This window comes from Bacillus cereus, from assembly GCF_002567495.1.
In the GTDB taxonomy this organism is placed as follows: Bacteria; Bacillota; Bacilli; order Bacillales; family Bacillaceae_G; genus Bacillus_A; species Bacillus_A cereus_AQ.
On the sequence record NZ_NVAP01000009.1, the window covers coordinates 114,878 to 171,524 of the forward strand.

Here is a 56,647-nt window from a genome sequence, read left to right on the forward strand (position 1 = left end):
AGTGAAATTAATTTTGCCTTTGAAGAGGTGGCAGTTGGTACTCAATCACAATCAGAGATGATGTATCGTTCAGTAGAAGTATTGAATGATATGGAGAGAAATATTGCACAAATCATCTCTCAAGTAAGAACTGCATCGGCTCGTGTGGATGAAAGTTTAGAAATTTCAAAGGGTAGTGTACATACTTTAAGAAATTTTGAAGCTAACATGAGGAGTTTAAATGATGTTGTTTCACAGTCCGGAATTATATTTAGAGAATTAATGACACATTCAAAACAAATTAATGAAATTGTAGATGTAATAACGAATATTTCCAGTCAGACGAGTTTGCTAGCTTTGAATGCAAATATTGAAGCGGCAAGGGCAGGAGAACATGGAAAAGGTTTTGCGATTGTAGCGAATGAAGTGTTAAAGCTTGCGGAAGAATCAAATCGTTCTGCGGGGAGAATTCAAGGGATTTTGAAGGAGTTTAGTAATCAAGCGAGTAAGGTAGAAGTGCAGGTAGAGAAGTCAGAAAGAGTGCAAGAAGAGTGTAACGAAATGTTAGCAAGCGTTTTAACAAATGTAACAGATTTAGGGAAGTTTATAGATGTGATTAATGATGTAATGCGAGAGGTTGTTGGTCATCAAGAAAGTTTCCAAGTTAAAACGACGAATATCGTAAAGGATGTTACACATGTTTCTAACGTAATTCAGCAAACCTCTGCAGCTACGGAAGAAGTGTTAGCGAGTGTGGAAGAAGAAAAGCATCGAAATGATACGTCAGTGAAGACGTTACATACTGTTAGCGAGCAAGTAAAGTTGTTAGAAGATATTTTAGAAAAGTAATATCGCTTGAAAAGAGCACAAATGATGTGCTCTTTTTCATTGAAACGAATACTTGATAGGAATTTAATTGCTTTTCTGCGAGTTTTCTGCCAAGCTTAAGGAGATAAAGTGAGACTAATACATACCGATGATTAGCCTTCACCAATCAAGTTATTCGCAAATAGCGGAATAAAATACTTCAAAGAAAGAATTATATAGGTGACACATATGATCGAAGTTAAGACTTCTGAACTTAGTGATGGAGAATTTAATAGAGGTGTATTTGCAACTCGTGATATTAAAAAGGGTGAGTTGATACACTCAGCACCAGTTATCTCTTATCCAAATGAACAGCATGAACATATTGAGAAAACGTTACTTGCTGATTACGCATTTGAGTATGGGGTAAATCATACGGCATTCCTTTTAGGATATGGCATGTTATTTAATCATTCATATAAGCCGAATGCAACGTATGATATCGTCTTCGAGAACCACACGTTTAACTTCTTTGCTTATAAGGATATAAAAGCTGGAGAAGAGATTTTAATCAATTATAATGGTGAAGTTGATGACGATGAGCTGTTATGGTTTGATAAAGAAAAAGAAGAGAACGAAAAGTAATGTAAAGATTATAGAAAGAGCACATTCTGTGGGATGTGCTCTTTTTTTATTGATGTAAATAAAGTAAAAAGTACAAAAAAATACCACTTTCTTTTTATATGGTATAGTAAGATACTGAGGGATAGTGTTTTGTAAAAGTGATATATTTTACAAATTGTTGTCTTTCTGATTACATGTCAAGTTTAGTAGTCCATTTGGGTTGCTTTATTATGCAATATATATTTTAATATGAGTGGAACCTCTTATATTTTAAGAGGTTTATAGGTGTCTCGAATTGATTTTAGGTACACTGTATCCACCACTTTAGGTTCAGTTCATGTATGTGGGGATATTATGGGCCCGTATAACGGGATAAAATGAATATAGAAATAGAGGAATCGTAAAATGAATATGCAAGAGGTTTATAAATATTTAAGTACGGTATTGCCTGAAGGACATGTTAAACAAGATGAAATGTTAAAGAATCATACGCATATTAAAGTGGGCGGAAAAGCAGATGTGTTCGTTGCGCCTACAAATTATGATGAAATTCAAGAAGTTATTAAGTATGCAAATCAATATAATATTCCAGTTACGTTTTTAGGAAATGGATCGAATGTCATTATTAAAGATGGCGGTATTCGCGGGATTACAGTAAGTTTAATTCATATTACAGGTGTTACTGTAACAGGGACGACAATCGTAGCAGGGTGTGGTGCAGCAATTATTGACGTATCACGTATTGCATTAGACCACAATTTAACGGGTCTTGAGTTTGCTTGTGGTATTCCAGGTTCAGTTGGTGGAGCTTTATATATGAATGCTGGTGCATATGGTGGTGAAGTATCGTTTGTATTAACAGAAGCTGTCGTAATGACAGGTGATGGAGACTTACGTACTTTAACGAAAGATGAATTTGCATTTGGATATCGTAAGAGTGTATTTGCTAACAATCATTACATTATTCTTGAAGCGAAGTTTGAACTTGAAGAAGGTGTACGTGAAGAAATTAAAGAGAAAATGGATGATTTAACGTTTAAACGTGAGTCAAAACAGCCTCTAGAATACCCTTCATGTGGTAGTGTATTTAAGCGCCCACCAAATAACTTTGCTGGTAAGCTGATTCAAGACTCAGGACTACAAGGTAAGCGAATTGGTGGAGTGGAAGTTTCTTTAAAACACGCTGGATTTATGGTGAATGTTGATAACGGAACAGCACAAGATTACATCGATTTAATTCACTTCGTACAAAAGACAGTGGAGGAGAAATTTGGCGTGAAGTTAGAGCGAGAAGTAAGGATTATTGGAGAAGATAAAGAATAAAGGAATACGTGTGAAAATGTGAATTATTTTAAAATAATATTTGGGTATTGTTGACAATTTGTTTTCAATTCAATATAATGGCTAATAATTTAACATATAACATACGTTGAAAGAGCCCAGTAGCAGTTTGTCACTGTTATTTAAGAGAGCTAGGGGTTGCTGGAACCTAGCACAAACAAACTTGTGAATTACACTCTGGAGTATCTTAGGTAATGCTAAGCGGAGTAGCAATCGATATTATTGCTAAGAGTGGTATGAGTAGCTATGCTATTTATGCAAATTGGGTGGTAACACGGTGAATAATCGTCCCTATGTCTATCGTAGACATAGGGGCTTTTTTGTTTTTAAAAAATAAAGGGGATGACAAAAGATGAATATTATTGATGAATTAGAATGGCGTGGCGCCGTTAATCAGCAGACTGACGAAGAAGGCTTGCGTAAGCTAGTAGAAGAGAAAAAGATTTCATTATACTGCGGAGTTGATCCGACTGGTGATAGTATGCATATCGGGCATTTGATTCCGTTTATGATGATGAAGAGATTCCAATTAGCTGGGCACCATCCTGTTATTTTAATTGGCGGGGCAACAGGAACAATTGGTGATCCGAGTGGACGACAATCAGAGCGTCAACTTCAAACATTAGAAGTAGTTCAGCATAATGTAGATGCGTTAACAGCGCAAATGAAAAAGCTATTTGATTTTGGTGGAAATAGTGAAGTGAAGATGGTAAATAACTACGACTGGACACATGAAATAAACATTATTGAGTTTTTACGTGATTACGGGAAAAACTTTAGCATCAATAGCATGTTAGCGAAGGATATTGTAGCAAGTCGTTTAGATACAGGTATTTCTTTCACAGAATTTACGTACCAAATTTTGCAAGCGATGGATTTCCATCATTTATACACGAAAGAAGATGTTCAACTTCAAATTGGTGGTAGTGACCAATGGGGAAATATTACGAGTGGTTTAGATTTAATTCGTAAGCTAGAAGGTCATGAGGCGAAAGTATTCGGTTTAACAATTCCATTATTATTAAAATCAGACGGTACGAAGTTTGGTAAATCAGCGGGTGGTGCGGTTTGGCTTGATCCTGAAAAAACGACACCGTTTGAATTTTACCAGTTCTGGGTAAATACAGATGACCGTGATGTAATTAAGTACTTGAAATACTTTACGTTCTTAACGAAAGAGCGCATTGATGAATTAGCGTTGAAGGTAGAAACAGAGCCTCATAAACGTGAAGCGCAAAAAGTATTAGCAGAAGAAATGACGAAATTCGTTCACGGAGAAGAAGCTTTCCTGCAAGCTGTGAAAATTACAGTAGCATTATTTAGCGGAGATATTAAATCGTTAACAGCTGATGAAATTGAACAAGGTTTTAAAGAGATGCCAACGTTCCATTCTTCAAAAGAGACGAAAAATATTGTAGAGTGGCTAGTTGATTTAGGAATTGAACCATCTAGAAGACAAGCGCGTGAGGATATTAATAATGGAGCTATATCTATGAATGGCGAGAAAGTAACAGATGTGGGTACGGATGTAACTGTAGAAAATTCGTTTGATGGAAGATTTATTATTATCCGTAAAGGGAAGAAGAACTATAGTTTAGTGAAATTGGGATAATAGCTTTTGTGGAAGAGTGGAAGTAAAGAAGATGCTTTCACTCTTTTCATATACACAATTTGGACATGAAACAATCAGTAAATTTAGATAATTGAAAGGATTATTTTATTCTTTTGCCGAATAAATAAATTAGAGAAAATTACGGATAAAAAATAGCCCGAACCATGCAGGGCATGATTCGGGCTTATATTCAGATTAGTAAGCTAAGCTGAATAGACCTTTAATGTGTGATAAGTAACGAACGTTACTTGCTTCTTTCATTAATGATGCTGGTAGACCTTTAAGTGGAGTATTGCTTGCTCCGATTGTAGCAACAGCATCTTTACGTCCTAGACTAGCAAGTGTTCCAGAGTTTACAGGTGCGAACTCTTCGAATGCTTTGCCTTCTAGTGCTGCGTATAAGTTGTATCCAATTAACTCACCCATTTGCCAAGCGATTTGCGCAGTTGGTGGGTATGGACGACCGTCTGGAGAGAAGACAACAGCGCTGTCTCCAGCAACGAATACGTCTTTGTGAGAAGTAGATTGTAGGTATGCATCAACTGTTGCACGACCACGGTTAACTTCAAGACCTGATTCACCGATTAATGGGTTACCTTGTACGCCACCCGTCCAAACGAATGTGTTAGCAACAAGTTTTTGACCATCTTTTAAGTCAATTTCATTGCCCGCAACGTTAGTTACAGGAAGACCTGTTAAGAATGTAACACCGCGTGCTTCTAAGCTAGTAGTTGCACGTTCGATTAAGTGGTCTGGTAATACTGGAAGGATTTTTGGACCTGCTTCAACAAGAAGAAGTTTAACTTCTTTTGGATTTACGCCGTGGCTTTTTGCAAGTTTAGGCATAATGTCAGCAAGCTCACCAACTAGCTCAACGCCAGTTAATCCGCCACCACCGATTACGATTGTAGCATCAGCTTCGTTTTTCGTTTTCGCGTATTCACGAATACGGTCTTCAACGTGTTTGTAGATTTTGTTTGCATCAGCAGCAGATTTTAATACCATGCTGTTTTCTTCTAGTCCTGGAATACCGAAGTAAGCAGTTTTACTTCCTAAAGCAACTACAAGTGCATCGTAAGATAAAGTAGTGCCGCCAGCTAGTTTGATTTCTTTGCTATCAACTGAGAATGACTCAACTGTTGCAATTTTAAGATCGATGTCTTTACCTTTGAAAAGCTTTGTAAGTGGCATTGCAATTGCTTGCTCAGCAACGTTACCAGCTGCAAGGCGGTGTAGTTCAGTGATAATTTGGTGTGTTGGGTATTGGTTAATCACTGTAACTTGTGCTTCTGATTTGCTGTAATATTTACGTACGTTTAGAGCGGCAAGAAGACCGCCATAACCAGCGCCTAAGATGACAATTTGTTTTGACATAGTATGATATCCCCCGTCTTTACTAATTGTTGTTATAAGTTAAATTATTTATTGTTACGTTCTGCACTAATTTGAAGATATGCGTTCACAAAGCGGAACATTTTTTGTGCTTGTGGGTCTTTTAGTAATTTTAATAGACCGAATAGGCCGATAACTTCGTTGCTTTCATCAGCACGATCTTTCGCTTCGATTGCAGTTGCAGCCATGCTTTTTACTGTATCTTTTACAGGTTCTACAAGCTCTGTAATTGCACCAACAGTGTCACTTTTTAATACTTCATCAGTAGCAACAGTTTGAGCGAAGTCATAAGACTTAGTTAAAATATTAACAAGCTCAGTTAATTTTGGAAGCTGTTCTACTAGTGTTGTTAATGATTCTTGTACCTCAGGTTTTAACAACTGATCAAGTACATCAAGTTGTCCTTGGCTAGCAGAAATTTGTACAGTTTCTTGTTCTGGCTTTGTTTGAGTCATAGTTTCTGGCATCTCCAATTCTCCTTTACGATAGCAATACTCTTATTTTTTGATAAGTAAGACAGTAAACGTTTACGAAACTTTATACAAAGTTTCACAAAGCACAATAAAATGCCTTTAAATTTACGACAGCAAGTAAGCTGCAAACATAAATCTAAAACCATAACGTCCTACCTATCATTTATGAACTGTCCGATACATGGCTTGTCCGCATAATGGAAAAGCTCCGTTACCGGAAAGTGTATATAATATATATCCTATATTATATACTATATGCACCTATGTTAACATAAAAATGATTCCTAATTATTTGATATTGAGTGTATAACCTAGTGCTGACAAGGTATGAAAGCGTATAAAATATTTTGTTTTAGTTAGAAATGTACATATATATATAGAAAAAAAGGAAAAAACGAACAAATTCATGTTCATTTTTTCCTTTTTCCTATTATTCACCTTCTGCAATTAGCATGGATGTGTTACCGTCTTTTTCAAGATGGCACTCGCCCCAAGTACAAAGAGAGTTAAGAATCGATTCTAAAGACCAACCGTAGTCGGTAAGAGAATATTCTACTTTTGGTGGGACTTGGTTGTATACTTTTCTTTGAATAACTCCGTCGTCTTCTAATTCACGTAATTGCTGTGTTAACATTTTTTGTGTAATACCAGGCATTAAACGTTTTAGTTCACTCGTTCTCTTTGTACCTTTCGTTAGATGACAAAGGATAACAACCTTCCATTTTCCGCCGATAACCTCTAAAGTCGCCTCTACAGGAATATTATATTTCTTCATATGAAACCCTCCTTTTATGAGTAAAGTAAGTTTAATAATACAAATGTTACTTTTTAGTACCTATAGCACTTTAAAGTACGTACTTTTTATTATGTTAAATATGTTTCATAATAGCACATGTAAGAGGCAAATGAGTAGTACGGTACCCAAAAGTGACTATGTTACTTTTTAGTGCCTATCGTACTTTAAAGTGCGTTCTTCAAAAAAGGAATGAAACCATTCATAATAGCATTTGTAAGTATGAAATATATTTTTTAGAAGATAAAAGGGCCTTTTTATCATACTATTATGATTGGATTTCTTGTAATAAGGAGGAATTCAATTGAGTTCATATACAGTACCATCTTCGGAATCTCAGACGAGTCGAAGAAGTATGTTTGCTTTATTAGCACTAGCAATTAGTGCGTTTGGGATTGGTACGACCGAGTTTATTAGTGTCGGTTTACTACCATCTATTTCAAAAGATTTAAATGTTTCGGTTACAACAGCTGGTTTAACGGTTTCCTTATATGCGTTAGGAGCGGCAGTAGGAGCTCCTGTTTTAACGGCGTTAACGGCTAGTATGTCGCGAAAGACATTATTAATGTGGATTATGGTTATTTTCATTATTGGTAATGGCATTGCGGCTGTTGCAACAAGCTTCACTGTATTAATTATCGCAAGGATTGTAGCTGCATTTGCACACGGTGTGTTTATGTCGATAGGATCTACAATTGCGGCTGCAATCGTACCAGAAAATAAACGTGCTAGCGCAATTGCGATTATGTTTACTGGATTAACAGTTGCGACTATTACTGGTGTGCCAATTGGAACATTTATCGGTCAAGAGTTTGGCTGGAGAGCGTCATTTATGGCGATTGTTGTAATTGGAATTATTGCTTTCATCGCAAACAGTATACTGGTCCCATCTAATTTAAAAAATGGTGTACCTGTATCGTTTCGTGATCAATTTAAACTAATTAAAAATGGAAGACTGTTACTTGTCTTCATTATTACTGCACTAGGATATGGCGGTACATTCGTAACATTTACGTATCTATCACCGTTATTACAAGAGGTAACAGGGTTTGAAGCAGGTACCGTTACTATCATTTTATTAGTGTATGGAATCGCTATTGCGATAGGGAATATGGTCGGCGGAAAATTATCGAATCATAATCCGATTCGAGCGCTATTTTATATGTTCCTTATTCAAGCAATTATATTATTCGTTTTAACATTTACAGCGCCATTTAAAGTAGCTGGATTAATCACAATTATTTTCATGGGACTATTCGCATTTATGAATGTTCCGGGGCTACAAGTATATGTAGTTATATTGGCAGAGCGCTTTGTTCCAAGTGCGGTTGATGTTGCTTCAGCAATTAACATTGCCGCATTTAACGCAGGGATTGCTTTAGGTTCTTATATAGGTGGCCTTGTGACGAATTCATTAGGATTAATCCATACTGCTTGGGTAGGTGGCCTTATGGTAGTAGGTGCTGTAATTCTAACAGCATGGAGTATGACATTAGAAAAACGAGATCAAGTAAAATAAAAGGAGAGAAAATAAAATGAAAAACTTACAAAGTAAAGCAGTATTAAATAATGGTGTAGAAATGCCTTGGTTCGGTTTAGGTGTATTTAAAGTAGAAGAAGGACCAGAACTTGTAGAAGCTGTAAAATCAGCGATTAAAGCTGGATACCGCAGTATCGATACAGCTGCAATTTACGGAAATGAAAAAGCTGTAGGTGAGGGAATCCGTGCAGGTATCGAAGCAACTGGTATTTCAAGAGAAGAATTATTTATCACTTCAAAAGTATGGAACGCAGATCAAGGATATGAAGAAACAATTGCTGCATACGAAGAGAGCTTAAAGAAATTAGAACTAGATTATTTAGATTTATTCCTTGTTCACTGGCCTGTAGAAGGAAAATATAAAGATACATGGAGAGCGCTAGAAACACTTTATAAAGAAGAGCGTGTACGTGCAATTGGTGTGAGTAACTTCCAAATCCATCACTTACAAGATGTAATGAAAGATGCAGAAATTAAGCCAATGATTAACCAAGTAGAATACCACCCTCGTTTAACACAAAAAGAATTACAAGCTTTCTGTAAAGAACAAGGTATTCAAATGGAAGCATGGTCACCTCTTATGCAAGGTCAATTATTAGATAACGAAACATTACAAGCAATCGCTGAGAAACACGGTAAAACAACAGCGCAAGTTATCTTACGTTGGGATCTTCAAAATGGAGTGATCACAATTCCAAAATCAACGAAAGAGCACCGCATTATTGCAAATGCTGATGTATTTAACTTTGAATTAACAAAAGAAGATATGGAAAAAATCGATGCGTTAAATCAAAACCACCGCGTTGGTCCAGATCCTGATAACTTCGATTTCTAAGATTAAAGTAAGAAAGAAAAAAGAGTGCGCTTATGCACTCTTTTTTTGTGCATAAAAATATTTTCTAATTAAATACTACTTAGTATTAAGTTTGTTATTAAGGGGCTGTAAACATGAATATAAAGCAATCGTTCAAACTTTTAGCTATGTTTTTAAGTGTTTTATTTCTGTTATTCCCGCTTCAAAAAGCGTTCGCAGAAGTTATGGACCATACAAAGTATGAAATGGCTTGGAGCTACAGTAAGTCAAAGAAGAAACCAATCCGAACAGAACTTATTAAAACGGCAGATGGGAAAATTGCATTTTGTTTAAATGTAGATTTGAAATCTCCAAGTGGTCAAGACTTACCGGAAATGGGGAAAGTGGATATTAACGTGTACCGCGTACTCTTGAATGGATATCCACAAAAGAGCCCACAAGAATTAGGTGTTTCTGACTGGAGAGAAGCACATTATGCAACGCAACTTGCAGTATGGAATGCTTTAAAACAAATTGATATTAATGACTTAGATTTCCGCAATAAAAATGTAGAGAAAGTAACGAAAGATATCGTTGCAAAAGCAAGCGCTAGTGAAGAGTTACAAGAAATTACGATGAATGTTGTGCCAGCAGAAGAACAAGAAGCAGTATTGAAAAATGATTTCTTTGAAACAGGTTTATATACAGTAGAAACAAATGCAAAAAGTGGAACGTATAAAGTGCAAGCAACAGGTGCACCAACGGGCGTGAAATTTGTAAATGAAAAAGGCGAAACAAAAACAGAATTTAATGTAGGAGAAAAGTTCCGCATTTTAATTCCGAAACAAACACCAGCTGGTGGATTTAGTTTCAAAGTAATAGGTAAATTAACGAAACTACAAGGTATTGCGCATAAAGGTACATCGACAATTCAAAATGCGGTTGTATTACTTGAGCGTAGTGAAGAGAAAACAAGCCCAGAATTAGCGGTAAGTTGGAAAAAAACTGAGGGCCCACATAAACCAAATCAACCATATACTCCAAACGAACCGCATAAACCGAATCAATATAAAAGATAAGAAAAAGCATTGGCGTATGCCAATGCTTTTTCTATATGGAGTTTTTAAAGATATATCAAAATAATAATTAATCAAGTAAAACACTATTTCAACGTTTGAAAAAGTATTTAAAAATAATAAAATATGACAAAATCTAAACGTTACAATAAACGGATTTTATTCACAAAATTGTAACATTATTCTAATTAGAAAGGCTATCAAACGAAGGGGAAAGCGTGTACAATTCAGTTGGAAAAACTACCTATAGATGGTTATATATGAAGAAAATGTAAGGTTCTATTATTAATTACATTTGTAGATGTATAGATGACAAGACTGAAAAATATCTTTTACTATTCTCTTTTTATCAATATAAGAAAGTGAATACATGGAGAGAAATGCGGTAGTAATAGATTAGGTGCGCGAGGTGTTAGTCTATTCATTAAATGTTTTTATAAAGATAATAGGATTTTTCATTAAATGAATATATAGGATGGTTTGTCTAAAAAAAGGACAGGGGACACAGATTATGTCAAAGAAGAAAAAGAGTAGGGTATTAGTAGCTGGTATATGTATATCTACACTATTATCACCAGTAGCTTTCGAAGCGTCGAAAGGATATGCCGCGCCTTTGGAAGAGAGTAAGGGCGGGCAGTTGGAAGAGAGTAAAGAGAATCGTTTGGAGCAGAGAACGTTTCATTTGCCTGGGAAAGGTAGTATTGAAGAAGAGCAAAAACGCTTGAAAGTACGTTATGTACTTTCAGCGAATGAACCAACTGGAATTTATGCTAGTCCAAATGAAGAAATTAAAATTGAAATAAAAGGAACGCAATCTATTAAAGCGTTCATAGGAACGAAGTCATACGATGAAAAAGGGTTTGAAGAATTTGAGTTAAAACCTGGTGAAAATAATATTTCATCTTCAAGAGGTGGAATACTGTATTTTTATAATATGAATAATGATGGCGAAGTAGCGGCTTCAGTTATTCATGGAGGAAGTCATTTTCCATTATTTATCTTAGGAAAACACACAAAAAAAGATTGGGATGCAATGTTAAAGAAGTATAAAAATCCTTATGCAGTTGAATTGAAGGGTGAGAGAAGTTTAATTACTGCAAGTCCTGAAGCAGTGGAAAACTATATGGGAGAGACGGATCCAGTAGAATTAATGAGGCTACATGATAAGATTATTCGCTTTGAAAATTCTGTAGCAGGATTATCTGAAGATGGTGTAGGGTTGTCAAAAGCTCCAAACCACTATATCCAATTTGTTGAAAAGAGAAAACCAGATAAAGATGATTGGATGTTTGCTACTCATTATCATACAGGGTATGTTCCAGAGACTATGGATAGGGTTTTAAATATAAAGAGATTACAAGGAGATGGCTGGGGACCGTGGCATGAAGTAGGGCATTTACATCAGCAAGCTCCTTGGTTTTGGTCAGGTGTAGGAGAAGTAACAGTAAATATATATTCATTATCGGTTCAAAGGATGTTAGGCAATAAATCAAGTCTAGAAGAAGATGGTCATTATAAAAAAGCTTTTGCCTACTTAGATAATCCTGATGCTCAAAAAAAGATGGAAGAATTCGAGAAACTAGTAATGTTTTGGCAACTTGATTTAGCTTATGGAGAGCATTTTTACCCTAATTTACATCAAATGTATCGCTTATTACCAGAATTTGAAATGCCTGCTTCAGATGAAGATAAAAAGCAAATGTTTATTTATATGGCATCGAAAGCGGCTGAACAAAACTTAGTGCCGTTTTTTGAGAAATGGGGATTAAGTCCAAATGATGAGGTTAGAGAAAAAATCGAAAATTTAAATTTGCCTAAATTAGAAAAAGAAATATGGAAAGCAACAGATAGTAATATTATTCGTGAAAAACAAGTGAAACCATATGGCGGGCTTCCTTATGGTGAAGCGTCTAATGTGGTACAAAATCTCATCGTTGGTGCGAATTTTAATGAAAATCTAGCGAATAGTCTTGTTCGAAATTTGGGTGAAAATGTAAAAGTAACAGGTAGAATTATGTGGCCGGATTTAGAAGTTGGAAAAAGAGCGGTATTAGTAGAAATTGAGGATGAGAAAGGACAGAGGAATTTCATTTCTGTTCCAGTTAACAGTCTTTATGGAGATACTATGGTATTTAAAGGTTACGGTGATGAGGTAAATTCTGTTATAACACTCCTTCATGATGAAAAGAAAATCAACGTTTCTTTCGTTGGTAATGAGTTCCATGAGCGCTTTAAAAATGAAAAGTATGTAGGGATTACCTTATATGATAAGGATGGAAATGAAAAGAAAAATATTTCTATAGAAGGACAAGAAAATTCTAAAAAATTTGCTTTGCAACTTGAAGGTGTTGAACTTCAATATGGCGATATTATGAAAGTATATCATGCAGAACCAAGTCGCTTCGATTGGTATCAAAGTAATAAACTTGTAGAGCAAGGGGGAGCTAAGAATAAAAAAGAAAAGTTCTTTAAGATTACTCCACAAGGATATGAACTAATAGACGGTATACAGGAAGTAGAAGCAGTACCGCAAAAAGTAGCAATCGGAACAGACGCTGAAAAATTAGAAGCGAAAAACTTTGTTCAAGTAAAAGGTGGAGAAGTAATTGGTTTTGTAGAAAAGCCGAATACAACGAAAATTGGTGAACAAAAAGTAAAAGTGGAAACGAAAGATCGCTTTGGAAATAAGAAAGTGACGGAAGTTTCATTGGAAGTAATCTATGGCGATAGCTTAGTCTTCCAAGGTGATGGTAATAAAACGCGTTCTGTCGTAACTGCGGATCATAATACGAAAAAGCTACAGGCAACATTTACGGATTCTAAAGTTCATTATCGTTTTGAAAATGAAAAATATATGGGAATAACGCTATATGATCAAAATGGAAATGAAAAGAAAGTTATTTCAGTAGAAGGGCAAGAGACTTCTAAAAGCTTTGCAGAACAGTTAAATGGTATAGACTTTGCATATGGTGATGTTGTGGAAGTATATCATGCAGAATCAGATCGATTAAAGTGGTATCAAAAGAATGAGTTTGTAAGTAACGGTAAAGGGAAACAAGAGTTGTACTTTGAAATAACGGAAAAAGGTTTTGAAAAACTTGAAAGTTTACAAGAAGTAACAGCGGTACCACAAAAGGTGACAATCGGAACAAACGCTGAAAAATTAGATGCAAAAAACTTTGTTCAAGTGAAAGACGGAGAAGTAGTTGGATTTGTAGAAAAACCAATTACAACAAAAATCGGTGAACAAAAAGTAAAAGTAGAAACGAAAGATCGCTTTGGAAATAAGAAAGTGACGGAAGTTCCCCTAGAAGTAACATATGGAGATAGTATAGTATACCAAGGTGTGGCTAATGTAACGCGTTCAATCGTTACGTTAAATCATGACGCAAAGAAATTACATGCAACATTTACTGATGATACAATTCATTATCGTTTTGAGAATGAACAGTATATAGGACTTACGGTATATGATCAAAATGGAAACGAGAAAAAACATGTAACAGCAGAAGGACAAGAAACATCGAAGAATTTTGCTGAGCAAGTAAATGGAACGGCATTTGAGTATGGAGACGTGTTGAAAGTATATCATGCGGAACCGAGTCGTTTGAATTGGTATAAAAAGAATGAGTTAGTTAAAAAAGAGGGTGCAAAGAAGGGTGAAGAAATATCCTTTAAGATAACTCCAAATGGCTTAGAGCAAGTACAATAATAAGAAAAAGCTCGTAAAACATTATGTTTTACGAGCTTTCTTTCTTTATTATTCAGCTTCAGAAACTACTGTGAAGCGTTCGTTTACGTGTTTTGGATTTTCGATTTCATCAAGTGCTGCAACTGCGAAGTCTTCGTAACTTACGTAGCTATCACCTTTTGAGTTAACAAGAAGATTGTCTTTGCCAGCTGTATAAGAACCAGTGCGTTTTCCTAATGCAAATAGTGCAGAAGGGCTGATGAATGTCCAAGCGATATCATTTGTTTGTTGTAAGATTTCTAAGTTTTTACCTTGATTTTGAGCTGTTGCAAGGTATTCGTTAGGGAAACCTGGCGTGTCAAATACGCGTGTTGTTTTCTCTTCGTCTACAAATAAGCTACCAGCTCCGCCAACTACAAGTAATTTCGTATTTGGTGTACCTTTCACAGCTTCGATAAGTACGTTCCCTGCATCTACGTGAAGGTGTTCTTGTCCTGCTGGAGCACCAAATGCATTTACAACTACATCGAATGCTTGTAAGTCATTAGATGTAATAGAGAATACGTCTTTTTCTAAAACCTTTACGTTCTCTTCTGTAATTTTTGCAGCGTTTCTTACGATTGCCGTTACTTCATGCCCACGATCTAATGCTTCTTTTAAAATACGACTTCCTGCTTTACCAGTTGCTCCGATAATTCCGATTTTCATAATAAATCCCTCCAAATAGTTTTGTTAAAGTGTATATCTGAAAATGAATGAATGTATTGTAATTAGGTTTGTTACAACCTGATGTAACCATTATAGTTACAGTTATGTATTTTTGTCAATGGTGTTGTTTATGAAATTATTTTTGTTTAGTATGCACAGCTTGTGAAAGTGAAGTCACAAAAGAACACTGTATTTATTGAATAGAGCCTAATATTTGGAAGTCTCAAGATGTCGAAAAATGTTGATTTTTGAATATTTTTTGAATATAATTCGATTTATGGAGAAAAGGAGGGGTTAATTGTATGAATATTTTGGAACAATTCGTTTCATCAACGAATACAATTCTTTGGTCATATATTCTTATTGCAATGTTAATTGGTTTAGGGCTTTATTTTTCTATTAAATTGAAATTCGTACAACTTACTCATTTAGGGGAAATGATTCGATTAATGAGTGATGGATTAACTGGAAAGACGCGTAAAAAGGGCAGTGTATCATCTTTCCAAGCTTTTTGTATGAGTTCCGCAGCTCGTATTGGTATCGGTAACTTAGCTGGTGTAGCGTTAGCGATTTCTATGGGAGGACCTGGAGCAGTATTTTGGATGTGGGTTATTGCGATTATCGGGGCGTCTTCAAGTTTTGTAGAAAGTACGCTTGCACAAATTTATAAAATAAAAGATGGCAGTGGCTTCCGTGGTGGTCCTGCTTATTATATGGAAAAAGGTTTAAATAAACGTTGGATGGGGATCTGGTTCTCTATTCTGATTACAATTAGTTACGGTTTAATTTTCAACTCAGTACAAGCCAATACAGTTACATTAGCATTCAAAAACGCATTTGGTATTGAGCGTTACGTTGTTGGGATCGTATTAGCGGTATTAGTTGCAGTTATTATTTTTGGTGGTGTAAAAAGTATTGCGCGTATGTCGGAAATGATTGTTCCGCCAATGGCAATTATTTATATTGCAGTAGCAATTTTTGTTGTTATTAAAAACTTCTATTTAATACCAGATGTGTTTACAGAAATCTTTAAGGGTGCATTTGGTTTAGACTCAGCTGTAGGCGGCGGTATCGGTGCTGCGATGAAATATGGTATTCAGCGCGGATTGTTTGCGAACGAAGCAGGTATGGGTAGTGCGCCGAATGCAGCAGCAACAGCTGATGTAACGCATCCAGCGAAACAAGGTTTTATTCAAACAATCGGTGTTTTAGTAGATACATTCTTAGTATGTACATCAACAGCATTTATCGTATTATGTTCTGGTGCATATAAAGCAACGAATTTAGAAGGTATTGAATTAACACAAAATGCATTAAGTTCACAAATCGGTCCATGGGCGAGCAGCTTTTTAGCGATTATTATTTTCTTATTTGCATTTAGTTCGCTTCTAGGAAACTACTATTATGGTGAAACAAATATTGAATTCATTAAACAAAGTAAAACGTGGTTAACGATTTACCGTGTTGCGGTAGTTGGAATGGTGTTATTCGGTTCTGTAGCAACGCTTCAAGTCGTATGGAATATGGCAGACTTATTTATGGGTCTAATGGTAATCACGAACTTAATTGCGATTACACTTCTTGGCCGATTTGCGTATGCTGCATTGGCAGACTATGTAAGGCAAAAGAAACAAGGAAAAGATCCAGTCTTCCGTGCAGATTCTATTCCTGGTTTAACGAATACAGAGTGTTGGGATAAGTCAGCGGTAACGGATAAAGAAAAAGCAGTGTAAATGAAAAGGCGAGCATCGAGGTGAATTCGATGCTCGCCTTTTTTTGTTGTAGTAAATGATGAAAAGGGTGAGAGGAAATTATTAATATAACTTTTTTTGCTTGTTCCTCTCGTTATTTGTGGGGAACGTACTGTTTTAAAAGTATAGTTGGTCGAATAGGATAAGTGATTGAGTATTGGATAAATGCACGTAATGGCTATATTTTCATGTGAAAAAAACATATATGTTAAGAATCCTAACGTATACATGTCATAAAACCTAACATAAAATTCTTGATTACTTAAAGTTTTTAGAATATAATTTTCTTATTGTTAGGAAGAGGGGGCAATACAACTATGGATTTTTTAACTAAGGTAATTGGGGATGTGAATAATGTCCTTTGGTCATATGTCATTATTGCGATGTTAATTGGGTTAGGACTCTATTTTTCATTCCGTGTGAAATTTGTCCAAGTTCGTTACTTCGGTGAAATGATTCGTTTGCTTGGGGATGGGGCAAGCTCGAAAACGAGGAAAGCACAAAAAGAGAAGAGCGGCGTATCATCATTCCAAGCATTTTGTATGAGTACAGCTTCTCGTGTAGGTACTGGTAACTTAGCTGGTGTAGCTATTGCGATCTCAGCAGGTGGTCCAGGAGCAGTATTTTGGATGTGGTTAATCGCGGTAATTGGGGGTGCTTCTGCATTTGTAGAGAGCACATTAGCGCAAATTTATAAAGTAAAAGATGGGAATGCGTTCCGTGGTGGTCCAGCGTATTATATGGAAAAAGGATTAAATAAGCGCTGGCTTGGAGCTATTTTCTCTGTTTTAATAACAGTAAGTTTCGGATTGATTTTTAACGCTGTACAGTCTAATACTGTAGCAGCAGCTTTTGATGGGGCATTTAAAACAGATAGTAGATTAGTAGGTCTTGTAATGGCTGGTTTACTTGCAGTTATTATTTTCGGCGGAGTGAAACGAATTGCTCGTGCGGTTGAAATGATTGTGCCAGTAATGGCAATTATTTATGTAGCAGTGGCATTATTCGTTGTTGTAACAAACATTACGGCAATTCCATATGTATTTAAAGAGATTTTCTTACATGCATTCGGAATTAAAGAAGTAGTAGGTGGAGGATTAGGAGCTGCGATTTTATTAGGGGTAAAACGTGGGTTATTCTCAAATGAAGCAGGTATGGGTAGTGCGCCGAACGCAGCTGCGACTGCAAACGTAACGCACCCAGTTAAACAAGGTTTCATTCAAACTTTAGGGGTATTTACAGATACATTATTAATTTGTAGTTGTACAGCATTTATCATTCTTTTATCAGATGTGCATAATGCGGCTGATTTAAATGGAATTCAATTAACGCAGCAGGCGTTAAGTCAACATATCGGTCCATGGGCATCTATATTTGTAGCAGTTGCAATCTTTTTGTTTGCATTTAGTTCATTAGTGGGTAATTACTACTATGGTGAAACAAATATTGAGTTCTTAAATGGAAGTAAAGTGTTATTAAATGCATACCGCATTGCTGTACTTGGTATGGTTATGCTAGGTTCTGTAGCAACAATTCAAATCGTTTGGGATTTAGCAGATTTATTTATGGGTATCATGGCTATTATTAACTTAGTAGCAATTGTATTCCTTTCTAAGTATGCTTTCGCAGCATTATCAGATTATATTAAGCAAAAGAAACAAGGAAAAGATCCAGTCTTCTACGCGAATTCTATTCCTGGTTTGAAAAATACAGAGTGCTGGGATGAGCAAGTAGCAGATAAAGAAAAAGCGGTATAATAATGGGGGGAGCATCAAGTGAAACTTGATGCTCATTTTTTATTTTATCCCGTATTTGTGGTGAGTCGCTGCCCGTAAAAGTCGGATTGGTTAGGGGTGATAATTAATGGGGGATGAAGAAAATCCTTACTGATTAAAGTTTCGCTTTTTAATGTAAAAGACGAACATTAACAAAGGTTTTATAATAAAATGTATTTTTTTTTAGAAAAGTGCAGATATGAATTAGAATTTATGTTAGAATGGGAAATGCCTTTGAAACAAGAGTTTTTATGATTTTTCCGATCCGATTTAAGTTTTTAGAGGAGAAGTGGAAGGTTCGGATTATTTCTTATTTTGAATGGTCAGACGTTCAACGTTAATGAAGAGTTAAATGGAGGATTTTATTAATGAAGTTTGTTATGTTCCTTGTAGGATTACTCGTTGTATTTGTACTCGGTTTTCTTATAAGTGCCGATCGAAAGAAGATTAAGTATAAACCAATCGCAATTATGCTTATTATTCAGCTAGTATTATCTTATTTCTTATTAAATACACAAGTTGGTTATATTTTAGTAAAAGGAATTTCAGATGGATTTGGCGCACTTCTTGGATATGCGGAAGCTGGAATCGTTTTCGTATTTGGTGGTCTTGTTAATAAAGGAGAGGTTTCATTCTTCTTAACAGCGTTATTACCAATCGTATTCTTTGCGGTTTTAATCGGAATTCTGCAACACTTTAAAATTTTACCAATATTTATTCGTGCTATTGGTACGTTGTTAAGTAAAGTAAATGGTCTAGGAAAACTAGAATCATATAACGCAGTAGCAGCTGCCATTGTTGGACAAGCAGAAGTATTTATTACAGTAAAAGATCAATTAAGTAAAATCCCAAAACATCGTTTATATACATTATGTGCATCTTCTATGTCGACAGTGTCGATGTCAATTGTGGGTTCTTATATGAAAATGATCGAACCAAAATATGTAGTAACAGCACTTGTATTAAATTTATTTAGTGGTTTCATTATCATTCATATTATTAACCCGTACGATATTACAGAAGAAGAAGATACACTGAAATTAGAAAATAAGAAGAAACAATCATTCTTTGAAATGCTAAGCGAGTACATTATGCTTGGTTTCACAATCGCGATTACAGTAGCAGCTATGTTACTTGGTTTCGTAGCATTAATTACAGCAATCAATAGCTTGTTTGATTCAATGTTCGGTATTACATTCCAAGCTATTTTAGGATATATTTTCTCACCATTAGCATTCGTAATGGGTATCCCGCAAGCGGAGATGGTAACAGCGGGACAAATTATGGCAACAAAATTAGTATCAAACGAGTTTGTTGCGATGCTTGATCTTGGAAAAGTAGCTGGTGATTTATCGGCTCGTACAGTTGGTATTCTTTCTGTATTCCTTGTATCATTTGCGAACTTCTCATCTATCGGAATTATCGCAGGTGCAACGAAAGGTATTGATGAAAATCAATCAAATGTTGTATCATCATTCGGTCTACGCCTTGTGTACGGTGCGACATTAGTAAGTATTCTATCAGCGATTATAGTTGGTGTTATGTTATAAAAAAAGGATGGCTCTAGCTCATAGCTAGGGCTATTTTTTTATGGTAAATTTGCATGAAAAAACCAATTAATTAGGAATATATTAACATATAGAAATCTTTTAAAATTTATATTGCATTTCACCTAGATAACGCTTACAATTTGATTTGTAGGTGGTATCAATTTCAGACTTTCAAGTATGGTAGGAGAGAAGAAGCTACCTTTTATAAATTGCAATTTATGTAAACGCTTACTGATTTTAGATGACAGTTGAATAGTTTTAGGGGTTTCAAATTTTTTTAACAACAATGGTCAGACGTCATTCGTTATACGTTATACGACCAATAATTCGTGGGAGAAGTGGGGGATTCACATATGAAAATAGTAATGTTTCTAGTCGGTTTACTTGTAGTGTTTGTACTAGGTTTCCTTATCAGTTCAGATCGTAAGAAGATTAAATATAAACCAATTGCACTTATGCTTGTTATTCAATTGGTACTTGCGTATTTCTTACTAAATACAAAGGTCGGATTTGTATTAGTAAAAGGGATCGCAGATGGATTTGGTTCTATTTTAAAATTTGCGGAAGCTGGGGTTAATTTCGTATTTGGTGGTCTAGCAAACGATGGACAAGCACCATTCTTCTTAACAGTATTATTACCGATTATTTTCTTAGCAGTATTAATCGGAATCCTGCAACATATTAAGGTTTTACCGATTATCATTCGTGCAGTCGGTTTCCTATTAAGTAAAGTTAACGGTTTAGGAAAACTAGAATCATATAATGCGGTAGCAGCTGCAATCGTTGGTCAAGGGGAAGTATTCATTACAGTAAAAGATCAACTAAGCAAATTACCGAAAAATCGTTTATACACACTTTGTGCATCTTCAATGTCTACAGTATCGATGTCAATCGTCGGTTCTTATATGAAAATGATTGATCCAAAATATGTAGTAACAGCACTTGTATTAAACTTATTCAGTGGATTCATTATCGTTCATATCATTAATCCATATGAAGTAAAAGAAGAAGACGATATTTTAGAATTACAAGAAGACAAGAAACAAACATTCTTTGAAATGTTAGGCGAATATATTATGCTTGGTTTCTCTATCGCTGTAACAGTAGCGGCGATGTTAATCGGTTTCGTAGCATTAATTACAGCAATTAACGGTGTATTCGATTCAATTTTCGGAATCACATTCCAAAGCATTTTAGGATATATCTTCTCACCATTAGCATTCGTAATGGGTATTCCAACATCAGAGATGTTACAAGCAGGACAAATTATGGCAACAAAATTAGTAACGAACGAATTCGTTGCAATGCTTGATTTAGGTAAAGTAGCTGGTGATTTATCAGCTCGTACAGTAGGTATTTTATCTATCTTCCTTGTATCATTTGCGAACTTCTCATCTATCGGAATTATCGCAGGTGCAACGAAGAGTATCGATGGCAAACAAGCAAACGTTGTATCATCATTCGGATTAAAACTTGTATACGGTGCAACGTTAGTAAGTATATTATCAGCGATTATCGTTGGGGTTATGCTTTAATAAATTAAGAAAAGCAATGAGCGTACGCTCATTGCTTTTTTTTGTTTAACTTGCTTTATCCAAGTCTCTTTTAAAACGTGGTTTCTCTAAATAAGTTCCCAGTCTCCACACATATTCCACTGGCCCCATCCGGTATTTCTGTAGCCAATAGGTGCTAACGAATAATTGAATTGTATAAATTCCTATGGTTAAAAGAATACCGAAGAAATAGCCGATTTTACCGTATAAGCCAAACCCGTATGCGTAAAAAATAGTTGTTGCGATAATAGATTGCGCTAAGTAATTACTAACGGACATTTTTCCCATGTTCGCCATGTATGTTAGTAGGCGGGTTGCTTTTTGGTAATGGAATAATAAAATGATTGTACTTCCGTAAAAGAAGGTCATAGTTACTGGTGTAAGACCATCTTGTAACATAATTAAAAGCGGGTGCTTTATGAACATAGCTAAGATTTTAATTGTAAAAGAGAAGAGACCGGTGACAAACCAGATTTTTTTGACAGCAGGTATATGTTTATTGACCTCAAATAGCCAGCCTTTTTTCCCTACATACATTCCGAGTAGGAACAATGGAGACATAATAATTATTGCGAAAATTGATATGAAAACTAATCCGGATACACCGTTAATTCCTATGTAATCAAAAGGATCTTCATTCAATCTAAAGTTGATATGATCCATATAGCTTCCAGTTTCATGAACCTTATGTTCTTTTTCAATATAAGGTGCGAAATCATTTGTATTTGTAGATGGGTCAGTTTGATAAGACATAAGTGTAAGAAGTGCAAGTAGAATAATCGCCCAAATGAGCAAAGTTTTCGGTTTTCGATTGATAAACATCATTAAGAAAATCCCGATAACTCCGTATGCAAATAAAATATCTCCCTCCCAAACAAAAGTACCGTGAATGTAGCCAAGTAGTAAAAGAATGATAATACGTCTTATGTATGTGGGGAAGAATCTTTTTCCTTTTGTAATAATACTTTTTTGTAACAAAATAATGCTAAGCCCAAATAGAAAAGAGAATAGGGACATAAAATTGTGTGTGCCGAAAAATTGAATAAACCAATTAGCGCCTTCATCAAGTTTTCCAAATATGTAAGTTGGTTTTTCACTGGCGAAGAATCCGAATTGAATTAATGTCATATTAACTAGTAAAATGCCAAACAAAGCGAAACCACGAATTGCATCAACAGCTTCTACACGTTGATTCATTTTTTCTCTCCTCGTATATTGTTTTTTATATTGAAAATAATACCATTTTATAGTTGGCACTATGTCAAATATGAGGAAATTTAAGGTGATTTTAAGATAGAGAACAAATAAAAAAATCACCTTAATACATGTATTAAGGTGATTGAAAATATTATTCAGTTGGAGGCGTAAATGTACGTTTCTCTAATTCAGCATCTAGCATAAACAGTGCGTTTGAATCGCTTGTAATACGTTTTAATTTTTGAATGATGCTATCGAATGAAGCTTCTTCTTCTACTTGCTCATCGACGAACCATTTTAAAAATGTAATTGTTGCGTGTTCACGCTCATCCCAAGCGATATCAGATAAGTTGTAAATACGTTTCGTCACTTCACGCTCGTGCTCAAGTGCCACTTCAAAAGCGTTCAATACAGATTCGTATTCGTTATTTGGATTATCAAATCCAGTAATAATAGCACGCTCACCACGGTCATTAATATAGTTGTAAAGCTTCATCGCGTGGAAACGTTCTTCTTCAGCTTGTACAAGGAAAAAGTTAGCGAATCCATCATAGCTCTCGGCTGTACAGTAAGCAGCCATTGCCATATAAGCATGGGCAGAGTAAAATTCAAAGTTCATTTGTTCATTTAATGCGTCGTGCAATTTTTTTGATAACATAAAATCCCCCTTAGTATTGTGACAATAATATTATACCATAATTGATAATATTCTCATTTAGATGCTTCGAATCTTTTCGAAAGCTTTGTGACGTGTGCGTCCATAATGTCTTGTAAGTCTAAATCATATTTTTGTGAAAGAACAATAAGATTAGATAGTACATCACCAAGTTCTTCTTTTAGTTCTTGTTTTAGCTCTTCTTCTGTTTTCGCGTCTTCATCAGGGCGATCGCGGCCAATTTCAATAGCGCGAACAACTCGTGAAACTTCCCCGACTTCCTCGGTTAAGAAATTTAAGCGAATAAAGGCATTATACTGTGACCAGCTTCGTTTTTCGTAAAATTCCTCAACCCATCTTTGAAATGCGACAATATCCATTTCTTCCTCATCTCCTCAATATGTTGTACAATGTCAATTGTATCATAACAATATATAGTTTCGGGGTGTAGGAATGAGAAAGATTTGTGTGTTTGCAGGTTCCAATTTAGGGGGAAGACCAGAGTTTAAAGAGCAGGCAATCCAGTTAGGTAAAATGTTTGTTGAGAACGAGTATGAGCTCGTATACGGTGGCTCATGTGTCGGATTAATGGGAGAAGTAGCAAACGAAGTTCTTCGTTTAGGTGGACGTGTAACAGGTGTTATGCCACGCGGTCTATTCCGAGGAGAAATTGTGCATACAGGATTAACAGAATTAATTGAAGTAGAGACGATGCACGAACGTAAAGCGAAAATGGCAGAGCTTGCAGATGCTTTTATTGCGCTTCCAGGCGGATACGGAACGTTTGAAGAACTATTTGAAGTTGTATGTTGGTCACAAATTGGTATACATAATAAGCCAGTTGGTTTATTAAACATAAAATGTTTTTACGAACCAATTCTGCAAATGGTTGAACGTGCAGCAGAAGAAGGATTTATGAATCCATCAAATAAAGAATTAATCGTTTCAGCTGAGACGGCAGATAAACTAATTCATGCAATCCAAAATTATGAGCGTCCTGTTTTGGGAACGAAGTGGAAGCAACTATCATAATACATTTTTATAGTGATTTACGGAAACACATGTCGTTTTAATTGAAAATGGCATGTGTTTTTAATTTGGTTAAATATGTTAATGTTGAGATATAATGTTTTTGAAAAAGGAGAAATAGATGGAGGAGTTTGTATATTTACGTCCTGTTTTTAAAAGTATTTTAGCAGCGTCTATTCTTGTTATGCTAATTGTTTTAAGACAGAAGAAAGAGCTGATTAATGAATTTTCGCTTTGGTTTATCTCAGTATTGTGTATTGGTGTTTCGGCGATAACGCTGTTTATGTCTGGGTTTATCGTTGACGAGTATAGTCTAGGTGGAGATCCACAATCGTTTTGTATGTTTATTGCGATTGGGTGTATTAGTGGTCTGAATTTCATTATTTATTACAGACGGCAATAAAAAGAGGCATTCCATATTACTTTGGAATGCCTTTATCATTTGGATTGCTTTGTTTTTTATACAGGTACCAGCCACCCCAGCCGCCACCAATTGCTACGACAACGAGGAAAGCATAGTCTTTTACCTCGACACGTATATTGAAAATATTAGCTATAAGTAAGAGAATCCCAACTGTTATTAATGCAAAAAATGCTCGAACTAAGTAGTCTTTCAACTGAACCACTCCCGTCATTTAAGTAGTAAATGATGAATTTGGAAAAGCTTTTTGGATCTATGTTACTAAAGGGTGTTTCCTATATTTTAACATAGATGAGATTGTAATATATTGATAAAAGTAGGGGGAGTGGACTAACATTTTCGCTATTTGTTGGTAAGTCGATATAACTTCAGAATCATTCCATAGAAAAAAGCGACTCTAAACGAGCCGCTTCCGCTTTTAGTGGTATCCAGCTCCAGCGGCTAGAACAGTCGGTTGTTTCACTCCTTCATTCGAGGCAAAAAGCGCCTCGGAATCAGGAGTTCCAACACCCTCCTGTTCTAAACGAGCCGCTTCCGCTTTTAATTATTATTGATTCAAGAACGCACGTAGCATCCAAGCGTGTTTTTCTAATTCTGTGTAGATGCCTAGTAGTAGGTCAGATGTCATTTCGTCGTCAGATTCTTGAGCGATTTCCATGCCTTTTTTCAGTTCGACTAGCATCATTTGGTAGTCTTTCATGATTGCTTCGACCATCCCTTCTGCAGTTTCTCCGTATGCTGCTTCTTGAATAGAAGATATTTCTAGGTATTCTTTCATTGTTGCTACTGGTTTGCCGCCAATTGCTAAAATGCGTTCTGCAATTTCATCGATGTGAGTAGCTGATTCTGTGTAAAGTTCTTCGAATTTCTCGTGTAATGTGAAGAATTGAGGTCCTTTTACGTACCAATGGAAGTTGTGAAGTTTTGTGAATAAAACGCTCCAGTCTGCTACTTGTTTGTTTAATACTTCGATTACTTGTTTGTTCATTATGATCAATCTCCTTTGAGTTGTTATGTGATATCAATTACTAATTTATAATTATTATAATCTAGTAATCTGTATAAATCAACCCTTTTGCTGGAATTAATTTGAACAAATTATGAACTGCTGTAAATAAAAGGCCCTATTACGGTGAAGTAATAGGGCCTTTGTTTGTTAAACAGCCTTCTGTTTTTCTTCTACATTCTGTCCATCCCAGCACTCTGTATTCTTTAAACCAGGGATAGAGTTTGCAACGAAGACAGGATCTTTGCCCTGTTTCTTTTGCTTCAAATAGTCTACTAATGCAGCGTAAGCAAATTTGCTAAGGAATGAGATGGCAATTAAGTTTGTGAATACCATTAGTCCCATGAATAAATCAGCTAAACTCCAAACTGTTTTAAGAGCAGCGATTGATCCGAAGAATATCATTCCGACAACTGCAACACGATAAATCATTAACCATATTTTGCTTTCTTTAATGAATGCGATATTTGTTTCACCATAATAGTAGTTTCCTAGAAGTGAACTGAAAGCGAATAGGAAAATAATAATCGCTAAGAAAGTGCTTGCCCATGGTCCAATTTGTGAACTTAGTGCATTTTGTGTTAATTCGATACCTTCTAAATTTGATCCTTTGTAAAGTCCAGAACATAATACGATAAATGCTGTTGATGTACATACTAAGAATGTATCTACGAAAACACCTAATGCTTGAACAAATCCTTGTTTTACAGGATGAGATACATCTGATGTTGCAGCGGCGTTAGGGGAGCTACCCATACCTGCTTCTGTTGCGAATAATCCGCGCTGAATTCCGTATTTGATTGCTGCACCAATACCACCAGCAATGGCTTGATCTAATCCGAATGCACCATTAAATATTTCCATGAAAATGCTTGGTAACATATTGAAGTTTTTTATAACAACAAAAACAGCCACACCGATATAAACGATTGCCATTGGCGGAACAATCATTTCGGTAATACGTGAAATACTTTTAATACCACCAAAAATAATAACTGCAACTAATACAGCTAATAGAGCTCCTACGATAGTTCGCTCTAGTCCGAAAGCATTTTCAAACGCTATTGTTACTGTATTTGCTTGAACTGAATTGAAAATTAATCCGTACGTAACTGTAATAAGAAGTGAGAACCAGATACCCATCCAGCGTTTGTTTAATCCTTTTTCCATGTAATATGCTGGGCCACCACGGAATCTGCTTCCATCTTTTACTTTATAAATTTGTGCAAGCGTACATTCTACAAAACTAGTAGCTGCTCCGATAATCGCGATAAACCACATCCAAAATATTGCGCCAGGTCCACCCATTGAAATTGCTAGTGCTACACCGGCTAAGTTCCCGATACCGATACGTGCCGCTGCACTTAAGCAAAATGCTTGGAATGGGGAGATGCTATCTTTCTTCTTTTCTTTTCGATTAAATCCTTTACTAATTAAACTGACCATCTCACTGAACTGAGTAATTTGGACAAATTTTAATTTGAAAGAAAAATAAAGACCGAAGCCGATTAGCATTGCAATAAGAATATATGACCATAAAATATTATTCGTTACCTCAAGGAATCTGCTAAAGATATCAACCATATAATACACTTCCTTTTTTTCGTAATAAGAAAATTATATGCAAAAAATATACGAGAATCAATTTTTCTAAAAAATCATGTTACTTAAACTGTTTTTGTGTTATGATTATGTCACATCGTAATATTTTTAGAATTATTTACATTTTAAAAAACTAAATGTAAAGCGAGAAAGTGGGGATAATTTGAAAGAAGATTCTTTATTGAAAGTAAGCCTTGAGAGTTTGAAAATGAGAAGTAATATATTTTTTATCATTACATCTTTAAGTATCTTTTTAGGAGCCACTTATTATTACAATAAAAGATTTCCAAATCACAGATATCCTGAATGGCTAGAATTTCTAAAATTAATTTGATGAACAAAAGACAGAAAAACAGAAAATTAAAATAAATATGTTATGGAGGAGCTAAAAATGAATATTAGAGAAAGTGAACTTCCGGGTATTGGTTATAAGTTTCAAATCGTTACGAAAGGTAACGAAAAGATGGTAATTGTCATTCATGATGATGGGCGTAGAGAAATGTATCATTTTGATTCAGACCATGAAGAAAGCATCTCAAGTATTTCACTACGTGACTCAGAGGCAAGACAAATCGCAGCAATATTAGGGGGAATGGTATATAAGCCTAGGGCGTTAGAAAATGTTGAGATGGTTTTTGAAGGTTTAGCAATTGAGTGGTTCAAAGTGGAGAATGCAGCTCCAGCAATCGGAAAAACAATTGGTGATCTTGAAATAAGAAAAACATATAGCGTAACGATAATCGCAGTTATGAAGAAGAACATGAAGAAGCTATTTAATCCAGGACCAGAAACAGTAATTGAAGAAGGAGATATGCTTGTAGTTTCAGGTGAGAGAGAAGAAATTAAAAAAATTATTAATGAGTTACTTTCGAATAGGGGGACTGACTAGATGGATACGTTAATTTTTGAAGTTGGTACAGCGTTAGTTTTAGTAGCAATTGCGGCGGTAATCGCTGGAAAGTTTAAATTCTCAGTAATTCCTTTTCTAATTGTTCTCGGAATGTTAGTAGGACCGCATGCTCCGACAATAGGTGTTATCGATCTCAAATTTATTGAAAGTGCAAGTGTAATTTCCTTCCTTGGACGGATTGGAGTTCTATTCCTTTTATTTTATCTAGGATTAGAATTTTCAATGAAAAAACTAATTAAATCTGGACGCTCTATTGCAATTGGCGGAACGATTTATATTTTAATTAACTTTTCACTTGGCTTGTTATACGGATTTATAATGGGATTCCCATTACTAGAAATCTTAATTATTGCGGGTATTATTACGATTTCTTCTAGCGCTATCGTTGCTAAAGTGTTAGTGGACTTAAGAAGAACTGGTAATAATGAAACCGAATTAATTTTAGGAATTATTATGTTTGAAGATATATTCCTTGCTGTATATTTATCAGTAGTTTCTGGCTTAGTTCTTGGGGATCACGCTTCCTTCTTAGGTGCCCTTACTTCAATTGGAATTGCTTTAGGATACATGCTTCTATTCTTTATAGTAGCTAGAAAGGCTACGCCGTTATTAAATAAATTGCTCAATATTAGCTCAGATGAAATCTTTATTATTGTAGTATTTGCTTCGTTATTCTTCATTGCTGGTTTTTCAGAAACAATTCACGTTGCAGAAGCAATTGGAGCACTTCTTCTAGGATTAGTTTTCTCTGAGACAGAGCATAGTGACCGAATTGAACATCTTGTTGTTCCATTTAGAGACTTTTTCGGAGCTATTTTCTTCTTCAGCTTTGGGTTAAGTATTGATCCGTTCTCATTAGGCGGAGCGATATGGTTAACGTTAGGTGCTGTCCTTCTTACGATAATCGGTAACTTTGTAGCAGGAATGATTGCAGGGAGACAAGCTGGATTATCTCATAAAGCATCAACGAATATCGGATTAACAATTGTTTCAAGAGGGGAATTCTCCATCATTATGGCTAATATCGGTATCGCCGGTGGTTTAATGTCAGTCTTAAAACCATTCTCAGCACTATACGTGCTTATACTATCCATTTTAGGCCCACTTCTGACAAAAGAGTCGAAGAATGTATATAAATTCTTAAATAAAATCTTTAAGTGGGATACGAAGACTAGCTAAATTTTTTGAAAATAAAAGTACAAGATATTTATAAAAAAGTGATTACGGAAAAGGGATCTATGTCGACATAGATTCTTTTTTTTATTGGCATTTTTTCAAGGGTGAAAGAATACGTTTAATATTTACCATATTGTGGCATACATATAGAAAAAGGGTGCTTGGAAAGGGGAATAAAGAGAAATGGAACTCCAGTTTCAAAATGTATATCAACAGGTGGAGAATTGGTATGTGTTGGATTCGGAGCTTCCTTGGGATGTCAAAAGGCTGAGAGAGGATTTGTTTTCTCTTATTGAAGCATGTAAAACGCCCGTTATTTTTTGTGATACGTGTGATGCAAACGATGTGCTTCTATCATTAGGGGAAGAGGAAGAAGAGTTCCTATTCCCAGTAGGTGGTTTTTATCATAAAGAAAAACAATTAATTTTCGTTTGTATGTGGGAAGAGTATGAGCAAGTTCTCAAAACGCTACTGCATGAATTTCGCCATGCGATGCAGCATAAGAGAGATATATTGTATGTGGGAAGTGAACGGTACGAAGAGCGGTGGATTGAAAAAGATGCGAGGAGATTCGCGGAGAGGAAGTTAGATGAATATAAGAATAGAAAGTTAATGTAAAGCATAGTGGAGAAATAGCGCTGTGCTTTCTTTGTGCTTATTAAAAATAAGTATTTGACTTTTATAAAGTTTAGTCCTAAACTTATGATATAAGACGCGAGAGGTGATGAAATGAAAACAGAAGATAGACTAGGGCTACTATTATGGTTTCGTTTATCACGTTTTTATAACAAGAGCATCCGTGAGACGAATCAGCATTTGAAAAAATGGAATGTATCTGCCGCTCAGTTTGATGTGCTAGCTCAAGTCGGAGGACATGAGCGTTTAACGCAACAAGAACTTGGAAATAAGCTATTTGTTACGAAAGGAAATGTGACGCAGCTTTTAAATAAAATGGAGCAGCTTGAGTGGATTCATCGTGAACAAGAGGGTACTACGAAATATATTTCGTTAACAGAAAAGGGCAGAGCTTTATATGAGGAAATTGTCCCACCTCAAGAAACGTTCCAAGCAGAGAAGTTTCATAATTTAAATATAGAAGAACAAAATCAATTATTAACACTATTAAAAAAGTTACAGTAAGAAAAAATTTTAAAATAAATCTCGAATTCGAGATAATATGGGGTGAAGGATATGTTTAGAAAAGTTGATCATAAAAATATGGGCAGAGCAAATCATGGTTGGTTAAATACACATTTTCATTTTTCCTTTGCTAATTACTATAATCCAAATAACATGAGCTTCGGAGCGTTACGTGTTATTAATGATGATCTAGTAGCGGCACAAACTGGTTTTGATATGCATCCACACCGTGATATGGAGATTATTTCTTACGTTGTAGATGGTGCTTTAACACATGAAGACAGTATGGGAAACCGAGGGACGATTGAGCGTGGACATGTTCAATATATGAGTGCTGGCACGGGTGTATTTCATAGTGAGCATAATGTAGGAAATGAAACGTTGCGTTTATTACAAATTTGGATTTTACCAGACCGTGCAGATCATAAACCAAACTATGGTGAGTTTAAATTTGATTGGAGCAAGCGCGAAAATGAATGGTTCCATATGGTATCTTCAGTAGAAGGAGATGCACCAATTCAAATTCACCAAGATGCGAATTTATATTCCTTATCATTAGAGGCTGGAAAAGAAATTCATTTTCCAGTGAAAGAAGACCGTCAATTGTACCTTGTACAAATTGAAGGAAGCAGTGTAATAAATGGTGAAACGTTGGTTATGCGTGATGCAGCAGAATCTGTAGAAGAAGATATTCACATTCAAGCGAAAGAGCAATCACACTATTTAGCAATTGAATTGAAAAAACAATAAAATGCGTAAAAAAAAGAGGACATCTATCGGATGTCCTCTTTTTTGATTGGAATTGTCTGAAAAATGTTTCTCAAATTTTAGGTAGAGGTATCTGCTGGAGAAATCAGAATTTTATAAAAGTGTCAAAAATCTTTATGGGAATGGGGAATGTTATAGTGAAAAAGCAAGTCATTTCATCAGCATTAGCGTTAACTGTTATCGCCGGGGGATTTGGAGCGTTTGGAGCAACGACAACGAAAGCGGAAGAACAAAAAGTTCAATATCATCAAGAATTTAAAACACCTGCATACATAGGTGAAGAATGGAAAGCACCAGAAGGACTAGATAAAAAAGAGACGGTCTTTCAATATTTAGAGAGTAAGAAAGATATGTTTAAATTAGCAGGAAATATTGAAAAACATTTTAATATCGTTGGGGAAGAAAAAGACGCTGAATCTGATACGACACATGTGAAGTTAGTTGAGAAACATAATAACATTCCTGTGTACGGTTCTGATCAAACTGTTACACTTGATAAAGAGAATAATGTAAAAGCATTCTTCGGACAAGTTATTCCGAATTTAGATGATAAAAATATTCCTGCAGCTGCAAGCATTACTGCGGAACAAGCAGAAACAATTGCAAAGGCAGATATTGAGAAAGAAATTGGGAAAGTAAAGAGTTATGACGGTGTGAAAAAAGATTTATTTGTATATGAAAAGGACGGTAGTTACTACCTTGCATACTTAGTTAAGGCATCGATTTCAAAACCAGCTCCAGGGTATTGGCATTATTTTGTTGATGCAACGAATGGAAATGTGATTGAGAAATATAACGCTGTAGATAATATTACTGGATTTGGTTACGGAGTATTAGGGGCTAGACAATCATTTGAAATTGCTCAGGATACGAAAACAGGACAATTCAACTTGTTTGATGGTAAACGAGGACAAGGTATCCATACATTTGATGCAGAGAATATGGACGAGAACTGGTTTAATTTATTCTCACAAATTCTTGGATATACAGGAGAAGAAGTTCAGAGTAAATCTAAGTTCTTCGAAGATAAAGCTGCAGTTGATGCGCATGTAAATGCAGGAAAAGTATATGATTACTACAAAAAAACATTTAATCGTAACTCTTTCGATGATAAAGGCGCGAAGCTTATTTCAACTGTTCACGTAGGTACAGCTTGGAATAATGCAGCTTGGAACGGTGTACAAATGATGTATGGTGATGGAGATGGTAAAACATTCATTCCATTATCAGCTGGATTAGATGTTATCGGTCACGAATTAACGCATGCTGTAACTGAGCATACAGCAAACCTTGTTTACAAAAATGAGTCAGGTGCGTTAAATGAATCATTATCTGACATTATGGGTGTTATGGTTGAGAAGAAGAGCTGGGATTTAGGTGCTGATATTTATACACCTGGTAAACCAGGTGATGCACTTCGTTCATTAAAAGATCCAGCGTCTATTCCAAACCCATTAAAACCAGGTGAAGGTTACCCAGATCACTATAATAAACGTTATACTGGAACAGCTGATAATGGAGGCGTTCATATTAACAGTAGCATTAACAATAAAGCTGCTTATTTAGTATCTGATGGTGGAGAGCATTACGGCGTGAAGGTAACTGGAGTAGGCCGTGAAGCGACAGAAAAAATTTACTATCGCGCTCTTACGAAATATTTAACTGCAAACTCTGACTTTAAAATGATGCGTCAAGCAGCACTTCAGTCAGCTGAAGATTTATACGGTAAAAACTCTAAAGCTGTACAAGCTGTAACGAAGGCTTATGATGCAGTAGGTGTAAAATAATAAAAGAAAAGACCTGACATCCTAGTCAGGTCTTTTCTTTATCCCGCTATCCGCAAATGATGAAATTTCCACTGTATTTAGTCGCGAATACCTAATGCGATTTTCGCCATACGTGACATACGTTCTTTCGACCAAGGTGGATTCCAAACGACATTTACTTCTATTTCATTGACTTCAGGTACGTTCGTTGATAATACTTTTTTTACGTCTGATACAATTTGCCCAGCCATTGGACAACCGATAGAAGTCATCGTCATCGTAATGACAGCATTATTATTTTCATCTGCAGTAACATCATACACTAATCCAAGGTTAACGATATCAACACCTAGTTCAGGATCAATAACAGCTTCTAAATTGGCAAATAATTTATTTTCAAATGCTTCTTGTGACATAAGTAGCACCTCCTACATTTTGATGATATCGATTCTCATTATAACGGAAATGTATATAATGTGCAGGAAATGAGCTCAAAAAATATCCCTCTTTCAAAGAGGGATATTTTTAAACATCTATTCCGTTTTAAAATGAGATACGAGTTGATCTAACTCTTCAACTGTTTGTTTCATTTTTCCAGCAGTTACTGTCATTTCATTCATAACGATAACTTTCTGCTCAGCAGATTGTGCCGTTGCGGCTGTTTCGCTGGATACTTCAGTCGAGATAGAAGCGATGTTATTAAGTGAAGCATTCATTTCTTCAGCACTTGCAGCCATCTCCTCAGCAGTTGCTGATATATCTTGCATTTGAGTAGATACTTTATTTACTTGTTCCACAATTGTTGTGAAAGAAGTACCAGCCTCGCGAATGACATTAATGCCTTCGAATGCTTCAGAACGGCCTTGAGACATCATAGAGCTAGCAGTTTCTGTATCATTTTGAATTTGATGTAGTAATTGATTAATATCTGTTGCAGCTGTTTTAGATTGTTCAGCAAGTTTTCGAACTTCGTCAGCTACGACAGCAAATCCTTTTCCTTGCTCACCGGCACGAGCTGCCTCGATAGAAGCGTTTAATGCAAGTAAGTTTGTTTGCTCGGCGATATTAGAAATAGATTGTACAGCTGTATCAATATATTTTGTATGAGTGATTAGACGTTCGACTACTTCAGATGTAGCATTTACAGCTTCATGAATCGTTGTCATTTGTGAAACAGATTTTTGGATAACGGTACTTCCATCGTTAGCATGTTCAGATGTAGCGACAGCAAGTTCGGCTACAGATGAAGCAGATTCAGCGATACGCTGAACACTTACTGCCATATCGTCCATTGCAGTTGAGCTTTCTTCCATACTAGAAGTTTGTGATTGAATACTTGCGTTTAAGTTAGACATTGAACTTTGGACTCTTATTGTCGCCTCACGTGATGTATTCGTTTTTTCTAGCATATTTTCAGAAGCGCTTTGTACTTCCACTGATGTTTTTTGAACACGATTAATGATATGTTGTAGGTTTTCTAACATTTTATTAAATGATGTTGCAATTGCACCAATTTCATCATTGCTATTTACTTGTAAACGCGCCGTTAAGTCGCCTTCTTGAGAGGCTAATTCTTTTAGCTTAATATCAATTTGCTGAATTGGTTTGACAAGCTTACCAGAGAACCACCATGCAAGAATGATTGCTACGATAATACAAATAACAAGTGATAGGAAAACAGCGTATTCAATTCCTATTGAAGATTGATCAATTTTTTCAATGGCTTGTTCACGTAATTTAGCTTGTTCATTACTGTAATTTGTGAAATCACCAATTACTTTATAAACAGAGCCATTCTCTGTAGAAGCTACTTGTAAAGCTTCTTCCCATTTTTGTTCTTTTGCAAGAGTAAACACTTTTTCTTCAATAAATTTTCTCCAAGTGGATCCTGAATTCATTGTATCTTTCACGGATTGAGAAACATTTGGATTAGAAAGAAGTTTATCTTTTGAATCCTCCAGACGTTTACTCATCTCATTAAACTTGTCTAATTCGACTTGATCATGTTGTAGTAAATAACCTCTTAAAGCAGAGAGCTGTACTTGATAAGTGTCTCCACGCTCTTTCAATTCTGTTGCCAGTGGAGAAATTTCTTTTTGTAATGTTTCAGCTTTACGAGATTGGTCAATAGCAAAAAATAAAATAAAAGCTAAGGCGATACCAAATAAAGCGCAAATCGTTCCCATCATGAACATAAGTTTTTTTCTGATACTTACAAAATTCATATGATTAAAAGCCTCCTTTGTGAAATCTTAGTATTAGAATTAATAAATGTAAAAAATTGAAAGAAAGCTTTACTCCAGTTGGAATAAAGCTTTCTTATTTCCTTTAGGAATTATAGCAGACGGAATGAGAGATAGAAAGAGATATTTTAAAGTGAAAAAAGAGAGACTGTAAATCTTTCTTTCTTATACCTTTGAGCTCGTGGCATTACAAGCGAAAGTTTCACTTTAAGCGTTTGTTTTGAAATGAGAAACGAGAACTTCAAGTTCTTGTACGATTGTTTTCATTTCAGAGGATCTGTTAGCCACGATACTCATTTTGTTTACTTGATCACCAGCTGAATGTGCTGTTTTTGATGTTTCTGCAGCAACTTCATTTGAAATAGAAGCGATATTATTTAAAGATGCGTTCATTTCTTCAGAGCTTGCAGCCATCTCTTCAGCAGTTGCAGACATTTCTTGCATTTGTGTAGAGACTTTATTAATATGGTTAACAATTTCTGAAAATGAAGATCCGGCGGTACGAATAACTGTAATTCCTTCAGAAGCTTCTGCTTGACCTTGTGTCATCATGTCATTTGCTATTTTTGTGTCGGCTTGAATTTGATGAAGTAAATGGTTAATGTCAGTTGCTGCTAGTTGAGATTGTTCAGCAAGTTTTCGAACTTCATCGGCAACAACAGCGAATCCTTTGCCGTGTTCACCAGCACGAGCTGCTTCAATAGAAGCATTTAAAGCGAGTAAATTTGTTTGCTCGGCGATATTAGAAATAGATTGAAGTGCAGTATCAATATGATTTGTATGTGTAATGAGTCGCTCAACTACTTGTGATGTAGCGTTAACAGCTTCGTTAATTGTGTGCATTTGTGTAATAGATTTCTCAATGACTTTATTCCCATCATCTGCTTTTTCTGAAGTTGTGACAGCTAAACTAGTAACAGAAGAGGCGGACTCAGCGATACGCTGAACACTCGTTGCCATGTCGTCCATTGCGGTTGAACTTTCTTCAATGCTAGAAACTTGTGAACGAATATTGTGTTCAAGAGCATTCATAGTTTCTTGGGTCCTCGCGGTATTTTCCATAGAAGCGGTTGTTTCGATAAATACATTTTCGGAAGCTTCTTTTACACTTGTTGATGTTTGTTGAACTTGTTTTATTATATGCTGTAAGTTAGTGAGCATTTGATTAAAGGAATTTGCGATGTCACCAATTTCATCTTTACTCGTTACGTGTAATCTAGCCGTTAAATCTCCATCTTGAGAAGCTAATTCTTTTAACTTCGCATCAATTTGTCGAATTGGTTTCACAAGTTTACCAGAGAACCACCATGCTAATAAAATAGACGTTAATGTACATGTAATGAGTGAGAAGAAAATAATATATTGAATAAGTGATGAAGAAGACTCGACGTCAGCAATTAATGCGTCACGTTTTTCATTCTCTTCATTTGTATATTTATTAAAACGTCCTAAAAGATCATTTACATAATCTGTTTGTGCTAAAGCAATTTTAGATGCCTCGTCCCATTTTCCTTCGTGAGCAAGAGGTAGCACCTCATTATCTATGATGCTACGCCATTTTCCCCCCATTAAAATGGCTTCTTTCATTCCTTCTGGGAGATGCTTATCACTTGTTACTTTTTCTCTAGTATCAGCTAATTTTTTCCCTTCCCGGTTGAACTTATCTAATCCTTTTTGATTATGTGATAGTAAATATTCTTGTAAACCAGCAACTTGTGCTTGGAACCAATCGCCACGTTCTTTTAAAATTGTTGCTCTTTTTGATACATCATTTTTTAACGTTTCAACTTCACTTGCTTGATTCATGGCGAATGAAAGAATAACAATAAGAGCAATGCTAAATAAAGAAGAAATGCTTAAGAGTGTGAACAGTAGTTTTTTTCGAATACTAACATATTTCATCGTTACCCCTACCTTTTATTAAACTGTTTATTATGATTTATTGATATTTAAAACAAAATTAATAAAAACATCATTGTGAAGTTATTAATCTGTTCAATGAAAATTATAGCAGATAATGGAAGGAGCCAGATTGGTATTAGAAAATGTTCTTAAAATGTATACATTTGCATATCATAAAATTCATAAATAAATATTAGAAATGCTATTGAAATTTGAAATGACATCATGTATACTTCTAATTAGTTGATAACGATTATCAGTATCAACTATGAACATTACTCTTCGTTATGTTGGTCATACCCCTTTTTGACGACGTAAGTCAGAGACGAAATGTTGAAATATCTTGTGTCCTATTCTACAGAATTATGGTAATCTCCAACCTCAACTTATATGCGTGAGCATGCAAAAAGGATCCTATCCGTGAAGGGATCCTTTTTTGCATGCTGTCGCAATTAATGTATATAGAGCGGGTACGTGTTCTTCAATTCCTTCCGGTGCAGTAGAAGGGAAGACCCACCTTTGATGAGACCCATGTTCTTCAACTAGTTTTTCAATTTTAAAATGTTCTTCCGCGAGCGTTGTAATAATTTCTCCTAATGTCCAGCGACGAATAGTTGTTTTCGGTAAAGACTCTTTCTGCGCTTCTGTAAGAAGAATACTATAAGCAACATCATCTTCAATTAATTCTTCATCAAAATAATTTCCGCTTGCTCGAAATGATGGATGGTCTACTCCTAATAGTTTTGTGTATATTGGATGGTAATCGCGAAGGATAAGTATTCCACCTGGCTTTAGTAATTGAGCGATTTTTGTAAAAAGTGGTTTTAAATCTAAAAAGTAATGGAGTACACCAAGTTCCAGTAATACGATATCAGATGATTTGGAGAGATTTACATCTAATACATCAGAAACGATGTACTGAATAGATACGCCTGCTGCTTCAGCAAGTTCATTTGCATATTTTGCATTACTCGCTGAAATATCAACAACTGTTACGTCAGATCCTAAAAGGGCGAGAGCGACGGCTTTATTTCCTTTTGAGCCGAGTAAATTAATAATACATTTTCCTTTTGGAGATTGTATGTAAGGTAAATAATGTGCTACTTCGCGTGTGGGATCTTCCATGATTTTTTTCGCATAATCCTCCGGTGCCCCATGGCGATTCGTCCAAGCTTCATAAGCAGCTGTATTCCAGCTTTTTTCATTTATAGTGCTTAGTTGTTTTTGGTTCAATGTTATCACTCCTTTTGTGAACGTATAGGTATTCGGCGGGAGGATGGGATTTCCTGTTTTTTTGATTTAAAGTTTGATTTTTCTGTTAGTTAGTCGTAAAATACGTGTTATACGTAAAAGCGTTGAAAAGGAAAAGTAGAATGAAAATATTCTTTCCAGAGAGCTTCGGTAGCTGAAAAGAAGCAAGAATATTCATTTGAACAATGGCCTTTGAGCTTCGTCCTGAACTTATCAAATGATAATAGTAGGCGGCGACGAGAGTTGGTACTCGTTATCAAAACCACAGTATAAGAGCATATAGCTCCGTACTTGTTAAGGCTAATTATGTGAGTAATTGGCGAAATAAGGTGGTACCGCGACTGTTTATACAGCCCCGCCCTTATCTTTTTTAAGATAGGGGTGGGGCTTTTTATATTTTAAAGGAGGAATGTAAGATGAGTATTTTTATTGGAGGCGCTTGGCCGTATGCGAATGGTTCGTTACACCTTGGCCATATTGCGAGTTTATTACCTGGAGATATTTTAGCGCGTTATTACAGGGCAAAAGGTGAGAATGTGCTGTATGTTTCAGGGAGTGACTGTAATGGAACACCGATTGCAATTAGAGCAAAACAAGAAGGTGTGACAGCGAAAGAAATTGCTAATAAGTATCATGAAGAATTCCAGCGATGTTTTCATAATCTCGGTTTTACGTATGATTGCTATACACGTACAGATAGTGAGCCCCATCATGAAACTGTTCAAAAAGTTTTTTTACGTTTATTAGAAGAAGGCCATATTTATAAAAAAACAGTAGAACAAGCATATTGTGAAACGTGTACGCAGTTTCTACCTGATCGTTATGTAGAAGGAATATGTCCACATTGTCATGAAGCAGCGAGAGGAGATCAATGTGATGCTTGTTCTGCTATTTTAGATCCACTCGATTTGTTAGAAAAGAAATGTAAGTTATGTGGTAGTACGCCATGTGTACAGGAAACAGAGCATTTCTATTTTGCATTGCATACATTTCAGCAGCAAATTAAAAAAGTTGTAGAAATCGCAAAACAAAAAGGAACATGGCGTGATAATGCAATTCAGCTAACAGAAAGATATGTAAAAGAAGGGTTACAAGATAGGGCAGTGTCACGAGATTTACCAATCGGGGTACCAATTCCAGTGAAAGGATATGAAGATAAGAAAATTTACGTATGGATTGAAGCTGTGGCAGGATATTATTCAGCAAGTAAACATTGGGCTGAAGAAACAGGAAAAGATGATCACGAGTTTTGGAATAGTGATGCGAAAACATATTATGTACACGGGAAGGATAATATTCCATTTCACTCCATCATTTGGCCAGCGGTCTTACTTGGAATAGGAGAGGAAGCAATTCCGCGTCATATCGTTTCGAATGAGTATTTAACAGTAGAGAAAAGAAAGTTATCTACCAGTAAAAACTGGGCAGTATGGGTACCTGATATATTAGAACGTTACAATCCAGATTCTATTCGTTACTTTTTAACAGTAAATGCACCAGAAAATCGTGACACTGATTTTTCATGGCGTGAATTTATTTACAGTCATAATAGTGAATTGTTAGGGGCATATGGAAACTTCGTGAACCGCACATTAAAGTTTATTGAAAAATATTATGATGGTACTGTACCGAAGGGAACTATTGATATAGAGCTGAAAGATAAAGTAGAAGGATTATATAAACATGTAGGAGAGGCGATTGAGCAAACTAAATTTAAGGTGGCGTTAGAGACAATATTTGATGCAGTACGTTTTGCAAATAAATATTTTGATGAAAAACAGCCTTGGAAACAAAGAGAAGATGATCCAGTTTCATGTGAAGAAACGATTTTTAATTGTGTTTATCTTATCGCTAATTTTGCAAATCTTCTTGAACCATTTTTACCATTTTCGAGTGAAAGGATTCGAAACACATTGTCGATTGTGAACCGAAATTGGGAACCTCAAAATACGTTGCCGAATAGAATTAATAGCGTGCAGCCGTTATTTGAACGCATCGATATAAAACAAATTGAGCATGAGATAGAGAAACTATATGGAGCGGTAAAGTGAGATAGAGAAAAAGACCTTTCAAGTGAATGAAAGGTCTTTTGTTATGCAGTAGGATTCTCTTTCTTCTCTTTCAAAAAGAAAAGTACAGCAAGGATCACGAGAATAATAGCTGCAATATCATATGTTATTTTGAATGTAGTATTAAAGTTTAAGTACTCCACTAAAGGTGTTTTGACTGCCCCAGCATATACGCAAATAGGAATGAGGAGCAAATCGTAAAATTTCTTTTCTTTCATATATCTTATTAGGAAGAAGATACACATAATAGCAAAAAAGGCTACGCTTAAAATAGTCATTTATACCTCCAAATAGATTTGAAATCATACCACATTGTAACTGTATTTACATTTATATGAAAATTTCTATTTTCACGCACTATGCACGCTACTATGTTTCTTTTCTTTCCTAGCCGTAAGTAGCTGAGGAGTGAAAATTCCAAGCAATATAAAAATAATTCCAATCCACTGCATGAATGTTACGACTTCATGTACAAGTGTAATAGAAGCGATAATAGCAGTTGGTAATTCAGCTGCACCTAATATCGTGCTAAGTCCAGTTCCAACCTTTGGTACACCGATTGAGAAACAAATGACAGGTACAACAACGCCGAACAGTCCGAGGAAGAAAGCATATTTCCATAGGCCGGCTTGCAGGGCACCATCTGTTAAAAAGGTTGGCGGGAAGAATAGGCATACGATAAGAGTAGCACTTGTTGTCATAAGAAAGCTTTTCGTATAAGGTGGAACATCTGTAGCGACGCGCCCGCTTGCAAAAACATAGAATGAAAAAGAGACAGCAGCTAATAGTCCAAAGATAATTCCTTTCATAGAAAAACTTTGTCCGAGGCCTTCAAATACACCACCTGCAAACAATGTACCAGCAAATAAAATAAGGATAGATATGACCTTATCGCGGCTTGGAAATGTACGATTAGCAATTGCTTCGATAATGACACCAATCCAAGTGAACTGGAAGAGTAGAACGACAGCGATAGATGCGGGTAGTTCTTCTACAGAAATAGCGTAGAAGATCCCAGTCATACTCATCGTTGTTCCGACGGTTAGTAATGAAAAGAATTGTTTTTTGGTTACTTTGTGACGTGAAAAGAAAAGAACGAGTAGAAATAGTCCAATCCATCCGAAGACATATTGTCCTCCTAATAGTTGATGTGCTGAAAATCCGTCAATAAATCCGAGTTTGAAAATAGTTGAAAGTATGCCGTAGCTACAAGCTCCGAATAAAACGAGCAATGAATATTTAAACTTCTCCATAAAAAATCCTCCTTTTAAGTAATAAAAAACGCCCGTTATCCAAATAAGGATAACGGGCGAACGAAACAGAGTAAGACACTCTACAAAATTCCGCCACTCACACATGAAGTATGAATTTGGGGTATGTAATTATAGTGAATGTTACATTGCTTTTGGGAATACAATGGAGCATTTTACACCTTGAGCTGTGTTTTGTATCCCGTAAGGAAACTGATGTTTATCTAATATTTGTTTCACGATATATAATCCAAGACCACTACCTTGTACTAAACCATGTTTGTCAGGGTTTGCGCGATAGAAAGGCTCAAATAAATGAGCAAGTTTATCTTCATCAATTTGTGAACCTGTATTTAATACTTCTAATGCGTAACCGTTTGGTTTTTCATAAAGCTTTATATATACGTGCTGATGGTCAATTGTATAATGAATTGCATTTGAAATAATGTTAAAAATAGCAGTTTGAATAAATTTAGGATCAGCTAAAATTTGTACGTCGTGTTTAATATTAGATTGTACATTTAATTGTTTTACAGATACAAAGTAATCTACTTTCTTCATAACATCCTCAATAATATTAGATAAAGAAATGACTTCTAAATTCGGTTTAAATTGAGGGTTTTGTATTTTGGATAATTCCGACATTTTTTCCGTTAATATGTTAATGTCTTGCATCATCTCGTAGGAACGTTTTAAATACTTATCTCTATCTTTATAAGCTCCGATTCCGTGAATCATGCCATCTAATTGTCCCATGACGGCTGCGATTGGTGTTTTTAATTCATGGGATACCATAGACATAAATTCTTTACGAGATTGTTCTAATTGTTGTTCCTTTTTGAGCTCATTTCTTAAATCTTGATTGCTTTCATGTAAATTCTTCACAATATTTGGTACTTGTGAAGCGGCTACTGACAAATTAAAATCTGTTTGATCTGTATTTTTGTTAAGTAGCTTTTTATCTGAGAAATCAAGATTCATAATATCTTTTAAAGCATCGCTCATATATTGAAAAGGTTTAGCAATTAGTTTTGCGTACATTAAAGATCCGAGTAGAGATAATGCAAGCATTGTCGCGCCAACCTGTGGAGCTAACTGCTGCAACGCATCTGCTAACTTTGGATTATCATCTGTATCATTTGTTTTACTTGCTGCATTTTGTGTATGTAAGGCATCATTATTCGCGGCTTTCTTTTCTGCTTCTGTAAGCTGATTAGAAGTGCTATTTTTCCCCGAAAGGTTTTGTGTATGTTCTTTTGCTTTTGCAGTTTGGCTAGGCTGCAAAAGGTGATTGATAGCTGTAGAAAGAGATTTATAATCTATAATAGAAGATTGGAAATTAGAAATGTTCCCCTCTGACACAGCTTTATTTTGATTCGTTTTACTTTGATCGTTTTGCTTATTTGAATCCGCCTGTTCTGTAGTCGGCGTTCCATTTTCTTTCGCAAAACGTTCTTTATCGTAGTTTGAAGCTAGAAAGTAAATGATTTGATAAAGACAAAGTGATAAAAGAATACAAAATAATAAGGTTTTGATGAAAATATTTTTGGTGATGTTATCTTTGCTACGATTCGATTTTGTAGCCAATGCCTTTCACCGTTTTAATATAAGGAATCCCTAATTTTTTTCTTAAGTTTTTAATATGTGTATCTATAACTCTTACATCACCATAATGTTCATAGCCCCATACCTTATTCAACAAATCACTTCTTGATAATACTTTTCCCCGATTTTGCAGTAAAGTATAAATAATTTCAAATTCTTTTGTTGTCAATTCAATTTGATTACCATGAACATAAGCTGCATATGCTGTAGAATTTAACATCAATTCATGGAATTGTAGTATAGTTGCAGCTTCTGCTTCCTTCGTTGCTGCCCTTCTTAATACAGCCTCTACACGCTTAATAAATACGGTGTAATGGAACGGTTTCGTAATATAGTCATCAATACCTAACTCAAATCCTTTAATTTCACTTTCTTCATTATGTAAGCCAGTTAACATAATGATTGGTACATCAGATTGTCCTCGCATAATTTTACAAATACTATAGCCATCTATATCTGGTAACATTACATCGAGGAGGACAAGATCGTATGAATTTTTTTGGAAAAGAAGAATACCTTCTGTTCCAGCACCAACTACATCAACTGTAAAGTTTTGTGCCATTAGAAATTCACGAATAAGTTCTTGTATATCTGGGTTGTCTTCAATCACCAGTATATGCGTCATAGTAACACCTCCTAAATAACGCTTTTTACTGCAATATTCGAATTCATCATTTTTCGAGTGACTCAGATTGTTTATACATATAATAAGCCCCCGCTATAAAGTAATAATGAAAGTAGCAAGGGGAATAGTTTAGTGTTACTGAATAGTTCAGAATTACAGTAGTTCTATTATAGTATGTATTATAAAATTTATAAAACATTATAACTGTATAATTTTAATATCTACGTTTATCAATGTTTAGATATTAGCTAATCAAATCTATTCCTATTATATATGTAAATACAGTTGTTTTGCTACTGTAAATGAATAAATAAAATAAGCCAAGACGTAAAATTCTTGGCTACAGATAAATCTTGTTTTTAGGCTATTTTACAGTGACAGTAGCTTGCTGCTGAACGCGCTCAAATAACCAGTGTATATCATTGTTATACATACGAATACAACCAAGTGTTGTTGCTTTGCCGATTGCTTGATTATTGTTAGTTCCGTGAATCGCATAAGTTGTTCCGTAAGTTCCTGCCATATTTAATCCGAGCCAACGGTCACCAAGTGGATTACGTGGATCGCCGCCTTTAATTTTGCCTGTATAATAAGGGCGGTTTTTAATTTTATTTACGATTTGAAAAGTGCCTTTAGGTGTAGGTGTTTCTGTTTTTCCAGTAGCGACAGTAAAACTCTTTATAAATTTTCCATTCTGATAATAATCCATTTTATTTAACTGAGTGTTTACGACTAATTGATCTTTCGTTGTAGCTGCCTCTGCGCTAGCGAATGGAAGAGTTAAAAATCCTAATGATAATAGTGCGCTTAATAATAATTTTTTCATTGTTATTCTCCTTTTACTATCGTAATAGTCTTACATACAATGAAGTTGTAATCCTCGTAATGCTTTATTTACATTTTCATCTAATGTTTCAAAGAATGTAGTGATTTTGATGTTGTGCTTGTTGTTTTTATCAATAAGTAATCTTTCATTTAATAAAAGCTCACCACGTAGTCCAAAACTTTGAACTTGAATATTTAGCTCATCTTCATTTTCAGAAATGATTGGTAAGAAATAGTGAAAAGCTTTCGTTGGAATGATATAGCTTTTGCCAATCATGCTTTCTTGATTTGAATTAATCCATTTTTTCGTGACAATTTTAATATTCTTTTTTGAAACGATAAAAGATAGTGTTGTAGATTTTGTTAAACTTACGTCAAATTCACTTGTTTCACATATCTGTAAATTAAAAACGGTTTCATTTTGATGAGATTCAACATTTGTATTAATAAAATCGTGCATTTTATATGCTTCCATTTCGTATTCACCCTTTTTTCAATTTCGAAAAACGACTTATATTTATTCAAATTAATGCTTAGTCATATATTGGTTAAATTTTTCAACAAATTCCGATATAATCTTACAATACGTATATGAAGCTAATATGAAGTTAGCATGAGTTTGTGGTGGTTTTTTATTGAGAACAAAAAAAGAGGGGTTTTTTAGTGTTAAAAAATGGATAAAATTTGCATATTGTTAATTCATCTTTTTGTTATTTCGACTTGGAAAATGATTTTTACTATTTAATAAAGAGCGGAAATCATTAGTGTGACCCTTACAAAAATGTAATAAAAATGTAAGCTATTGTGATAGTTATTTCGACAATTTTTTTATACAATAATAATAAGAAATTGTACGTGATTGAAAGGAGAGATGACATGGAATGGGTTCATGAATTATTTCAGCAATATGGGTACTATGTTGTACTTGTCGGCTTGCTGTTAGAATATATTGCACTTCCGTTTCCAGGAGAGCCAACATTAGCATATGCGGGGTTTTTAGCACAGAAGGGTGATTTAAGCTTACCGATTTTAATTATTCTATCCTTTATTGGGACAAGTGTAGGAATGACGATTCAATACTTTTTAGGAAATAAGTTAGGTATGCCTTTCATTCAAAAGTATGGGAAATACGTATTTTTAACACAAAGAAAAATCGACTTAACGAGAATGTGGTTTGATAAGTATGGGTACTTCCTAATCTTTATTGGTTTCTTTATTCCTGGTGTACGTCATTTTACAGGATATTTTGCAGGGATTATTAATTTACCATTCCGTCGTTTTGCAATTACAATTTATTCAGGTGCTCTATTTTGGGTATCATTCTTCTTAATCGGTGGTTACTGGTTAGGTGGAAATTTACATGATATCTTTGGAGTGCTAGAAGGTCATATAGGTAAAATCATTTTTGGAGTTATTGTGATTGTAGCAGTTACGTTAGGCATTCGTTTCCGTAAGCAGTTAAAACGAGCATTATTACAAAACGCAAGTTAATATGGAATCCATTCTATGTCAGAATTTAGGAAGGCAGTGCTTTTGGGCACTGCCTTTTTTATTTTGTTTTTAAGACTATGTTTAATTCACATTGTACATTCTTTATAGGAATTTGATACGGGATAAGAAATATATATTTTTGTCAATTATTATAGTCGTAATGACAATTATAATTGACAAAAATAAGGATATTATTTACAATTCTAATTAAATAAATGAAAAAGAGGTAAGGTATGAAGCTTCAAAATCGAGTGAGGGAATTGCGAGCAAAGCATCGTTTATCACAAGGGGATTTAGGGAAAGCGATTGGCTCATCACGGCAAACCATTAGTTTAATTGAGCGCGGGGATTATGCACCATCTATCGTATTGTCATTAAAAATCGCACACATTTTCAATGTACCGGTGGAAGAAATATTTACGTTAGTGGAGGGGGAAGAGGACGATGAAGAGTAAGCGAAAAAAACAATTTGATTCTATGGGAAAAATAGCATTAAGTATGATAGGAGGATTTTTAACATCTTATATAGCTTTAAATTTACTCTCGGATGAACCGAGAAAGTTATCATCCAATACATTTATAGGTGTATGTACTTTTTTTGGAGTCTTAATGATGTACTATACTTGGAAGAATACACGTATGTTAGCGGAGGCACGTGATGAAGAGGAGAGCGTACAAGGCAGAAAATTAGGCATTATAAGTATATATTTACGTGTAGGTGATATAGTTACGCAGGCATGGTTTGTATATGCAGTTATTACATGTAGACGTGCACTGTTACAGGATACAAATGTTTCATTTGCAGTGTGGAATTTAGTAACTTCAATTGTCTGTTTAACTACTGTAGTGATTATCGGGATCATAACAAAAAATCGTTATAATAAGCTATATCCTGAACAAGGTGTAACATATATGGAATCAATGGAGATGTGGACGAAAAACGCAGATGAAGGATTAAAGCACATTGTGCATGCGGCTGGATATAGAGCATATGAATTTACTAATAAAGTATTGGCGTATGTATGGTGGGCTGCCGTTATATATACAGCGGCTAGTGATATCGATTTTGTGTTAATTGGTTTAATCTCATTTATTTGGATATTGCATCTCGGAAAATTCATGTACGAAATGCAGAGAAAAATGATTTATTAAGGGGAGAAAAAGGTGGATATTTTAAGAAGGCCAGCTGGTGCTATGACGGCGGCGTTAGTTTTGTCCATTTTATACGGAGTAATCCGAACTGGGAAATTAGAAGTAATTTTGAACCTATGGGCAATAGTTGGAATTTCATTGTTAGTGTTAGCCATTCATGAGCTAGGGCATGTAGTATTTGGTGTAATAGGTGGTTTGACATTTAAATTTATGACGGTAGGACCCATTACTATTCAAAAAGAAAAGGGAAAATTACGCATTCGAGAAAATAAATTATGGGCGTACGTTGGAGGCGTCGCAACACTAGTACCACCTTCTATAGAGACACCGAATCTTTCGAAAAAATGGGCATGGCTCACTTTAGGTGGACCGATTACAAGTTTACTATTTGGTATTACTTCAGGTTACATATACATGGTAAGTTATTATCAATATCTTTTATATTTTTCCTTTGTCCATTTTGCAATCTTTGCGGTTACAATTGTGCCGATAAAAGGAACGCTTATGAGTGATGGTATGCAATTTCTTATTTTATTTAAAGATGATGAAAGAGCTAGAAATCATTTATATGAGATTCAAATATCGAGTGAGTTATTTAGTGATAAAAGACCGAAAGATTGGGATGAAAGATTAGTAGAACTGAGTGAGGAAAAAATAAAAGAGAATAAAGGGATAAGAGAGATAATGAGTAGACTTATGCTCGTCTTTTTTGCTCGTGCAGATCAAGAGGGAATGGAAAGAGCCATACCGCATATAGAACGAATTGTTCAACTACCTGTAACGAAAGAAAATAAGTTTTTCGTTAGTAGTTTTCATAGTTGGTATCTTTTATATAAAGCTCTTTATCAGATGGATAGTCTTTCTTTGCAAGAAGCGAAGGAACATGGGAAGGCCATTACCAAAATGGACCTAAACGGATATTACCGTACACAGGGAATTATTAAATATTTAGAGGGCGATATGGAAGCGTCCCGTACTTATATGAAGAAAGCTGATAAAGAATTAAAGAGCGCCGAGAAGAGTGAGATGGGATATTTACAATTAGAAAGAGAATGGTTTGAGCAGTTGAAGGTGAGGGTATCTTACGATGGGTGAGGTATCCTCTTTTTTATATGTCATCTTATGCCGTTCCATAAATAGCCCGGGGCGAGTAAAATGAGATAAGAAGAGCAAAGCTTGGAGGAAGTGAATATGGAAATTTTATCAATTATTTTGATAGTCTTGCTCATTTATGTTGTTTTTAAAGTGGCATATGTAGCATTAAAGATACTCGCGATCCTATTAATTATCTTTTTAATCGTAGAGTTCGGCAGTAAGTTGCTTGGGGGATAGGGTATGTTGTGCGTTTGGAGTGTCGAAGCGTCGATATAAGTGGAGAAATGATCGATATATTTGAAAAATCGTTGATATATTTAATTGAATATGAAGTGGGGTATGTGGAAAAGAAGTTGCCGTTGGGTAACTTCTTTTTATTTGTTTATAAATTGTTTATTTTTACCTTCTATTCTTGTAGTAAGGAGGCGGTAAGGATGAAAAAAGCGGTTTTAGAAGTAAGAGATGTGACGAAAAGAGTGAAGGGAAGAACGTTGTTAAGCCACATGTCTTTTTCGGTCTATAAAAATGAAATTTGTGGTTTTGTTGGGCCAAATGGCTCAGGGAAGACAACTCTTATTCGAACGATTATGGGGTTAATTCGACCAAATGAAGGTGAAATCTTAATTAATGGCATTAGCGTACAAAAAAATAGGAAAGAAGCTATTCGGCATGTAGGTGCAATTGTAGAAGCTCCAATTTTTTTCCCTTATATGTCAGGACGAAAAAACTTACGGAATTTAGGGAGGATTACGTTACGTACTGGTGGAGAAGTTCTTGAAAAAAAAGTTCAGCAAGTATTAGAGGTTGTTGGTTTAGAAAATCGTGCTGACGATAAAGTTGGTACATATTCGCTAGGGATGAAGCAGCGTCTAGGGATTGCGCAGGCGCTTCTTGGGGATCCTGATTTTATTATTTTGGATGAACCGTCTAATGGATTAGATCCAGTTGGAATGAAGCAACTTCGTAAAATTGTACTCGACTTACAGCGTGAGAAGGGAATTACTTTCTTCATTTCTAGTCATTTAATTCGTGAATTGGAGCTTATGTGTGATTCTTGGGTCATGATTCGCGAAGGATCACTAATATGGCGGGGGATGACGGAAGAGTTGCAAGGTAGGAATAAAGAATTAGAAGATATTTTCGTGGAGATGATGAGCTCATGATGATGTTGGTGCGCTCGGAATGGGAGCGACTTTGGGCAAAGAAAGTAACATGGCTTTGTTTTTTTATAATACCAGTGATGTTACTTGGGGCTACGAGGTACTATTTGAAACATAATCAAGAGGTAGAAAGAATAGCAGTTGATTATACATATGCGAATTCATTCCCCGTACTTGCATTATCTGAAATGCTTATGAGTATATGTAACCTTGTTTTACTCGTTTTGATTGTCCTTGTGTTTGCTCAAGAGTATCATAGCGGTCAAATTCGGATGGTAATCCAAAGATCATACAAGTATTCGGAGGTTCTTATTGCAAAAATAATTACGATATTAACAGTAAGTTTGTTATTTATAGGTACCTATTTTATTTGTAGTTATTGCATTGGCTATATTTTCTTTGAGCATGAATCGAGCATTCTTTTGTTTTATCACACGGAAAAAATGAATGCACTTGGCGTTTTCTTATACTGTATTTCTTATTATGGAATTGCTTATCTTACTTTAATAGCGATGGCTAGCATATTAATTATGCTCTCGGTTATAAGTAAATCCACAACAAGTGCAACACTTCTTGGTATGGGATTCATTATATTTTCTTTTGGATATCCAGCGATGGCGTTAGTGATAGGGAAATCACCAGTTTTTCTTTATATTAATTATTCATCTTTAATTAAATTGCAACATGAAGGAATCGCTATATCTTTATCTGGTAGCTTGTGGATGCTCCTGTTTGGGTCTGTAATTTTGCTGCTGTACATTGTTGTTTGTAATGTTGTAACAGTTTATGGGATAGGAAAAAAAGATAATTTTGTGTGAGGTGTGAAGAATGAGACAAATACTTATAAGTGAATTTGAACGGATTTTTGATAGAAAGAAGACGAAAGTATTAATTGTTATTTTTGGGCTGTTACTTATTTTGCACAGTGCATGGGTTCATACTTTTGGAGTTGCTATTTATGATACAAAAGGGACGGAAACAATCTTAAGTAATTTAAACTTTCCTGTCGCAGTTACAAGAGAATGGTATTTTACTCTATTCTTATTAATTTTTCCAATCTTATTTATTGATAGCTTTAATAGTGAAATTTCATCTGGTGCGTATCGGCTTGTTATGGTTCGTCCTGTAAGTAGGTGGGAATTATTATTGGCAAAATGGATTACTCAAATGAGTATCGTAAGTTTGTTTTTGTTAATGGCATTTATAGAAAGTTACATATATGGAACATTTTTTATAAGGCACGCAGAGGAGACCTTCTTTTTGGATAAACAAGTCATTTATGGGACGGGTGCCTCTATTTTATATACCGTAAAATATTATTTAATACTATGGTTTATCGCAAGTGCTTTAACAATGTTGAGTAGTTTTGTAAGTCTTTGGTTTCAAAATGCTATCATTACGTATTTTGTGATAGTTGGTTTACTAGTAGCTAGTTTGTATGTGAGTGAAGAAATAAGTTATTTTGTAATTGGAAGCGAATCGATTCTAAGAATATTAAGTGAAGGGAAAGGAACATTTTACCTAATAAATGGTACAATTTTAGGAGGATGTGCAATAGCGGCTATGTTTAGTTGGTGTAAAAAAGATGTATTTAATTAGGAGGGACTTACCGTGGCGGACAAAATATTACTTGTAGATGACGAACCGGATATTCTTACATTTATTGAAGATAGTCTTGTCATGGAAGGGTATGAAGTAAGCAGTGCATTAAGTGGTGAAGAAGCCTTGAAAAAATTAGATAGGAGCGTGGATCTCATTATTTTAGATGTTATGCTGCCGGATATGAATGGATTTAAAGTGTGCGAGAAGATGAGAGAGTCTTATGCATGCCCAATCTTATTTTTAAGTGCTGATAGTAGTGAACGCTCTCGGATAGAAGGTTTATTGATTGGTGGAGACGATTATATTAGTAAGCCATTTAGTTTTAAAGAGTTGAAAGCGAGAATTGTTGCCAATTTGCGCCGTACGACAGAATTGCAAACGATGGGGCAAAAGAATTTTCTACGTTATGGCGATTTAGTAATAGATTTGCAGAGTTATGAAATACTGTTAGGTAAAGAAAAAATTCACTTTACAAAAAAGGAGTATGAAGTCGTGAAAATGTTAGCACTTCATGCTGGCCAAGTTTTGACGAAAGAGCAGCTGTTTGAAAAGATTTGGGGATATGATAGTGAAAGTGATGTCTCTACTGTAGTTGAGCATATAAAGAAAATTAGAACAAAACTTAGTGTATATGATAGAGAATATACATATATTCAAACGGTATGGGGAATTGGATATAAGTGGAGTGTACAGAATTGATGCAAAGGTTACGGATTAAACAACAGCTAGTAATTGGCTTCTTAATAGTATTACTTGGTAGTTTAATACTGACGGTTTTAACGGCGGCTAGTGGTTGGTATTGGCTAACGAAGAATGGGAAGGTATTTCCTGCAAATTATTATGAGCAGAAAATACCTATGATAAAAGAATACGTAAAAGATAAAGGCGTACTATTGTTAAACGAGAAAGAGCGAAATGAATTAGAGAAAATTGTCCCTAGAGAGGGGATTCAATATCAAGTCGTTAATAGGCAAGGAGATATTTCTTATGGTACATATAAAAAGAAATTAATAACAAATGAGAGACCGATTTTGAGTGTTATTAATACGAATATTTATGGAGAAGAAGATGATAATGAAGTTACGACATATTTGCCTTTAGTAGATAAGGATGGAGATTTGCAGGGAGCAATCGGGCTTAATTATCATTTGACAATGTCAACTGCCTCGGCAGTTGATTCCTTTTTTATAATCTTATTTTTAGCTTCGCCTTTTATATACATTACAATTTTATCCTATATCGTTTCAAACCGAATGGGAAAAAGAATAAAGAAACCACTGGTTGAACTATCAGAGGCTTCAAAAAGAATTCAAGAGCAGGATCTAGATTTTCGTTTAGAGTATAATGCGAAAAATGAAATTGGTGAATTAGTCTGTTCGTTTGAAAATATGCGCGCAGCATTAGCTACTAGTTTGTCACGACAATGGGAGTTAGAAGAAGAAAGAAGAGAATATATTAGAGCTATTTCTCATGATTTGAAAACGCCATTAACGATTGTGCAAGGTCATACAGAAGGTTTGCAAAGTGGCTTATGGAAAAATGAAGATTTGTTACATCGGTATTTACAAACGATTGAACGAAACACAAACAGAATGACAAAACTTCTGGAAGAGTTCCAAACAGTAAATGAGTTAGAAAGTTTCTCGTTTCAATTACGTTTAAATAAAGTGCATATAAACCCATTCTTTCTTAAAAAACTAGAAGAATATGAATGTATAGCTAGGAAAAAAGAAATTGAGTGGGACGTCACTTTTGAAAATAATGAGGATGTACAAAGTTTAGGATTTGACCAAGAGCGAATCAGTCAAGTAATGGATAATATCGTAATGAATGCAGTTCGGTTTACGCCGGTGTCAGGGAAGATGCTCGTTAAAGTATGTGCTTGGCATGACGCGATAGAGTTTCATATATATGATTCAGGACCTGGTTTTCAAGAAGGAGATTTGAAAAAAGTATTACAACGTTTTTATCAAGGAGATCAATCACGTTCAGGAAGCAAGGAGCATTTTGGACTTGGGTTATATATCGCTAAGACAATTGTTGAGAAGCATGGTGGTAAAATCCAGGTAGAAAATAGTGAGGTGAGAGGCGGAGCGCATGTTTCGTTTCGGATTATGAGCGGGGGGATGTAGGAAAGAAGTTACTGTAGGGGCAACTTCTTTTTATTGTAGTGCCGGGTTATGCAAACCAAAATAAAAAAGCTGGAAGAGTATCTTCCAGCTTAAGAGTTACTTTCAATTTGACGACCGCTATCTTCTTCAGTGTCTTGTAATAGGTTGAATACGTCTGCTAGGCAGAATGCAATGAACCAAGTCCATAGACCGTGGAAGAAAGCTGAGCTTAATTGAAGTGGTAATGTATAGTTTGTCATTGAGTAGGAAATACATCCACCAACGATTCCGATCATTGTTAATAACATTGTTTTCTGAGCATTTTCTTCTGGATTGAAGAGGAAGTAAATGTATCCGCCTAAAATTGAAGCGCTTACAAGTGTTTCGATTCCATTAAAAATGATATTCTCTCCAAGCTGTGTGTTTGTCCAGAAACAAATCGTACCGCCGATAATGGCAAACAGGACAGCTATTGTATATCTTATATATTGTTTCATATGTTCATCTCCTTATGTAATAAGATGATTTGGAAGGCAAAAAGGTAGGTATAGTATATTGAAGTGAATTTTAGTTGTACGTATCTTTTTATAAAAGATTAGTGAAGAATAACTAAGATGATCGGTTTTTAAACCGTTACGTGTATGGTGTTTGAAATATACCCGACTGCTCGTTTCTTTTTGCTTGTAAAATAAGAGAAACTTCCAAGTCTATATACTCTTTTTTTGTGAGTCTACTTTCATTATAACACATTTAGGGGCACAATAATAGAATTATCTGATTTTGTAATAAGTGTAAAAAATAAAAAGCGCAAGGAATGCTAGCTCCTTGCGCCTTTTTATATGCGTTTGAAACGGCCGACAATTTCAACTGTTTCAGTAATGTTCATAAATGCTTTGTTATCCACTTGACGGATAATACGCTTCATTTCGCCTAACTCATAGCGAGTCACGACAGTGTAAATCATTTTTTTCTTATGGTTTGTATAGCCGCCGACAGCATCTACCATTGTCACCCCGCGTATGCCGTGATGTAATAGTGCGCTTTTTATTTCCTCACCTTTTTCTGTAACTGTCATTATCGTTAATTTAATATGTTTTGTATGCACGGCATCAATTACTTTGCTGACTACAAACCGACTAATTAACGTATAAAGCGTAATATCCCATCCGAAAATAAATCCTGCTGCAACAAGTAAGATCAAGTTGAATCCAAAGATGATTGCTCCAATCGAAATATCTCGATGTTTTGCTACAATCAATCCAACGACATCAAAACCACCTGTTGAAGAAGCAAATCGGAAGATGATTCCTGAAGCTGCTCCGCAAATTACACCACCGAATACAGAAGAAAGTAAAATATCCTCTGAAACTTGATGTACTGGGATAATGTTCATCGCTAAAGATGATATAGCTACAAAATACGCTGTTAAAAAGGTTGTCTTCTTGCCTAAGTAAAAGTGACTTAAAATAAGAAGAGGAATGTTTAGTAAAAAGATAAGTGCACCGATATTGTAGTGCATTAAATAACCGATAATCATCCCTACACCAGCGAATCCACCGCTAATCATATTATGCGGGATAAAAAACATATTCATAGAAATTGCATACAAAATAGAAGCTATAAAAATAACAACTAACTGTATCATAAATTCTAAGTGAAATGTTTTAGCTGCTGGGAAGGATAAAAAGGCGGTGTCGGGAACGTAATCGGCGTCTCCTAGTTGACCCATAGTATGTTTCATCTCCATATTCATTTTTGATTACAAGAAGAGAATAAAGGTTTTTTCAAAAACTGGCAATAGTTTTATTATAATGCAAAAATTTTCTAAATTTCTAACAAATCAAGCCTATTCATTGATGTGTGTGAATATACTAAAGAAAGCGAATACAATGTTTCTTAATTATTATTTTCTTGAGAAAATATGCAAAATACTTTTTTTGAAAATAAAAGGAAATAGAGAATGTTTGTGGAATGTGCTAAAATGACCTTATTAAGGATGTGAAGCGATGGAATTTTTATTGCAGGATGCAATTCTATATATATCGTTTGTAACGACGGCACTTTGTTTATTAGAAGTTTTCTTCCTTGCTAATGTTTCTCGCTTTGTGCGTCAGCAAGCATCGAGCGGTAAACAAAGAGCTTTTGCGTTAGTTGATACATGTGAAGATAGTGCGGGAAATGTACCGCTATTTTCTATTTTTTATAAATATGGAATGATTCGTTCTGTACGCAGACAAGAATCAAGTGATGAGAATGACGAGGTCGGTCCGTATACACCAATGTTTCGCTAAATAATTACGAAACATTGGAGGAATGAACATGTTAAAATCATACCGAGCTGTGCTCGTTAGTTTATCATTATTACTTGTTTTTGTTTTATCTGGTTGCAGTAATGCGGCCCCAATTGATGCACATAGTACTGGGATTTGGAATCATTATTTTGTATATCCAATCTCGTTTATGATTCAATTTGTTGCTCATCATGTACCTGGAGCTAGCTTCGGGATTGCTATCATTATCATGACGCTCGTTATTCGTTCAGCAATGATTCCATTAGCTGTTTCACAATATCGTAGCCAAGCGAAAATGAAAAAAATGCAACCTGAATTGCAGAAGCTAAAGAAAAAATACGGTGATGTAAGCAAAGATCTTGAAAAACAAAAGCAGTATCAAAAAGAAATGTCAGAACTAATGAAATCAGGCGGTTGGAATCCACTTGCTGGTTGCTGGCCAATCTTTATACAAATGCCGATTTTCTCTGCTTTGTATTATGCGATTAGCCGAACGGAAGAGATTCGCACATCTTCATTTTTATGGGTGAACCTAGGACATGCAGATCCATATCATATATTACCGATTATTGCAGCGTTAACAACATTTATTCAGATGAAAGTATTCCAATCTAATATCACACCTGGAGAACAAGTACAAATGCTGAAAATACAGCAAATTATGATGCCCGCTATGATTCTATTTATGGGATTTGCGGCGCCATCAGGACTTGTGTTGTACTGGATAACAGGTAATTTATTTACAATGACACAAACAATTGTATTAAGAAGAATAATGGAACGTGAAGAATTACAAGTACAAAAAGCTTAGCAAAACACCGCTCATCATGAAGTGAACCCGAATAGT

55 protein-coding genes and 2 other annotated features (1 of these 57 only partly in view) are annotated in these 56,647 nt (G+C 35.3%); of the genes, 33 read left to right on the forward strand and 22 right to left on the reverse strand.

Annotated elements, in window-relative coordinates:
- The 4 genes from COK05_RS04580 to tyrS form a co-directional block, all read left to right on the forward strand.
- Nucleotides 1–828, forward strand: partial view of a DUF4077 domain-containing protein gene (locus COK05_RS04580; protein ID WP_098611629.1) — the 3' portion only. It extends 675 nt beyond the left edge of the window; the window shows 828 of its 1,503 coding nt (coding positions 676–1,503); its start codon lies beyond the left edge, outside the window; it ends in the stop codon at nt 826–828.
- Between the two features lie 207 nt (nt 829–1,035).
- The gene (locus tag COK05_RS04585) at nt 1,036–1,431 is read left to right on the forward strand and encodes an SET domain-containing protein (RefSeq protein ID WP_000573656.1); all 396 of its coding nucleotides are present in this window, start codon (nt 1,036–1,038) and stop codon (nt 1,429–1,431) included.
- 384 nt (nt 1,432–1,815) lie between these two features.
- Nucleotides 1,816–2,733 carry a UDP-N-acetylmuramate dehydrogenase gene (gene murB / locus COK05_RS04590; protein ID WP_098611630.1) on the forward strand — a complete coding sequence of 306 codons (918 nt, stop codon included), beginning with the start codon at nt 1,816–1,818 and terminating at the stop codon, nt 2,731–2,733.
- A 97-nt stretch (nt 2,734–2,830) separates the two neighbouring features.
- Nucleotides 2,831–3,047, forward strand: a binding site (T-box leader).
- A gap of 56 nt (nt 3,048–3,103) precedes the next feature.
- On the forward strand, nt 3,104–4,363 hold the full coding sequence (tyrS, locus tag COK05_RS04595) for a tyrosine--tRNA ligase (RefSeq protein ID WP_098611631.1): 1,260 nt from the start codon (nt 3,104–3,106) through the stop codon (nt 4,361–4,363).
- 195 nt (nt 4,364–4,558) lie between these two features.
- On the opposite strand, the gene COK05_RS04600 is transcribed toward tyrS, so the two are convergent.
- From COK05_RS04600 to COK05_RS04610, 3 genes are all read right to left on the reverse strand, one after another.
- On the reverse strand, nt 4,559–5,737 hold the full coding sequence (locus COK05_RS04600; RefSeq protein WP_000043197.1) for an NAD(P)/FAD-dependent oxidoreductase: 1,179 nt from the start codon (nt 5,735–5,737) through the stop codon (nt 4,559–4,561).
- Nucleotides 5,738–5,781: 44 nt separating this feature from the next.
- Nucleotides 5,782–6,222, reverse strand: a complete 441-nt coding sequence (locus COK05_RS04605) for a DUF1641 domain-containing protein (protein WP_001115309.1) — start codon at nt 6,220–6,222, stop codon at nt 5,782–5,784.
- Between the two features lie 436 nt (nt 6,223–6,658).
- Nucleotides 6,659–7,003, reverse strand: a complete 345-nt coding sequence (locus COK05_RS04610) for a winged helix-turn-helix transcriptional regulator (protein ID WP_098611632.1) — start codon at nt 7,001–7,003, stop codon at nt 6,659–6,661.
- Nucleotides 7,004–7,376: 373 nt separating this feature from the next.
- Here COK05_RS04610 and COK05_RS04615 point away from each other — a divergent pair, with 373 nt between their 5' ends.
- From COK05_RS04615 to COK05_RS04635, 4 genes are all read left to right on the forward strand, one after another.
- Nucleotides 7,377–8,540 carry an MFS transporter gene (locus COK05_RS04615; RefSeq protein WP_176539413.1) on the forward strand — a complete coding sequence of 388 codons (1,164 nt, stop codon included), beginning with the start codon at nt 7,377–7,379 and terminating at the stop codon, nt 8,538–8,540.
- 16 nt (nt 8,541–8,556) lie between these two features.
- Nucleotides 8,557–9,396, forward strand: coding sequence for an aldo/keto reductase (locus COK05_RS04620; protein ID WP_098611634.1), 840 nt, complete (start codon nt 8,557–8,559; stop codon nt 9,394–9,396).
- Nucleotides 9,397–9,509: 113 nt separating this feature from the next.
- Nucleotides 9,510–10,433, forward strand: a complete 924-nt coding sequence (locus tag COK05_RS04625; protein ID WP_098611635.1) for a thioester domain-containing protein — start codon at nt 9,510–9,512, stop codon at nt 10,431–10,433.
- A gap of 508 nt (nt 10,434–10,941) precedes the next feature.
- Complete coding sequence (locus tag COK05_RS04635; RefSeq protein WP_098611636.1) at nt 10,942–14,142, forward strand: putative mucin/carbohydrate-binding domain-containing protein; 3,201 nt, start codon at nt 10,942–10,944, stop codon at nt 14,140–14,142.
- 48 nt (nt 14,143–14,190) lie between these two features.
- On the opposite strand, the gene COK05_RS04640 is transcribed toward COK05_RS04635, so the two are convergent.
- Nucleotides 14,191–14,829 carry an NAD(P)-dependent oxidoreductase gene (locus COK05_RS04640; RefSeq protein WP_098611637.1) on the reverse strand — a complete coding sequence of 213 codons (639 nt, stop codon included), beginning with the start codon at nt 14,827–14,829 and terminating at the stop codon, nt 14,191–14,193.
- A gap of 302 nt (nt 14,830–15,131) precedes the next feature.
- Between COK05_RS04640 and COK05_RS04645 the strand changes: the two genes are divergently transcribed.
- From COK05_RS04645 to COK05_RS04660, 4 genes are all read left to right on the forward strand, one after another.
- Nucleotides 15,132–16,562 (forward strand): alanine/glycine:cation symporter family protein, encoded by a 1,431-nt coding sequence (locus tag COK05_RS04645; protein WP_098611638.1) that lies wholly within the window; start codon nt 15,132–15,134, stop codon nt 16,560–16,562.
- A gap of 335 nt (nt 16,563–16,897) precedes the next feature.
- A complete protein-coding gene (locus tag COK05_RS04650) occupies nt 16,898–18,337 on the forward strand; it encodes an alanine/glycine:cation symporter family protein (RefSeq protein WP_098611639.1) in 1,440 nt (479 codons plus the stop codon).
- 386 nt (nt 18,338–18,723) lie between these two features.
- A complete protein-coding gene (locus tag COK05_RS04655; RefSeq protein WP_000673845.1) occupies nt 18,724–19,905 on the forward strand; it encodes a NupC/NupG family nucleoside CNT transporter in 1,182 nt (393 codons plus the stop codon).
- A 353-nt stretch (nt 19,906–20,258) separates the two neighbouring features.
- Nucleotides 20,259–21,440, forward strand: a complete 1,182-nt coding sequence (locus COK05_RS04660; protein ID WP_000706853.1) for a NupC/NupG family nucleoside CNT transporter — start codon at nt 20,259–20,261, stop codon at nt 21,438–21,440.
- A gap of 45 nt (nt 21,441–21,485) precedes the next feature.
- On the opposite strand, the gene COK05_RS04665 is transcribed toward COK05_RS04660, so the two are convergent.
- From COK05_RS04665 to COK05_RS04675, 3 genes are all read right to left on the reverse strand, one after another.
- Nucleotides 21,486–22,655, reverse strand: coding sequence for a DUF418 domain-containing protein (locus tag COK05_RS04665; protein ID WP_098611640.1), 1,170 nt, complete (start codon nt 22,653–22,655; stop codon nt 21,486–21,488).
- A 151-nt stretch (nt 22,656–22,806) separates the two neighbouring features.
- Nucleotides 22,807–23,313, reverse strand: coding sequence for a ferritin (locus COK05_RS04670; RefSeq protein ID WP_029443553.1), 507 nt, complete (start codon nt 23,311–23,313; stop codon nt 22,807–22,809).
- A 53-nt stretch (nt 23,314–23,366) separates the two neighbouring features.
- Entirely contained in the window at nt 23,367–23,690 is a 324-nt protein-coding gene (locus COK05_RS04675; protein WP_098611641.1) for a MazG nucleotide pyrophosphohydrolase domain-containing protein, read from the reverse strand.
- An 88-nt stretch (nt 23,691–23,778) separates the two neighbouring features.
- Between COK05_RS04675 and COK05_RS04680 the strand changes: the two genes are divergently transcribed.
- Together COK05_RS04680 and COK05_RS04685 are read left to right on the forward strand one after the other, a co-directional pair.
- Nucleotides 23,779–24,342 carry a TIGR00730 family Rossman fold protein gene (locus COK05_RS04680; RefSeq protein WP_176539414.1) on the forward strand — a complete coding sequence of 188 codons (564 nt, stop codon included), beginning with the start codon at nt 23,779–23,781 and terminating at the stop codon, nt 24,340–24,342.
- A gap of 118 nt (nt 24,343–24,460) precedes the next feature.
- On the forward strand, nt 24,461–24,742 hold the full coding sequence (locus tag COK05_RS04685; RefSeq protein ID WP_098611643.1) for a hypothetical protein: 282 nt from the start codon (nt 24,461–24,463) through the stop codon (nt 24,740–24,742).
- A gap of 16 nt (nt 24,743–24,758) precedes the next feature.
- On the opposite strand, the gene COK05_RS04690 is transcribed toward COK05_RS04685, so the two are convergent.
- From COK05_RS04690 to COK05_RS04700, 3 genes are all read right to left on the reverse strand, one after another.
- A complete protein-coding gene (locus COK05_RS04690) occupies nt 24,759–24,956 on the reverse strand; it encodes a hypothetical protein (protein ID WP_098611644.1) in 198 nt (65 codons plus the stop codon).
- Between the two features lie 351 nt (nt 24,957–25,307).
- Nucleotides 25,308–25,748 (reverse strand): Dps family protein, encoded by a 441-nt coding sequence (locus COK05_RS04695; RefSeq protein ID WP_098611645.1) that lies wholly within the window; start codon nt 25,746–25,748, stop codon nt 25,308–25,310.
- 168 nt (nt 25,749–25,916) lie between these two features.
- The gene (locus COK05_RS04700; RefSeq protein WP_098611646.1) at nt 25,917–27,350 is read right to left on the reverse strand and encodes an alanine/glycine:cation symporter family protein; all 1,434 of its coding nucleotides are present in this window, start codon (nt 27,348–27,350) and stop codon (nt 25,917–25,919) included.
- Nucleotides 27,351–27,759: 409 nt separating this feature from the next.
- Between COK05_RS04700 and COK05_RS04710 the strand changes: the two genes are divergently transcribed.
- The 6 genes from COK05_RS04710 (at nt 27,760) to nprB (ending at nt 33,149) form a co-directional block, all read left to right on the forward strand.
- Complete coding sequence (locus COK05_RS04710; protein ID WP_001026069.1) at nt 27,760–28,257, forward strand: cation:proton antiporter regulatory subunit; 498 nt, start codon at nt 27,760–27,762, stop codon at nt 28,255–28,257.
- Nucleotides 28,258–29,457: a cation:proton antiporter gene (locus COK05_RS04715; RefSeq protein ID WP_000380224.1), complete on the forward strand. Its 1,200-nt coding sequence runs from the start codon at nt 28,258–28,260 to the stop codon at nt 29,455–29,457.
- 180 nt (nt 29,458–29,637) lie between these two features.
- Nucleotides 29,638–30,072, forward strand: a complete 435-nt coding sequence (locus COK05_RS04720) for a DUF3920 family protein (RefSeq protein WP_098611648.1) — start codon at nt 29,638–29,640, stop codon at nt 30,070–30,072.
- Between the two features lie 111 nt (nt 30,073–30,183).
- Nucleotides 30,184–30,594, forward strand: a complete 411-nt coding sequence (locus COK05_RS04725; RefSeq protein WP_098611649.1) for a MarR family winged helix-turn-helix transcriptional regulator — start codon at nt 30,184–30,186, stop codon at nt 30,592–30,594.
- 51 nt (nt 30,595–30,645) lie between these two features.
- Nucleotides 30,646–31,344, forward strand: a complete 699-nt coding sequence (locus COK05_RS04730; RefSeq protein WP_098611650.1) for a pirin family protein — start codon at nt 30,646–30,648, stop codon at nt 31,342–31,344.
- A gap of 155 nt (nt 31,345–31,499) precedes the next feature.
- A complete protein-coding gene (gene nprB / locus COK05_RS04735) occupies nt 31,500–33,149 on the forward strand; it encodes a neutral protease NprB (protein WP_141538896.1) in 1,650 nt (549 codons plus the stop codon).
- Nucleotides 33,150–33,226: 77 nt separating this feature from the next.
- Here nprB and COK05_RS04740 read toward each other — a convergent pair whose 3' ends face one another.
- The 4 genes from COK05_RS04740 to COK05_RS04755 form a co-directional block, all read right to left on the reverse strand.
- The gene (locus tag COK05_RS04740; protein ID WP_000076418.1) at nt 33,227–33,544 is read right to left on the reverse strand and encodes a metal-sulfur cluster assembly factor; all 318 of its coding nucleotides are present in this window, start codon (nt 33,542–33,544) and stop codon (nt 33,227–33,229) included.
- 117 nt (nt 33,545–33,661) lie between these two features.
- Nucleotides 33,662–35,353, reverse strand: coding sequence for a methyl-accepting chemotaxis protein (locus tag COK05_RS04745; RefSeq protein ID WP_098611651.1), 1,692 nt, complete (start codon nt 35,351–35,353; stop codon nt 33,662–33,664).
- A gap of 225 nt (nt 35,354–35,578) precedes the next feature.
- Nucleotides 35,579–37,273 carry a methyl-accepting chemotaxis protein gene (locus tag COK05_RS04750; RefSeq protein WP_098611652.1) on the reverse strand — a complete coding sequence of 565 codons (1,695 nt, stop codon included), beginning with the start codon at nt 37,271–37,273 and terminating at the stop codon, nt 35,579–35,581.
- Nucleotides 37,274–37,687: 414 nt separating this feature from the next.
- Nucleotides 37,688–38,506 carry a class I SAM-dependent methyltransferase gene (locus tag COK05_RS04755; protein ID WP_098611653.1) on the reverse strand — a complete coding sequence of 273 codons (819 nt, stop codon included), beginning with the start codon at nt 38,504–38,506 and terminating at the stop codon, nt 37,688–37,690.
- A gap of 113 nt (nt 38,507–38,619) precedes the next feature.
- Nucleotides 38,620–38,890, forward strand: a binding site (T-box leader).
- A gap of 50 nt (nt 38,891–38,940) precedes the next feature.
- On the opposite strand from COK05_RS04755, the gene metG reads away from it, so the two are divergent.
- Nucleotides 38,941–40,575, forward strand: a complete 1,635-nt coding sequence (metG, locus tag COK05_RS04760) for a methionine--tRNA ligase (RefSeq protein WP_098611654.1) — start codon at nt 38,941–38,943, stop codon at nt 40,573–40,575.
- A gap of 41 nt (nt 40,576–40,616) precedes the next feature.
- On the opposite strand, the gene COK05_RS04765 is transcribed toward metG, so the two are convergent.
- From COK05_RS04765 to COK05_RS04790, 6 genes are all read right to left on the reverse strand, one after another.
- Nucleotides 40,617–40,871 (reverse strand): hypothetical protein, encoded by a 255-nt coding sequence (locus COK05_RS04765; RefSeq protein WP_098611655.1) that lies wholly within the window; start codon nt 40,869–40,871, stop codon nt 40,617–40,619.
- A 72-nt stretch (nt 40,872–40,943) separates the two neighbouring features.
- A complete protein-coding gene (locus COK05_RS04770; protein WP_098611656.1) occupies nt 40,944–41,846 on the reverse strand; it encodes an EamA family transporter in 903 nt (300 codons plus the stop codon).
- A 141-nt stretch (nt 41,847–41,987) separates the two neighbouring features.
- On the reverse strand, nt 41,988–43,430 hold the full coding sequence (locus COK05_RS04775; RefSeq protein WP_098611657.1) for a sensor histidine kinase: 1,443 nt from the start codon (nt 43,428–43,430) through the stop codon (nt 41,988–41,990).
- A complete protein-coding gene (locus tag COK05_RS04780; protein WP_000148833.1) occupies nt 43,408–44,073 on the reverse strand; it encodes a response regulator transcription factor in 666 nt (221 codons plus the stop codon). The genes COK05_RS04775 and COK05_RS04780 overlap by 23 nt, the downstream gene beginning before the upstream one ends.
- A 364-nt stretch (nt 44,074–44,437) precedes the next feature.
- On the reverse strand, nt 44,438–44,899 hold the full coding sequence (locus COK05_RS04785; RefSeq protein WP_098611658.1) for a L,D-transpeptidase: 462 nt from the start codon (nt 44,897–44,899) through the stop codon (nt 44,438–44,440).
- Nucleotides 44,900–44,929: 30 nt separating this feature from the next.
- The gene (locus COK05_RS04790) at nt 44,930–45,373 is read right to left on the reverse strand and encodes a DUF3978 family protein (protein WP_098611659.1); all 444 of its coding nucleotides are present in this window, start codon (nt 45,371–45,373) and stop codon (nt 44,930–44,932) included.
- A gap of 401 nt (nt 45,374–45,774) precedes the next feature.
- Between COK05_RS04790 and COK05_RS04795 the strand changes: the two genes are divergently transcribed.
- The 10 genes from COK05_RS04795 to COK05_RS04845 all read left to right on the forward strand — a co-directional run bounded on the left by COK05_RS04795 (nt 45,775) and on the right by COK05_RS04845 (nt 53,530).
- Nucleotides 45,775–46,389, forward strand: coding sequence for a DedA family protein (locus COK05_RS04795; RefSeq protein ID WP_098611660.1), 615 nt, complete (start codon nt 45,775–45,777; stop codon nt 46,387–46,389).
- Nucleotides 46,390–46,622: 233 nt separating this feature from the next.
- A complete protein-coding gene (locus COK05_RS04800) occupies nt 46,623–46,844 on the forward strand; it encodes a helix-turn-helix transcriptional regulator (RefSeq protein WP_000776157.1) in 222 nt (73 codons plus the stop codon).
- Nucleotides 46,834–47,541 (forward strand): DUF3169 family protein, encoded by a 708-nt coding sequence (locus COK05_RS04805; protein WP_098611661.1) that lies wholly within the window; start codon nt 46,834–46,836, stop codon nt 47,539–47,541. The genes COK05_RS04800 and COK05_RS04805 overlap by 11 nt, the downstream gene beginning before the upstream one ends.
- Before the next feature lie 42 nt (nt 47,542–47,583).
- Nucleotides 47,584–48,636, forward strand: a complete 1,053-nt coding sequence (locus COK05_RS04810; RefSeq protein ID WP_141538898.1) for a hypothetical protein — start codon at nt 47,584–47,586, stop codon at nt 48,634–48,636.
- 96 nt (nt 48,637–48,732) lie between these two features.
- On the forward strand, nt 48,733–48,873 hold the full coding sequence (locus COK05_RS04815) for a DUF3985 family protein (protein ID WP_000404758.1): 141 nt from the start codon (nt 48,733–48,735) through the stop codon (nt 48,871–48,873).
- Nucleotides 48,874–49,070: 197 nt separating this feature from the next.
- Nucleotides 49,071–49,799, forward strand: a complete 729-nt coding sequence (locus tag COK05_RS04825; RefSeq protein WP_098611663.1) for an ABC transporter ATP-binding protein — start codon at nt 49,071–49,073, stop codon at nt 49,797–49,799.
- Nucleotides 49,796–50,614 carry an ABC transporter permease subunit gene (locus COK05_RS04830; protein WP_098611664.1) on the forward strand — a complete coding sequence of 273 codons (819 nt, stop codon included), beginning with the start codon at nt 49,796–49,798 and terminating at the stop codon, nt 50,612–50,614. The genes COK05_RS04825 and COK05_RS04830 overlap by 4 nt, the downstream gene beginning before the upstream one ends.
- A 10-nt stretch (nt 50,615–50,624) precedes the next feature.
- Nucleotides 50,625–51,395 (forward strand): ABC transporter permease, encoded by a 771-nt coding sequence (locus COK05_RS04835; protein WP_098611665.1) that lies wholly within the window; start codon nt 50,625–50,627, stop codon nt 51,393–51,395.
- Nucleotides 51,396–51,407: 12 nt separating this feature from the next.
- A complete protein-coding gene (locus COK05_RS04840; RefSeq protein ID WP_098611666.1) occupies nt 51,408–52,097 on the forward strand; it encodes a response regulator transcription factor in 690 nt (229 codons plus the stop codon).
- Nucleotides 52,097–53,530 carry a sensor histidine kinase gene (locus tag COK05_RS04845; protein ID WP_098611667.1) on the forward strand — a complete coding sequence of 478 codons (1,434 nt, stop codon included), beginning with the start codon at nt 52,097–52,099 and terminating at the stop codon, nt 53,528–53,530. Before COK05_RS04840 ends, COK05_RS04845 begins: the two co-directional genes overlap by 1 nt.
- Before the next feature lie 89 nt (nt 53,531–53,619).
- On the opposite strand, the gene COK05_RS04850 is transcribed toward COK05_RS04845, so the two are convergent.
- Both COK05_RS04850 and COK05_RS04855 read right to left on the reverse strand, forming a co-directional pair.
- Complete coding sequence (locus COK05_RS04850; protein WP_098611668.1) at nt 53,620–54,006, reverse strand: DUF3938 domain-containing protein; 387 nt, start codon at nt 54,004–54,006, stop codon at nt 53,620–53,622.
- 338 nt (nt 54,007–54,344) lie between these two features.
- Nucleotides 54,345–55,238: a YitT family protein gene (locus COK05_RS04855; RefSeq protein ID WP_098611669.1), complete on the reverse strand. Its 894-nt coding sequence runs from the start codon at nt 55,236–55,238 to the stop codon at nt 54,345–54,347.
- A 277-nt stretch (nt 55,239–55,515) separates the two neighbouring features.
- On the opposite strand from COK05_RS04855, the gene COK05_RS04860 reads away from it, so the two are divergent.
- Together COK05_RS04860 and yidC are read left to right on the forward strand one after the other, a co-directional pair.
- The gene (locus tag COK05_RS04860) at nt 55,516–55,800 is read left to right on the forward strand and encodes a hypothetical protein (RefSeq protein ID WP_098611670.1); all 285 of its coding nucleotides are present in this window, start codon (nt 55,516–55,518) and stop codon (nt 55,798–55,800) included.
- A gap of 28 nt (nt 55,801–55,828) precedes the next feature.
- Nucleotides 55,829–56,611, forward strand: coding sequence for a membrane protein insertase YidC (yidC, locus tag COK05_RS04865; protein WP_098611671.1), 783 nt, complete (start codon nt 55,829–55,831; stop codon nt 56,609–56,611).
- Nucleotides 56,612–56,647: the final 36 nt, after the last annotated feature.

Bases quoted from the DNA above. Each gene is read 5' to 3' on its own strand.
- COK05_RS04715 (WP_000380224.1), top strand. From the start codon at position 28,258: ATGGATACGTTAATTTTTGAAGTTGGTACAGCGTTAGTTTTAGTAGCA.
- COK05_RS04710 (WP_001026069.1), top strand. From the start codon at position 27,760: ATGAATATTAGAGAAAGTGAACTTCCGGGTATTGGTTATAAGTTTCAA.
- COK05_RS04855 (WP_098611669.1), bottom strand. From the start codon at position 55,238: ATGGGTCAACTAGGAGACGCCGATTACGTTCCCGACACCGCCTTTTTA.
- COK05_RS04860 (WP_098611670.1), top strand. From the start codon at position 55,516: ATGGAATTTTTATTGCAGGATGCAATTCTATATATATCGTTTGTAACG.
- COK05_RS04635 (WP_098611636.1), top strand. From the start codon at position 10,942: ATGTCAAAGAAGAAAAAGAGTAGGGTATTAGTAGCTGGTATATGTATA.
- COK05_RS04620 (WP_098611634.1), top strand. From the start codon at position 8,557: ATGAAAAACTTACAAAGTAAAGCAGTATTAAATAATGGTGTAGAAATG.
- COK05_RS04610 (WP_098611632.1), bottom strand. From the start codon at position 7,003: ATGAAGAAATATAATATTCCTGTAGAGGCGACTTTAGAGGTTATCGGC.
- COK05_RS04770 (WP_098611656.1), bottom strand. From the start codon at position 41,846: ATGGAGAAGTTTAAATATTCATTGCTCGTTTTATTCGGAGCTTGTAGC.
- COK05_RS04825 (WP_098611663.1), top strand. From the start codon at position 49,071: ATGAAAAAAGCGGTTTTAGAAGTAAGAGATGTGACGAAAAGAGTGAAG.
- COK05_RS04700 (WP_098611646.1), bottom strand. From the start codon at position 27,350: ATGGTTGATATCTTTAGCAGATTCCTTGAGGTAACGAATAATATTTTA.
- tyrS (WP_098611631.1), top strand. From the start codon at position 3,104: ATGAATATTATTGATGAATTAGAATGGCGTGGCGCCGTTAATCAGCAG.
- COK05_RS04830 (WP_098611664.1), top strand. From the start codon at position 49,796: ATGATGATGTTGGTGCGCTCGGAATGGGAGCGACTTTGGGCAAAGAAA.
- COK05_RS04660 (WP_000706853.1), top strand. From the start codon at position 20,259: ATGAAAATAGTAATGTTTCTAGTCGGTTTACTTGTAGTGTTTGTACTA.
- COK05_RS04585 (WP_000573656.1), top strand. From the start codon at position 1,036: ATGATCGAAGTTAAGACTTCTGAACTTAGTGATGGAGAATTTAATAGA.
- COK05_RS04650 (WP_098611639.1), top strand. From the start codon at position 16,898: ATGGATTTTTTAACTAAGGTAATTGGGGATGTGAATAATGTCCTTTGG.
- COK05_RS04675 (WP_098611641.1), bottom strand. From the start codon at position 23,690: ATGGATATTGTCGCATTTCAAAGATGGGTTGAGGAATTTTACGAAAAA.
- COK05_RS04605 (WP_001115309.1), bottom strand. From the start codon at position 6,222: ATGCCAGAAACTATGACTCAAACAAAGCCAGAACAAGAAACTGTACAA.
- COK05_RS04765 (WP_098611655.1), bottom strand. From the start codon at position 40,871: ATGACTATTTTAAGCGTAGCCTTTTTTGCTATTATGTGTATCTTCTTC.
- COK05_RS04815 (WP_000404758.1), top strand. From the start codon at position 48,733: ATGGAAATTTTATCAATTATTTTGATAGTCTTGCTCATTTATGTTGTT.
- COK05_RS04685 (WP_098611643.1), top strand. From the start codon at position 24,461: ATGGAGGAGTTTGTATATTTACGTCCTGTTTTTAAAAGTATTTTAGCA.
- COK05_RS04780 (WP_000148833.1), bottom strand. From the start codon at position 44,073: ATGACGCATATACTGGTGATTGAAGACAACCCAGATATACAAGAACTT.
- COK05_RS04670 (WP_029443553.1), bottom strand. From the start codon at position 23,313: ATGTTATCAAAAAAATTGCACGACGCATTAAATGAACAAATGAACTTT.
- COK05_RS04720 (WP_098611648.1), top strand. From the start codon at position 29,638: ATGGAACTCCAGTTTCAAAATGTATATCAACAGGTGGAGAATTGGTAT.
- COK05_RS04640 (WP_098611637.1), bottom strand. From the start codon at position 14,829: ATGAAAATCGGAATTATCGGAGCAACTGGTAAAGCAGGAAGTCGTATT.
- COK05_RS04655 (WP_000673845.1), top strand. From the start codon at position 18,724: ATGAAGTTTGTTATGTTCCTTGTAGGATTACTCGTTGTATTTGTACTC.
- metG (WP_098611654.1), top strand. From the start codon at position 38,941: ATGAGTATTTTTATTGGAGGCGCTTGGCCGTATGCGAATGGTTCGTTA.
- COK05_RS04790 (WP_098611659.1), bottom strand. From the start codon at position 45,373: ATGGAAGCATATAAAATGCACGATTTTATTAATACAAATGTTGAATCT.
- COK05_RS04805 (WP_098611661.1), top strand. From the start codon at position 46,834: ATGAAGAGTAAGCGAAAAAAACAATTTGATTCTATGGGAAAAATAGCA.
- COK05_RS04730 (WP_098611650.1), top strand. From the start codon at position 30,646: ATGTTTAGAAAAGTTGATCATAAAAATATGGGCAGAGCAAATCATGGT.
- COK05_RS04625 (WP_098611635.1), top strand. From the start codon at position 9,510: ATGAATATAAAGCAATCGTTCAAACTTTTAGCTATGTTTTTAAGTGTT.
- COK05_RS04615 (WP_176539413.1), top strand. From the start codon at position 7,377: ATGTTTGCTTTATTAGCACTAGCAATTAGTGCGTTTGGGATTGGTACG.
- COK05_RS04725 (WP_098611649.1), top strand. From the start codon at position 30,184: ATGAAAACAGAAGATAGACTAGGGCTACTATTATGGTTTCGTTTATCA.
- COK05_RS04850 (WP_098611668.1), bottom strand. From the start codon at position 54,006: ATGAAACAATATATAAGATATACAATAGCTGTCCTGTTTGCCATTATC.
- COK05_RS04845 (WP_098611667.1), top strand. From the start codon at position 52,097: ATGCAAAGGTTACGGATTAAACAACAGCTAGTAATTGGCTTCTTAATA.
- COK05_RS04810 (WP_141538898.1), top strand. From the start codon at position 47,584: ATGACGGCGGCGTTAGTTTTGTCCATTTTATACGGAGTAATCCGAACT.
- COK05_RS04785 (WP_098611658.1), bottom strand. From the start codon at position 44,899: ATGAAAAAATTATTATTAAGCGCACTATTATCATTAGGATTTTTAACT.
- COK05_RS04645 (WP_098611638.1), top strand. From the start codon at position 15,132: ATGAATATTTTGGAACAATTCGTTTCATCAACGAATACAATTCTTTGG.
- COK05_RS04695 (WP_098611645.1), bottom strand. From the start codon at position 25,748: ATGAACAAACAAGTAATCGAAGTATTAAACAAACAAGTAGCAGACTGG.
- COK05_RS04600 (WP_000043197.1), bottom strand. From the start codon at position 5,737: ATGTCAAAACAAATTGTCATCTTAGGCGCTGGTTATGGCGGTCTTCTT.
- yidC (WP_098611671.1), top strand. From the start codon at position 55,829: ATGTTAAAATCATACCGAGCTGTGCTCGTTAGTTTATCATTATTACTT.
- COK05_RS04750 (WP_098611652.1), bottom strand. From the start codon at position 37,273: ATGAAATATGTTAGTATTCGAAAAAAACTACTGTTCACACTCTTAAGC.
- COK05_RS04745 (WP_098611651.1), bottom strand. From the start codon at position 35,353: ATGAATTTTGTAAGTATCAGAAAAAAACTTATGTTCATGATGGGAACG.
- murB (WP_098611630.1), top strand. From the start codon at position 1,816: ATGAATATGCAAGAGGTTTATAAATATTTAAGTACGGTATTGCCTGAA.
- COK05_RS04665 (WP_098611640.1), bottom strand. From the start codon at position 22,655: ATGAATCAACGTGTAGAAGCTGTTGATGCAATTCGTGGTTTCGCTTTG.
- COK05_RS04800 (WP_000776157.1), top strand. From the start codon at position 46,623: ATGAAGCTTCAAAATCGAGTGAGGGAATTGCGAGCAAAGCATCGTTTA.
- COK05_RS04835 (WP_098611665.1), top strand. From the start codon at position 50,625: ATGAGACAAATACTTATAAGTGAATTTGAACGGATTTTTGATAGAAAG.
- COK05_RS04795 (WP_098611660.1), top strand. From the start codon at position 45,775: ATGGAATGGGTTCATGAATTATTTCAGCAATATGGGTACTATGTTGTA.
- COK05_RS04740 (WP_000076418.1), bottom strand. From the start codon at position 33,544: ATGTCACAAGAAGCATTTGAAAATAAATTATTTGCCAATTTAGAAGCT.